45 protein-coding genes and 1 tRNA gene are annotated in these 42,721 nt (G+C 67.5%); 20 read left to right on the top strand and 26 right to left on the bottom strand.

Features of this window, described 5'->3' with window-relative positions:
* From clpX to ACFDS6_RS10785, 5 genes are all read right to left on the bottom strand, one after another.
* A partial coding sequence (gene clpX / locus ACFDS6_RS10805; RefSeq protein ID WP_375272172.1) for an ATP-dependent Clp protease ATP-binding subunit ClpX occupies window positions 1-967 on the bottom strand: 967 nt, incomplete at its 3' end.
* A gap of 92 nt (window positions 968-1,059) precedes the next feature.
* Window positions 1,060-1,749: an ATP-dependent Clp protease proteolytic subunit gene (locus ACFDS6_RS10800; protein ID WP_375272171.1), complete on the bottom strand. Its 690-nt coding sequence runs from the start codon at window positions 1,747-1,749 to the stop codon at window positions 1,060-1,062.
* Between the two features lie 80 nt (window positions 1,750-1,829).
* Complete coding sequence (locus ACFDS6_RS10795) at window positions 1,830-2,768, bottom strand: glycosyltransferase family 2 protein (RefSeq protein WP_375272170.1); 939 nt, start codon at window positions 2,766-2,768, stop codon at window positions 1,830-1,832.
* A 105-nt stretch (window positions 2,769-2,873) separates the two neighbouring features.
* Window positions 2,874-4,571, bottom strand: a complete 1,698-nt coding sequence (gene tig / locus ACFDS6_RS10790) for a trigger factor (protein ID WP_375272169.1) — start codon at window positions 4,569-4,571, stop codon at window positions 2,874-2,876.
* Between the two features lie 75 nt (window positions 4,572-4,646).
* Window positions 4,647-4,731 (bottom strand) — tRNA-Leu (locus ACFDS6_RS10785).
* Between the two features lie 109 nt (window positions 4,732-4,840).
* Here ACFDS6_RS10785 and ACFDS6_RS10780 point away from each other — a divergent pair.
* Together ACFDS6_RS10780 and ACFDS6_RS10775 are read left to right on the top strand one after the other, a co-directional pair.
* Entirely contained in the window at window positions 4,841-5,005 is a 165-nt protein-coding gene (locus ACFDS6_RS10780) for a hypothetical protein (protein WP_375272168.1), read from the top strand.
* 7 nt (window positions 5,006-5,012) lie between these two features.
* Window positions 5,013-5,216, top strand: a complete 204-nt coding sequence (locus tag ACFDS6_RS10775) for a hypothetical protein (protein ID WP_375272167.1) — start codon at window positions 5,013-5,015, stop codon at window positions 5,214-5,216.
* A gap of 57 nt (window positions 5,217-5,273) precedes the next feature.
* On the opposite strand, the gene gatB is transcribed toward ACFDS6_RS10775, so the two are convergent.
* The 3 genes from gatB to gatC are packed head-to-tail and all read right to left on the bottom strand — an operon-like array spanning window position 5,274 to window position 8,558.
* A complete protein-coding gene (gene gatB, locus ACFDS6_RS10770) occupies window positions 5,274-6,731 on the bottom strand; it encodes an Asp-tRNA(Asn)/Glu-tRNA(Gln) amidotransferase subunit GatB (RefSeq protein ID WP_375272166.1) in 1,458 nt (485 codons plus the stop codon).
* A gap of 55 nt (window positions 6,732-6,786) precedes the next feature.
* Window positions 6,787-8,271, bottom strand: coding sequence for an Asp-tRNA(Asn)/Glu-tRNA(Gln) amidotransferase subunit GatA (gatA, locus tag ACFDS6_RS10765; protein WP_375272165.1), 1,485 nt, complete (start codon window positions 8,269-8,271; stop codon window positions 6,787-6,789).
* Window positions 8,271-8,558 carry an Asp-tRNA(Asn)/Glu-tRNA(Gln) amidotransferase subunit GatC gene (gene gatC, locus ACFDS6_RS10760; protein ID WP_375272164.1) on the bottom strand — a complete coding sequence of 96 codons (288 nt, stop codon included), beginning with the start codon at window positions 8,556-8,558 and terminating at the stop codon, window positions 8,271-8,273. Before gatC ends, gatA begins: the two co-directional genes overlap by 1 nt.
* Window positions 8,559-8,684: 126 nt before the next feature.
* Here gatC and ACFDS6_RS10755 point away from each other — a divergent pair, with 126 nt between their 5' ends.
* Genes ACFDS6_RS10755 through trmFO form a run of 3 tightly spaced genes read left to right on the top strand, consistent with a single transcriptional unit; the run spans window position 8,685 to window position 11,607 of the window.
* Window positions 8,685-9,785 carry a DUF3089 domain-containing protein gene (locus ACFDS6_RS10755; protein WP_375272163.1) on the top strand — a complete coding sequence of 367 codons (1,101 nt, stop codon included), beginning with the start codon at window positions 8,685-8,687 and terminating at the stop codon, window positions 9,783-9,785.
* Entirely contained in the window at window positions 9,782-10,252 is a 471-nt protein-coding gene (gene ruvX, locus ACFDS6_RS10750) for a Holliday junction resolvase RuvX (RefSeq protein ID WP_375272162.1), read from the top strand. Before ACFDS6_RS10755 ends, ruvX begins: the two co-directional genes overlap by 4 nt.
* A gap of 44 nt (window positions 10,253-10,296) precedes the next feature.
* Window positions 10,297-11,607, top strand: coding sequence for a methylenetetrahydrofolate--tRNA-(uracil(54)-C(5))-methyltransferase (FADH(2)-oxidizing) TrmFO (gene trmFO, locus ACFDS6_RS10745; protein WP_375272161.1), 1,311 nt, complete (start codon window positions 10,297-10,299; stop codon window positions 11,605-11,607).
* On the opposite strand, the gene ACFDS6_RS10740 is transcribed toward trmFO, so the two are convergent.
* The 4 genes from ACFDS6_RS10740 to pdhA all read right to left on the bottom strand — a co-directional run bounded on the left by ACFDS6_RS10740 (window position 11,604) and on the right by pdhA (window position 15,537).
* Window positions 11,604-12,080 (bottom strand): histidine kinase, encoded by a 477-nt coding sequence (locus tag ACFDS6_RS10740; RefSeq protein ID WP_375272160.1) that lies wholly within the window; start codon window positions 12,078-12,080, stop codon window positions 11,604-11,606. The genes trmFO and ACFDS6_RS10740 overlap by 4 nt on opposite strands.
* A gap of 65 nt (window positions 12,081-12,145) precedes the next feature.
* Window positions 12,146-12,805, bottom strand: coding sequence for a squalene/phytoene synthase family protein (locus ACFDS6_RS10735; protein ID WP_375272159.1), 660 nt, complete (start codon window positions 12,803-12,805; stop codon window positions 12,146-12,148).
* A 220-nt stretch (window positions 12,806-13,025) separates the two neighbouring features.
* Window positions 13,026-14,486, bottom strand: a complete 1,461-nt coding sequence (locus ACFDS6_RS10730) for a pyruvate dehydrogenase complex E1 component subunit beta (protein WP_375272158.1) — start codon at window positions 14,484-14,486, stop codon at window positions 13,026-13,028.
* Between the two features lies 1 nt (window position 14,487).
* Entirely contained in the window at window positions 14,488-15,537 is a 1,050-nt protein-coding gene (gene pdhA / locus ACFDS6_RS10725) for a pyruvate dehydrogenase (acetyl-transferring) E1 component subunit alpha (protein ID WP_375272157.1), read from the bottom strand.
* Window positions 15,538-15,693: 156 nt separating this feature from the next.
* Between pdhA and ACFDS6_RS10720 the strand changes: the two genes are divergently transcribed.
* From ACFDS6_RS10720 to ACFDS6_RS10710, 3 genes are all read left to right on the top strand, one after another.
* On the top strand, window positions 15,694-16,974 hold the full coding sequence (locus ACFDS6_RS10720; RefSeq protein ID WP_375272156.1) for an MFS transporter: 1,281 nt from the start codon (window positions 15,694-15,696) through the stop codon (window positions 16,972-16,974).
* Complete coding sequence (gene cysK / locus ACFDS6_RS10715) at window positions 16,971-17,891, top strand: cysteine synthase A (RefSeq protein ID WP_375272155.1); 921 nt, start codon at window positions 16,971-16,973, stop codon at window positions 17,889-17,891. Before ACFDS6_RS10720 ends, cysK begins: the two co-directional genes overlap by 4 nt.
* A 62-nt stretch (window positions 17,892-17,953) precedes the next feature.
* Window positions 17,954-19,276, top strand: coding sequence for a cell wall hydrolase (locus ACFDS6_RS10710; protein WP_375272154.1), 1,323 nt, complete (start codon window positions 17,954-17,956; stop codon window positions 19,274-19,276).
* Window positions 19,277-19,301: 25 nt separating this feature from the next.
* On the opposite strand, the gene ACFDS6_RS10705 is transcribed toward ACFDS6_RS10710, so the two are convergent.
* From ACFDS6_RS10705 to hisI, 4 genes are read right to left on the bottom strand one after another with little or no spacing between them, the layout of a single operon-like run.
* Entirely contained in the window at window positions 19,302-21,104 is a 1,803-nt protein-coding gene (locus ACFDS6_RS10705; RefSeq protein ID WP_375272153.1) for an acyl-CoA dehydrogenase C-terminal domain-containing protein, read from the bottom strand.
* Window position 21,105: 1 nt separating this feature from the next.
* Window positions 21,106-21,525 carry a MerR family DNA-binding transcriptional regulator gene (locus ACFDS6_RS10700; RefSeq protein ID WP_298810908.1) on the bottom strand — a complete coding sequence of 140 codons (420 nt, stop codon included), beginning with the start codon at window positions 21,523-21,525 and terminating at the stop codon, window positions 21,106-21,108.
* 32 nt (window positions 21,526-21,557) lie between these two features.
* Window positions 21,558-22,049: a hypothetical protein gene (locus tag ACFDS6_RS10695; protein WP_375272152.1), complete on the bottom strand. Its 492-nt coding sequence runs from the start codon at window positions 22,047-22,049 to the stop codon at window positions 21,558-21,560.
* The gene (gene hisI / locus ACFDS6_RS10690) at window positions 22,046-22,402 is read right to left on the bottom strand and encodes a phosphoribosyl-AMP cyclohydrolase (protein WP_375272151.1); all 357 of its coding nucleotides are present in this window, start codon (window positions 22,400-22,402) and stop codon (window positions 22,046-22,048) included. Before hisI ends, ACFDS6_RS10695 begins: the two co-directional genes overlap by 4 nt.
* 138 nt (window positions 22,403-22,540) lie before the next feature.
* Here hisI and purF point away from each other — a divergent pair, with 138 nt between their 5' ends.
* A complete protein-coding gene (purF, locus tag ACFDS6_RS10685; RefSeq protein ID WP_375272150.1) occupies window positions 22,541-23,998 on the top strand; it encodes an amidophosphoribosyltransferase in 1,458 nt (485 codons plus the stop codon).
* Window position 23,999: 1 nt separating this feature from the next.
* Window positions 24,000-24,710: an SDR family NAD(P)-dependent oxidoreductase gene (locus ACFDS6_RS10680; protein WP_375272149.1), complete on the top strand. Its 711-nt coding sequence runs from the start codon at window positions 24,000-24,002 to the stop codon at window positions 24,708-24,710.
* A gap of 117 nt (window positions 24,711-24,827) precedes the next feature.
* Here ACFDS6_RS10680 and ACFDS6_RS10675 read toward each other — a convergent pair whose 3' ends face one another.
* Genes ACFDS6_RS10675 through ACFDS6_RS10665 form a run of 3 tightly spaced genes read right to left on the bottom strand, consistent with a single transcriptional unit; the run spans window position 24,828 to window position 28,363 of the window.
* The gene (locus ACFDS6_RS10675; RefSeq protein ID WP_375272148.1) at window positions 24,828-26,051 is read right to left on the bottom strand and encodes a class I SAM-dependent methyltransferase; all 1,224 of its coding nucleotides are present in this window, start codon (window positions 26,049-26,051) and stop codon (window positions 24,828-24,830) included.
* Window positions 26,052-26,063: 12 nt separating this feature from the next.
* Window positions 26,064-27,416 carry a cryptochrome/photolyase family protein gene (locus ACFDS6_RS10670; RefSeq protein ID WP_375272147.1) on the bottom strand — a complete coding sequence of 451 codons (1,353 nt, stop codon included), beginning with the start codon at window positions 27,414-27,416 and terminating at the stop codon, window positions 26,064-26,066.
* Window positions 27,413-28,363 (bottom strand): histone deacetylase, encoded by a 951-nt coding sequence (locus ACFDS6_RS10665; protein ID WP_375272146.1) that lies wholly within the window; start codon window positions 28,361-28,363, stop codon window positions 27,413-27,415. The genes ACFDS6_RS10670 and ACFDS6_RS10665 overlap by 4 nt, the downstream gene beginning before the upstream one ends.
* 61 nt (window positions 28,364-28,424) lie before the next feature.
* On the opposite strand from ACFDS6_RS10665, the gene ACFDS6_RS10660 reads away from it, so the two are divergent.
* The 8 genes from ACFDS6_RS10660 to ACFDS6_RS10625 all read left to right on the top strand — a co-directional run bounded on the left by ACFDS6_RS10660 (window position 28,425) and on the right by ACFDS6_RS10625 (window position 36,277).
* Complete coding sequence (locus ACFDS6_RS10660) at window positions 28,425-29,435, top strand: alpha/beta hydrolase (protein ID WP_375272145.1); 1,011 nt, start codon at window positions 28,425-28,427, stop codon at window positions 29,433-29,435.
* Between the two features lie 63 nt (window positions 29,436-29,498).
* Window positions 29,499-29,978 carry an RNA pyrophosphohydrolase gene (locus ACFDS6_RS10655; protein WP_375272144.1) on the top strand — a complete coding sequence of 160 codons (480 nt, stop codon included), beginning with the start codon at window positions 29,499-29,501 and terminating at the stop codon, window positions 29,976-29,978.
* Window positions 29,979-30,050: 72 nt separating this feature from the next.
* On the top strand, window positions 30,051-30,938 hold the full coding sequence (locus ACFDS6_RS10650; RefSeq protein ID WP_375272143.1) for a YdiY family protein: 888 nt from the start codon (window positions 30,051-30,053) through the stop codon (window positions 30,936-30,938).
* Between the two features lie 60 nt (window positions 30,939-30,998).
* Window positions 30,999-32,201: a hydrolase gene (locus tag ACFDS6_RS10645; RefSeq protein ID WP_375272142.1), complete on the top strand. Its 1,203-nt coding sequence runs from the start codon at window positions 30,999-31,001 to the stop codon at window positions 32,199-32,201.
* Window positions 32,198-33,214 (top strand): arginine N-succinyltransferase, encoded by a 1,017-nt coding sequence (locus ACFDS6_RS10640; protein ID WP_375272141.1) that lies wholly within the window; start codon window positions 32,198-32,200, stop codon window positions 33,212-33,214. The genes ACFDS6_RS10645 and ACFDS6_RS10640 overlap by 4 nt, the downstream gene beginning before the upstream one ends.
* A 1-nt stretch (window position 33,215) precedes the next feature.
* Entirely contained in the window at window positions 33,216-34,469 is a 1,254-nt protein-coding gene (locus ACFDS6_RS10635; RefSeq protein WP_375272140.1) for an N-succinylarginine dihydrolase, read from the top strand.
* A 65-nt stretch (window positions 34,470-34,534) separates the two neighbouring features.
* The gene (locus ACFDS6_RS10630) at window positions 34,535-34,753 is read left to right on the top strand and encodes a hypothetical protein (protein WP_375272139.1); all 219 of its coding nucleotides are present in this window, start codon (window positions 34,535-34,537) and stop codon (window positions 34,751-34,753) included.
* A 306-nt stretch (window positions 34,754-35,059) separates the two neighbouring features.
* The gene (locus ACFDS6_RS10625; protein WP_375272138.1) at window positions 35,060-36,277 is read left to right on the top strand and encodes a tyrosine-type recombinase/integrase; all 1,218 of its coding nucleotides are present in this window, start codon (window positions 35,060-35,062) and stop codon (window positions 36,275-36,277) included.
* A gap of 105 nt (window positions 36,278-36,382) precedes the next feature.
* Here the strand turns inward: ACFDS6_RS10625 and ACFDS6_RS10620 are convergent, their stop codons facing one another.
* From ACFDS6_RS10620 to ACFDS6_RS10600, 5 genes are all read right to left on the bottom strand, one after another.
* Window positions 36,383-36,859 (bottom strand): ImmA/IrrE family metallo-endopeptidase, encoded by a 477-nt coding sequence (locus tag ACFDS6_RS10620; RefSeq protein WP_374294078.1) that lies wholly within the window; start codon window positions 36,857-36,859, stop codon window positions 36,383-36,385.
* A gap of 168 nt (window positions 36,860-37,027) precedes the next feature.
* Window positions 37,028-37,669 carry an IS21-like element helper ATPase IstB gene (gene istB / locus ACFDS6_RS10615; protein ID WP_375272173.1) on the bottom strand — a complete coding sequence of 214 codons (642 nt, stop codon included), beginning with the start codon at window positions 37,667-37,669 and terminating at the stop codon, window positions 37,028-37,030.
* 74 nt (window positions 37,670-37,743) lie between these two features.
* Window positions 37,744-39,129 carry a PLP-dependent aminotransferase family protein gene (locus ACFDS6_RS10610; protein WP_375272137.1) on the bottom strand — a complete coding sequence of 462 codons (1,386 nt, stop codon included), beginning with the start codon at window positions 39,127-39,129 and terminating at the stop codon, window positions 37,744-37,746.
* Window positions 39,130-39,203: 74 nt separating this feature from the next.
* A complete protein-coding gene (locus ACFDS6_RS10605) occupies window positions 39,204-39,512 on the bottom strand; it encodes a hypothetical protein (protein WP_375272136.1) in 309 nt (102 codons plus the stop codon).
* Between the two features lie 39 nt (window positions 39,513-39,551).
* Window positions 39,552-39,998 (bottom strand): DUF983 domain-containing protein, encoded by a 447-nt coding sequence (locus ACFDS6_RS10600; protein WP_375272135.1) that lies wholly within the window; start codon window positions 39,996-39,998, stop codon window positions 39,552-39,554.
* Window positions 39,999-40,206: 208 nt separating this feature from the next.
* Here ACFDS6_RS10600 and ACFDS6_RS10595 point away from each other — a divergent pair, with 208 nt between their 5' ends.
* Window positions 40,207-40,350: a hypothetical protein gene (locus tag ACFDS6_RS10595; protein ID WP_375272134.1), complete on the top strand. Its 144-nt coding sequence runs from the start codon at window positions 40,207-40,209 to the stop codon at window positions 40,348-40,350.
* Between the two features lie 5 nt (window positions 40,351-40,355).
* On the opposite strand, the gene ACFDS6_RS10590 is transcribed toward ACFDS6_RS10595, so the two are convergent.
* Window positions 40,356-40,826 (bottom strand): DUF488 family protein, encoded by a 471-nt coding sequence (locus ACFDS6_RS10590; RefSeq protein ID WP_375272133.1) that lies wholly within the window; start codon window positions 40,824-40,826, stop codon window positions 40,356-40,358.
* A gap of 132 nt (window positions 40,827-40,958) precedes the next feature.
* Window positions 40,959-41,741 (bottom strand): MarR family winged helix-turn-helix transcriptional regulator, encoded by a 783-nt coding sequence (locus ACFDS6_RS10585; protein WP_375272132.1) that lies wholly within the window; start codon window positions 41,739-41,741, stop codon window positions 40,959-40,961.
* On the opposite strand from ACFDS6_RS10585, the gene ACFDS6_RS10580 reads away from it, so the two are divergent.
* Complete coding sequence (locus ACFDS6_RS10580) at window positions 41,678-42,520, top strand: uracil-DNA glycosylase family protein (RefSeq protein WP_375272131.1); 843 nt, start codon at window positions 41,678-41,680, stop codon at window positions 42,518-42,520. The two genes, ACFDS6_RS10585 and ACFDS6_RS10580, sit on opposite strands and share 64 nt — an antisense overlap.
* Window positions 42,521-42,721 lie beyond the last annotated feature (201 nt).

The raw sequence follows: 42,721 nt of genomic DNA, 5'->3' as shown, positions 1-42,721 counted from the left end.
TCTTGACCAGCGCCGGAATGTCGAGGTCTTCCAAGGTCGCGATCACCGGCAGGCGACCGACGAACTCGGGGATGAGTCCGAACTTGAGAAGATCCTCCGGCTCGGTCTGGCGCAGCATCTCGCCCGTACGCTTCTCCTCCGGGGAGGCGACATAGGCACCGAAGCCGATCGACTTGCCCTGCAAGCGATCGCCGATGATCTTCTCCAGGCCCGAGAACGCACCACCGCAGATGAAGAGGATGTTGGTCGTGTCGACCTGCAGGAACTCCTGCTGCGGATGCTTGCGCCCGCCCTGCGGCGGCACGCTCGCGGTCGTGCCCTCCATCAGTTTGAGCAGCGCCTGCTGCACGCCCTCGCCCGACACGTCGCGCGTAATCGACGGGTTCTCGGCCTTGCGGCTGATCTTGTCGATCTCGTCGATGTAGACGATGCCCCGCTGCGCGCGCTCGACGTTGTAGTCGGACGCCTGCAGCAGCTTGAGGATGATGTTCTCGACATCCTCGCCGACGTAGCCCGCCTCGGTTAGCGTCGTCGCGTCCGCCATCGTGAACGGCACGTCCAGGATGCGCGCCAGCGTCTGCGCCAGCAGCGTCTTGCCGCAACCGGTCGGCCCGACGAGCAGGATGTTCGACTTGGCGAGTTCGACGTCGGCACCCTTGGCGCCGTGGTTCAACCGCTTGTAGTGGTTGTGTACCGCGACCGAGAGCACGCGCTTGGCCTGCTTCTGCCCGATGACATAGTCGTCCAGCACGTCGCAGATCTCCTGCGGCGTCGGCACGCTGCCGTCCTTCTTTGACACCAGCGCCGACTTCGTCTCCTCGCGGATGATGTCGTTGCACAGTTCGACGCATTCGTCGCAGATGAAGACCGTCGGCCCGGCGATCAGCTTGCGCACCTCGTGCTGCGACTTGCCGCAGAACGAGCAGTAAAGGGTGCTCTTGGAGTCGCCGCCGGAGAGCTTCGTCATTCAATCATCCTTCCCGCCGCCCGGCGGTATGCTGGAAAGGCATCTAGCCTGCCCCATGTTCATCAAGCAATGCCGTAGGAGCGCCGGCGGCCTCAGGCTGCCGCAGCCACGTCGTCGGCCGGTGCTGGCCGCTTGTCGAACACCTCGTCGATCAGGCCGAAGTCCTTGGCCTCGTTCGCCTCGAGGAAGGTGTCGCGGTCCATGCGACGCTCGATCTCCTCGATCGGCTGGCCGGTGTACTGGCTGTAGAGCTCATTCATGCGCTTGCGGATGCGCAGGATTTCCTTGGCCTGGATTTCGATGTCCGATGCCATGCCTTGCGCGCCGCCCGATGGTTGGTGGATCATGATGCGCGCGTTGGTCAGAGCGACGCGCATGCCCGGCTCGCCGCTCGCCAGCAGGAAACTGCCCATCGATGCGGCCTGACCGATGCACACGGTGCCGACGCGCGGGCGAATGTACTGCATCGTGTCGTGGATCGCCATGCCCGCCGTGACGACGCCGCCCGGCGAGTTGATGTACATGAAGATGTCCTTTTTCGGGTTCTCCGATTCGAGGAAGAGCAGCTGCGCGGTGATGAGCGAGGCCATGCCGTCCTCGACTCCGCCGGTGACGAACACGATGCGCTCGCGCAGCAGACGGGAGAAGATGTCGAACGAGCGCTCGCCGCGGTTCGACTGCTCGATCACGATCGGGACCAACCCGGCCTGGGTCGGCTGGAGGCCGACGCCCGCGTTCGCCAGCTTGCCCGCGAAATCGCCGTTGTCGAACGGATTGTGCATGGAAAAACTCTCTTGAAGGGAAGACCTGCAACATCGTCGCTGGCGCAGGCTTGTTCAAGCCCCAACGTAGGCAGCCTGGATCAGGAAGGCCGCGGTGCCGGGTGCGCCAGATATGCCAGGCGCCGCACCTCTCGCCGGCCGCGCACCACCGTGTCCAGGATCAACCCGGCGAAGAAGGCGAGCGTGGCGATGATCATCAACCCCGTCACCAGGATTGCGGTCGGAAAGCGCGGCACCAGCCCCGTCTGCGCATAGGTAATCGCGAGCGGGATCACCAGCACGACGCCCAGGAGCGCCAGCAACACGCCCAGCCCGCCGAAGAACCACAAGGGTCGCTCGATCCGGTACAAGGTCACGATCGTGCCGAGGATGCGCCAGCCGTCCCGGTAGGTCGACAGCTTCGACGCCGACCCTTCCGGCCGCGCGAAGTACGGCGTCGAGACTTCGGCGACGGGCATCTTCAGCTCCAGCGCGTGTACGCTGATCTCGGTCTCGATCTCGAACCCTACCGACAGTACGGGAAAGCTCTTCACGAACCGACGCGAGAAGACGCGGTAACCCGACAGGATGTCGCTGAAGCTGCGGCCGAACAGGCGCGCGAGCATGCCGGTTAGCATCGCGTTGCCGAACTGGTGCCCGCGCCGATACGCCTCCACCGCCTCGTGCACGCGGCTGCCGACCACCATGTCGAGCTGCTCATCGACTAACCTCGCGACCAGCGCCGGTGCGGAGGCCGCATCGTAGGTCGCGTCCCCGTCCGCCATCACGTACACGTCGGCATCGACGTCGGCGAACATGCGCCGGACCACCGCGCCCTTGCCCTGGATGCGCTCGGTACGCACGATCGCCCCGGCGGCGCGCGCGACCTCGACCGTCAGGTCGCGGCTGTTGTTGTCGTAGACGTAGATTGCCGCGTCGGGCAGCGCCGCGCGGAAACCGGCAATCGTCTGCACGATCGCGGCTTCCTCATTGTAGCAGGGCAGCAGAACGGCGATCGTCGGAGCGGTGGAAGGCGGCACTGGACACCCGTTCGAGCGTCACCGCGGCGACGCCTCAGACTGAAGGAACACAGCCCGCAACCATGTAGCGGGTGAGCGCCAGTAACTAGCGCCCACCCCTTAACATCACGCTTCGGTCTTGGGCGCCTTCTTAGCACGCGGCTTCTTGGCAGCAGGAGCCGCCTCGTCCGCTGCGGCCGTGCCCTCGGCTGCTTCCGCCGCCACGGGCGACGCCTCGAGCACCTGCGTCTCGGCCTCGACCGGCGCGCCCTTCTTGCCGCGCGGCTTCTTGGCCGGGGTCGCCTCGGCGTCGGTCGGCTCGACGCCCGCATTGTCGCCCTTCGCGGCAGGCTTCTTCGCCTTCTTGGCGGGCGCCGCGTCGCTTACCTCAGCCGCCGCGGCATCCTCGGTCGCGGGCTCACCCGCGTCCTTCTTCGCCTTCTGCTTGGGCTTGTGGTTGTCGTGATCGTGCGTGTGCGTGCCGGTCGCGAAACCGTCCTCGCTCTCGATCGCGGCCTCCAGCTCCTCGCGCGTCGTCTCACGATCGGTGATCTCGGCCTTGTCGAACAGGAAGTCGACGACCTTGTCCTCGTACAGCGGCGCGCGCAGCTGGGCGGCGGCCATCGGCTCCTGCTGCACGTACTGGACGAACTGCTGGCGCTGCTCGGCCGGATACTGCTGCGCCGCCTGCATGATCAGCCGCTGCATTTCCTGCTGGCTCACCTCGACGCCGTTCGCCTGGCCGATCTCGGAGAGCAGCAGGCCCAGGCGCACGCGACGCTCGGCGATCTTGCGGTAATCGTCGCGCTCGCTCTCCATCTCGTCGAGCGCAGCCTGCGGGTCGGGCTCGTGCGTCGCCTCGTGCTGGAGCTGCGACCAAATCTGGTTGAACTCCGCCTCGACCATCGACGGCGGCACCTCGAAGTCGTGTCCCTCGGCCAGCTGATCGAGCAGCTTGCGCTTCATGTGCGTGCGCGTGAGGCCGTTGTGCTCCTGCTCAATCTGCCCCTTCAGAAGACCACGCAGCTGCTCCAGGCTCTCGAGCCCGAGGTTGGTCGCGAGCGCGTCGTCGATCACGCTCTCGCCCGCGGTCTTCACCGACTTGACCGTCAGGTCGAACGTCGCGTCTTGTCCGGCCAGCTCCTTGGCCGGGTAATCTCCGGGGAAGGTCACCTTGATCTGGCGCTCTTCGCCGGCCTTCGCGCCGACGACCTGGTCCTCGAAACCGGGGATCAATCGACCCGAACCGATCTCGACCGCCATGTCCTCGCCAGTGCCGCCCTCGAACGCGACGCCGTCCATCGTCTTGCCGACGAAGTCGACCGTGACGAGGTCGCCCTGCTCGGCCGCCTTGTCGCCCGCGTCGTCCCAATTCTTCTGCTGGTCAGCGAACTTCTGCAGGTGCGCGTCGACCGCCTCGTCGGCGACTGGCACGGTCAGGCGCTCCAGCTTCAGCGCGTCGATCGCGGGCGTCGGCACCTGCGGCAGCACCTCCAGCTCGACCTTCAGCTCGGCGTCCTTGCCCTCCTCGTAGCCGTCGGCCAGCTCGACCGAGGGCTGCGTCGCGGGGCGCAGCTGCTTGTCGGCGATCAGCGACTGCACGCCGTCCTGGATCGAGGTGTTCAGCGCTTCCTGCATCAGCGCAGGGCCGTGCATCTTGCGCACGAGATTGGCGGGCACCTTGCCGGGGCGAAAGCCGGGCATGCGGATCTGCGGAGCGACGCGCTTCAGCTCGGCGTCGACCTTCTTCGCGATCTCGGCGGCGGGGATGGTGAGGGTGTAGGCGCGCTTCAGCCCCTCGTTCAACGTCTCCACAGTCTGCATGTTACGCCTTCGCTTCCAGGAATATCGTTGCCAAAATAGCATTGAATGGTGGCACCCGCGCAGGCAGCGCGGGACTGGTGCGGGCGAAGGGACTCGAACCCCCACATCTTGCGATGGCAGGACCTAAACCTGCTGCGTCTACCAGTTCCGCCACGCCCGCACAGGACACCGTCGGTCGCGCGCCTCTATACCGTGGGAACCGCGGGAGCAAGCGCGGCGGCAACCGATCTCCGTCGGCCCGCGTTGAGCCAGACGAAGGAGACGAACTTATGGCCACCAACCCTGGCGATCTGCCCGCCGACATTCCGCAGCCGACGCAGCCCGCCCAACCCGACGTCCCGCCGCCCGAAGTCTCGCCGCCCGGTCCCGACATCGACACGCCGAGCCCCGGTGCGCCCAGCGAGACGCCCGCCCCCGCCAACCCGACGATCTGAGGCGACCATGACCGAACCCAAGACGATCGACGTCGTCCCGAACCGCGACGACCCCCGCCCCGACATCAAGCAGGCCGTGGAAGCACGCAGCGACGCGGTCGAACGCGGCGAAGGTGGCCCCGAACCGGCGACGTTCACCGCCACCGGCGAGTTCGACGGCAACAGCGGCACCGGCGGAGAGGTGAAGAACCAGGACGACATGCAGCAGTGATCAAGAAAGGGCGGCCGTTCGACAACGTGCCGCCCCTAGCCTGTCACAGCCAACGGATCAGCCTGCCAACGCCTTCTTCAGCAACTCGTTGACGACCTGCGGATTGGCCTTGCCCGCCATCGCCTTCATTGTCTGCCCGACGAAGAAGCCGAACAGCGTTTCCTTGCCGCCGCGATATTGTTCGAGCTGCTTGGGGTTCTTCTCCAGAACATCGGCGATCACCGCTTCGATCGCACCGGTGTCGCTGGTCTGCTTCAGGCCGCGCTCCTCGACGATCTTGCCCGGCGCGTCGCCCGTCTCCAGCATCGCCTCGAACACCTGCTTGGCGAGGCTGCCCGATAGCGTTCCGTCCGCCACCAGCGCGAGCAGCTCCGCCGCCTGCCCCGGCTGCACCGGACTCTCGGCGATCGACGTGCCGAGCCGGTTGAGCGCGCCGAACAGCTCGCTGGTCACCCAATTCGCCGCCGGTACCGGCTTCGCACCCGTGTCCAGCAACATGTCGAACCAGCGCGCGCTCTCGACCTCGGCGGTCAGCACCCCCGCGGCGTAGGCGCTGATCCCCAACGCCTCGTAGCGCTTGCGCTTGGCGTCGGGCAGCTCAGGCAGCGAGGCACGGCATTCGTCAAGGAACGCGTCGTCGAGTTCGAGCGGCAACAGGTCGGGATCGGGGAAGTAGCGATAATCGTGCGCGTCTTCCTTCGACCGCATCGACCGCGTCGTGCCGGTGTCGGGATTGAACAGCCGCGTCTCCTGCTGGATCGTGCCGCCATCCTCCAGCACCGCGACCTGCCGCTTCGCCTCATGCTCGATTGCCGCCATCACAAAGCGTACCGAGTTGACGTTCTTCGTCTCGGTCCGCGTGCCGTACTCGTCGCCCGGCTTGCGGACGCTGACGTTGACGTCGGCACGCATCGAGCCCTGATCCATGTTCCCGTCGCACGACCCGACGTAGCGCAGGATCGAGCGCAGCTTGGTCAGATACGCTCCGGCTTCGGCGGGCGAGCGCATGTCGGGCCGGCTGACGATCTCCATCAGCGCGACGCCCGAGCGATTGAGATCGACGTAGGACAGCCGGGGGTGCTGATCGTGCATCAGCTTGCCCGCGTCCTGCTCGACGTGGATGCGCTCCACGCCGATCGTCTTGATCGTCTCGCCATCCTCGATCTCGACCGCACCTTCACCCACCAGCGGATGGTAGAGCTGGCTGATCTGATACCCCTGCGGCAGATCGGCGTAGAAGTAGTTCTTGCGGTCGAAGCGCGACCATTTGTTGATCTGCGCGTCGATCGCCATGCCGGTGCGCACCGCCTGGCGGATGCACTCGCGGTTGGGCACCGGCAGCATCCCCGGCATCGCCGCGTCGACGAGGCTCACCTGACTGTTCGGCTCGGCCCCGAACGCGGTCGCCGCACCCGAGAACAGCTTGGCATTGCTCGTTACCTGCGCGTGGACCTCCAGGCCGATCACGACCTCCCAGTCCCCGGTCGCGCCCTTGATGCTATAGGTCGATTCCATAAACCTCAGTCCGCTTCCACGTAACGCGCGAGAGCCTTGGCCCACAGCTCGTCTGTCACCACCAGCGCTCCGGCCGGGCCACGAAACCGGCCCGCTCCTCGAGGGCGAGCGCGGCGTTCAGCACGCCCTGCTCGTCGAGCGCGCGGCCGATCACCTGCAACCCGAGCGGCAGCCCCGCCTGGTCGAGCCCGCCCGGCACGCTCATCGCCGGCAATCCCGCGAGCGACGACGGCACCGTGAACACGTCGTTCAGGTACATCGCCAGCGGATCGGCGCTCTTCTCGCCCAACGCGAACGCAGCGGAGGGCGCGGTCGGCGTCAACAGCACGTCGCATTGCTCCCACGCGCGCTCGAAATCCTGCGCGATCAGCGCGCGAACCTTCGACGCCTGCGTGAAATAGGCGTCGTAGAAACCGGCCGACAGCACGTAGGTGCCGATCAGGATACGGCGCTTCACCTCGTCGCCAAACCCCGCCTCGCGCGTGGCGGCGTACATGTCCTGCAGGTTCGCACCCTCGGGCAGGTCGCGCTGTCCGAACCGCACGCCGTCGTAGCGCGCCAGGTTGGACGACGCCTCCGCCGGCGCGATGATGTAATAGGCCGGCAGCGCGTAGCGCGTGTGCGGCAGCGACACCTCGACGATCTCCGCGCCCGCGTCGCGCAGCCAAGCGATACCCTGCTGCCACAGCGCCTCGATCTCCTCGGGCATGTTGTCGACGCGGTACTCGCGCGGGATGCCGACGCGCTTGCCGGACATGCTGGCGTTGAGCGTGGCTTCCCACTTGGGTACGGGCAGGTCGAGCGAGGTCGCGTCCTTCGGATCGAACCCGCTCATCGCCTCCAGCATGATCGCGCAGTCGCGCACGTCGCGCGCCATCGGCCCGGCCTGGTCGAGCGAGGAAGCGAAGGCGATCGTGCCCCAGCGCGAGCAGCGGCCGTAGGTCGGCTTGATCCCCGAAATGCCGACGAACGCCGCCGGCTGGCGGATCGAGCCGCCGGTGTCGGTACCGGTCGCGCCCGGCGCGATCCGTCCCGCGACCACCGCCGCGCTGCCGCCCGACGAGCCGCCGGGCGCGAGCGGCGCATTGCCGCCGTCGCTGCGCCGCCACGGGCTGATGACGTTGCCGAAATAGCTCGTCTCGTTCGACGACCCCATCGCGAACTGGTCGAGGTTCAGCTTGCCGAGCATGCCCGCGCCCGCGTCCCACAATTTCTGTGACACCGTGGACTCATACTCGGGCTTGAAGCCTTCCAGTATATGGCTGGCCGCCGTCGTCTGCACGCCGCGCGTGCAGAACAGGTCCTTCATCCCGATCGGCACGCCCGCCATCGACGGCAGCGTCTCGCCGGCCGCGCGCGCCTGATCGACCTTGTCGGCCGCGGCGAGCGCGTGGTCGGGCGTCTCAACGATGAAGGCGTTGAGCGGCTTGGCGGCGGCGACGGCGGCGTTGAACGCGTCGGCCACCTCGCGCGCGGAGAAGTCGCCGTCCGCCACGCCGTCGCGGATCTGACGAATGCCCAGGTCGGTCAGGTCGCTCACTATTCGATCACCTTGGGAACCGTGAAGAAGCCGTGCTCGGCCTGTGGCGCGTTGGCGAGCACCTGCGCCCGGATGTTGCCGTCGGTCACCACGTCGTCGCGCAGCCGCAGGTGGTTCGGGATCACCGCGGTCATCGGCTCGACCGACGAGGTGTCGACCTCGCCCAATTGCTCGATCCATCCGAGGATGTTGTCGAGCTCGGGCGCGAGGCGGCTCGCCTCCTCGTCGCCGATCGCGATCCGCGCGAGCTTGGCCACGCGTTTAACGGTTGCTGTGTCTACGGACATGCCGGTGCCGCTACCATCAGCCGAGCGCATCGCGCAACCGCGACGATTGCGCCGGCGCGGCGGCTGCGGCACAGCGGGCGACGAGGCGTCGCCGAGGTCGCGTTGCCGAAAGATGGACGCTGTCGCTTGGTTCGCAAATTCCTCTACGTCGTCGCCGGGCTGATTGTCCTCGTGCTCGCCGGGCTGCTCGCTTATCGCATCTTTGGCGTCGAGCTGATGCGCGCGGCAATGGTGCCGGGCGAGGATTTCAAGGCGGTGCGCGGCCTGACGCCCGCCGACTACCGCGACGCCCGCCTGTGGCTCGCGCGACCGGACATCCGGGGCAATCCCGCGCTCTGGACGCCCGCGGGCGAGCAACCGCGGCGGCAGGCGGGCGGCGCGGCGGTGTTCTTCATCCACCCGACTTCCTACCTCAACCGCGCGCACTGGAACGCACCGCTCGACGATCAGGAGGCGAACGACCGCGCCGCGCTGTTCCTGCGTGGGCAGGCGAGCGCGTTCAACGCGGTGGGTGAGATCTGGGCGCCGCGCTACCATCAGGCGACCTTCGGCGCGTTCCTGACCGATCAGAAGAACGCCGACCGCGCGCTCGATCAGGCCTACCGCGACGTGCTCGCCGCGTTTGACGCCTTCGTGGCACAGATCGGCCCCGACCGCCCGATCGTTCTCGCCGGGCACAGCCAGGGCGGACTGCACCTGACGCACCTGCTGCGCGATCGGGTCGCGGGCAAGCCGCTCGCTCGCCGGATCGTCGCCGCCTACGTCGTCGGCTGGCCGGTCTCGACCGCGACCGATTTGGCCGCACTCGGCCTGCCCGCCTGCGCGCGCGCCGACCAGCGCGGATGTATCCTCTCGTGGCAATCGTTCGCGGAGCCGGCCGACCCGTCGCTGATTACCGACATCTACGATCGCACCACCGGGTTCGACGGGCGCCCGCGCAAGGGAACGCGGATGCTCTGCACGAATCCGATCACCGGCGTGCCGTTCACTGCCGCGCCCGCCAGCGCCAATCTCGGCACGCTCTACCCGAGCGAGGACCTGTCGACCGCGCAGCTTCGGCCGGGCACCGTGGGCGCGCGCTGCGACGCGCGCGGCCTCCTGCTGATCGGTTCGCCACCCGACGTCGGACCGTACGTGCTGCCGGGCAACAACTACCACGTCTACGATTACAGCCTGTTCTGGGCCAACGTCCGCGCGGACGCGGCGCGGCGGATGGCCGCGCGGTGATCACGACGGACGCCAGCGCGTTCGCCGCGGCGCTGCCGGACGGCGGACGCCTGCTCGGGCTCGATCTCGGTACCAAGACAATCGGCACCGCGCTGTGCGACGCCGGCTGGAGCTTCGCCAGCCCCGCGCCACTCGTGCGCCGCACCAAGTTCACCGCCGACAAGGCCGAACTCGCACGGCTCGCGCGGGCGCAGCACGTCCTCGGCATCGTCATGGGCCTGCCGCTCAACCTCGACGGCAGCGTCAGCCCGCGCAGCCAGTCGGCCCGCGCCTTCGCGCGCAACTGCGCCGACATGAACCTGCCGATCCTGCTGTGGGACGAGCGCTGGTCCACCGTCGCGGCCGAGCGCGCGCTGATCGAGCAGGACATGAGCCGCGCCAAACGCGCCGAGCGGATCGACTCGGCCGCCGCCGCGCACATCCTGCAGGCCGCGATCGACGCGCTGGTCAACGTCGCCGCGCGCTGACGCCGCGCTTGCCGTGGGGCGGGCAGACGCTATCTGCCACGCGCATGACCCATGACATTCACGTGATCGGCGGCGGGCTGGCGGGCTCCGAGGCCGCGTGGCAGCTCGCCGAGGCTGGGCTGAAGGTCCGCCTGTCCGAGATGCGCGGCAGCGGCGAGAACACGCCCGCGCACCACACCGACCATCTCGCCGAACTCGTCTGCTCCAACAGCTTTCGCTCCGACGACGCCGAGTCGAACGCGGTCGGGCTGCTGCATCAGGAAATGCGCGCGCTCGGCTCGCTGATCCTGCGCACCGGCGACACGCACCGCGTACCCGCGGGGAGCGCGCTCGCAGTCGACCGCGACGGCTTCTCCGCCGGGGTGACCGCCGCGCTCGACGCACATCCGAACGTCACGATCGTGCGCGAGCGCGTCGACGTGCTGCCGGACGGTCCCGCGATCATCGCCACCGGTCCGCTCACCGCCGCGTCGCTCTCCGACAGCATCGCGGCGGAGACGGGACGCGACTCGCTCGCCTTCTTCGACGCGATCGCTCCGATCGTGCATCGCGATTCGATCGACATGGACGTGGCCTGGGCGCAGTCGCGCTGGAACAAGGGCGACGGCACCGACTATATTAACTCCCCGCTCGACAAGGAGCAGTATCACGCCTTCGTTCAGGCGCTGCTCGACGGCGAGAAGACCGAGTTCAAGGAATGGGAGGACGTGCCGTACTTCGAAGGCTGCATGCCAATCGAGGTCATGGCATCGCGTGGCCCGGAAACGCTACGCTTTGGCCCGATGAAGGGTGTGGGTCTCGACGTGCCGAGCACCGGGCGCTGGCCGTACGCAGCGGTGCAACTGCGCCAGGACAATGCGCAGGGGACGCTGTGGAACATCGTCGGCTTCCAGACCAAACTCAAGCACGCCGAGCAGGTCCGCATCTTCCGCACCATTCCCGGGCTTGAGAAAGCCGAGTTCGCGCGACTGGGCGGGCTGCACCGCAACACCTTCCTGCGCTCGCCCGAGCTGCTCGACGGCACGCTGCGGCTGACGTCGCGTCCCAACATCCGCTTCGCCGGGCAGATCACCGGGTGCGAGGGCTACGTCGAGAGCGCGGCGATCGGCTTGCTCGCCGGACGCTTCGCCGCGGCGGAACTCGCCGGGCGCGACTTGCCCTCTCCGCCGCGTGAGACCGCGCTCGGCGCACTGCTGTCGCACATTACCGGTGACGCCATCGCGGAGACCTATCAGCCGATGAACGTCAATTTCGGCCTGTTTCCGCCGATCGCGGGCAAGACGAAGAAGGCTGATCGCAAGCGGATGTACACCGATCGCGGGCGCGAGGCGCTGGCGGGCTGGCTCGCCGCTTAGTCGTCGTCGCGGGCCGACGCGGGTGGGCAGGCACACGCCGGACGCCTGTTCTTGCGCTTCGGCTTGGTCGTCGCGAACTCGGTCGCCGTCAGGCCACCCGAGCGGTCGGCATCTGCGTCGGCGAACCGCTTGGCCGTCTTGGCCGACCATTCGTCGAACGAGAGGTGGCCGTCGGCGTTCAGGTCGAGCTTCGCGAATGCCTTGCGGCGGCTGAGCAGATATTCCTCGCGCGTGATCGTGGCGTCGCGATCCTTGTCGTAGCGGTCGAACCGCTTCTGCTCGCGCGAGCGCTCGGGCGCCTCGGGCAGCGCCGCCGGCCCAGCGTCGTCCTGCGGCGAGTCGCTGGACGGCAGCGCTGGCGGCGTCGCCGTACGGCGCACCGCCGCGTCGCTGCGTGCCTCGCCGTAAAACATCAACCAGCCCGCACCAACGAGTGACGCGAGCGCCAGCCCGGCCAACAGATACCGCCACATCGCCGCACCTCCCGTAGTCCCCGACTGGGAAGCTAGTCGTCATCACGACGTCGCGTAAAGCCGTGTCAGCGACCGAACAGACGAAATCGGGCCACCGCCGCCGCGCGGCGCGGTCCGTCAGGCGTACCTTGCCCGAGCATCGCGGCGCGCGCGTCGAGCGCGAGCGCGCCCAGCACCCGCGCACCGCGCCAGCGCCCGGCAAAGGTCTGTTCGGCCAGCGCACATGCCATCTCGCGCGCCCGACCACGCAAGTCGGGGCGCGTCACGTGAGTGGCCAGATCGGCGAGCGCCCACGTCATGCCGGCCTCTTCCAGCATCGGCGCGTCGACGCGCATCAGCTTGCCCGCCGCGGCGAACAGGCGGCCGCCACGCAGCCGAGCATATTCCTTGAGCGACGCGGGATCGCATCGCTCATCGTCGAGCAGCACCTCCCAGCCCTCGCTCATCGAGGCGAGCAGCTTGGCACCCACGTCGGCCGGCAGCACCCGCGCGGCCAAGTCGGCGAGCAGCGGTTGTGCCGGTGGCGGACCGGTCTCGAGCGCCTCGATCGCCTCGAACCACCAGGTCAGCCGCATCTGGCCCACGATCGGTTGAACGGTGGTGCGCACGATGTCGCCGAACTGCCGGTCGAGCGCGAACAAGGCATCGATCCCGCTAGACGCCAATGTGGTGCCGCACCAATTGAAGACCTGTTCGGGATCGCTGAGGGGCAAGGGCTCGCGCACGAAGGCTAGATGGCGCGCGAGCGGTCAGCCGGCAAGTTTCAACCCCTGCCGATCAGCCTTCGCGTGGATCTCGGTCCTCGCTCACTGCAGCGCAACGCACCAGAGCGCTCGATCACCGCGACGGACTCGTGTTCACCCGACTCTGTAATCGATCGCAAGCCGCGATATGCTAAAACCCGCGATCGCTACACGACGACGTGAGCGGTCGCAGGCGTGCGGCTCACTTGCGGTAACAGACCTTCTTCACCGCCTCGATCACCTTGTCGGCCGACACCAGCGCCAGCTTCTCCAGATTGGCGGCGTAGGGCAGCGGCACGTCCTCGTCGGTCACGCGCATGACGGGCGCGTCGAGGTCGTCGAAGCCTTCCTCCATCGCGATCGCGCAGAGTTCCGACGCGATCGAGCAGGTCGGCCAGCCTTCCTCGACCACGACCATGCGGTTGGTCTTGGCGAGCGACGTCAGCACCGTCTGCTTGTCAAGCGGGCGCAGCGTGCGCAGGTCGATGACCTCGGCGTCGATGCCTTCCTCGGCCAGCTTGTCGGCGGCTTCGAGCGCGAGGCCGACGCCGATCGAGTAGCTGACCACCGTCACGTCCTTGCCCTCGCGCATGATCCGCGCCTTGCCGATCGGCAGGACCCAATCGTCGAGCTTGGGCACCTCGAACGAGCGGCCGTAGAGCAGCTCGTTCTCCAGGAACACGACCGGGTCGGTTGTGCGGATCGCGGCCTTGAGCAGCCCCTTGGCGTCCGCCGCGTCGTACGGCGCGATGACGATCAGCCCGGGGACGCTCGCGTACCACGGACCGAAGTTCTGGCTGTGCTGCGCGCCGACGCGGCTCGCCGCGCCGTTAGGACCACGGAACACGATCGGGCAGCGCATCTGCCCGCCCGACATGTAGTTGGTCTTGGCCGCCGAGTTGATGATGTGGTCGATCGCCTGCAACGCGAAGTTGAAGGTCATGAACTCGACGATCGGCTTCAACCCGCCCATCGCCGCGCCCGACCCGATGCCGGCGAAGCCGTACTCGGTGATCGGCGTGTCGATGACGCGCGTCTCGCCGAACTCGTCGAGCAGCCCCTGCGTCACCTTGTACGCGCCCTGGTACTGCGCGACCTCCTCGCCCATCACGAACACGCGGTCGTCGGCGCGCATCTCCTCCGCCATCGCGTCGCGCAGCGCCTCGCGGACGGTGATCTTCACCATCTCGGTGCCCTCGGGGATGGCCGGGTCGCGCACCTCGGCGTCGTGCTTGGCCGCCTCGAACATCTGGCGCGCGCCGGTCTCGACCTTCTCCTGCGCGGGGTGCGCCGAGTCCTCGACCTTGTCCGCCTTCTTCTCGTCCGCCTTCGCGTCGGCGGCGGGATTGTCGTCCTTGGTCGCCGCGCCCTTGTCGGCCGGCGCGGCCTGCTCGGACGCGGTCGACTGGCCCGAACCGGCGTCCTCGCCGTCGACCTGCATGATGACGGTGCCGACCTTCACGTTGTCGGTGCCCTCAGCGACCATGATCTTGGAGACGACGCCCTCGTCGACCGCCTCGAACTCCATGGTCGCCTTGTCGGTCTCGATCTCGGCCATGATGTCGCCGGACTTGACCGTGTCGCCTTCCTTCACCAGCCACTTGGCCAGCGTGCCCTCTTCCATCGTGGGCGACAGCGCCGGCATCTTGATGTCGATCGCCATGTCAGTACTTCTCCACCAGAACGTCGGTGTACAATTCGGAAGGCTCCGGCTCGGGGGTGCTCTCGGCGAAGTCGGCGGACTCGTTCACCTGGCGGCGGATGTCCTGCTCGATCTTCTTCAGCTCGTCCTCGCCAACATCCTGTTCGGCGAGCAGCTTCTTGACGTGCTCGATCGGGTCGGACTTGTCGCGCACCGCCTGCACCTCGTCGCGCGAGCGGTACTTGGCGGGGTCCGACATCGAGTGGCCACGGTAGCGGTAGGTCTTCATTTCGAGGATGATCGGCCCCTTGCCCGCGCGCACCCAGGCGAGCGCTTCTTCAGCCGCACCCCGCGCCGCCAGCACGTCCATTCCGTCGATCTGCAGACCCGGAATGCGGAAGCTCTCGCCGCGGCGATAAAGCTGGTCCTCGGCCGAGGCGCGATTGACGCTGGTGCCCATCGCGTACTGATTGTTCTCGATCACGTAGATGATCGGCAGGTTCCAGAGCTGCGCCATGTTGAAGCTCTCGTACACCTGACCCTGGTTCGCAGCCCCATCGCCGAAATAGGCAAGCGCCACGCCGCCATCGCCGCGATACTTGTGCGCGAACGCGAGCCCGGTGCCGAGCGACACCTGCGCGCCGACGATGCCGTGCCCGCCGTAGAACTTATGCTCCACGCTGAACATGTGCATCGAGCCGCCCTTGCCCTTCGAGATGCCGGCCTGACGCCCGGTCAGCTCCGCCATCACGTCCTTGGGCGGGATACCGCACAGCAGCATATGGCCGTGGTCGCGGTAGCCGGTGATGACCGAGTCATCGCCCGACAGCGCCGACTGCAGGCCGACCGCGACCGCTTCCTGGCCGATGTAAAGGTGGCAGAAGCCGCCGATCAGGCCGAGGCCGTAGAGCTGCCCGGCCTTCTCCTCGAAGCGACGGATGAGCAGCATCTGCTCGTAGAACTTGAGCAGTTCGTCCTTCGTCGCCGCATAGGGTTGCGGCTCGCTCGGACGCTCGCGATTGGACGTAGGTGGCTCGCTTGGCGCGGGAGCGCGGGCGGGGGCTTTGGCCACGGACAAAAACCTCGTACCTGGGGAAAGGGATGCGGGCCTATAGGCGCGATTGCCGCGCACCTGCAACGCTTGCCGCTACGACAGGCGCGAGTGGCTGCGTGGGTGCCGGGGTCAGTGGTTGCCTAGCGCTGCACCCCCGCCTAAGCCGCACGCCAGATGGAACAGACCGTGCACCCGCTGCGCATCGCCAATTTCCGCGCCTATTGGCTGTCGCGCTTCGCCGGCACCATCGCGATCAGCGCGCAGGCGATCATCATCAGCTGGCAGGTATACAGCGTTGCGCGCCAGACGATGGACGTGCCGGAATCCGCGTTCCTGCTCGGCATGATCGGGCTGGTGCAGTTCGTGCCGTTGTTCCTGTTGACCCCGATCGTCGGGCTCGTCGCCGACAGCGTCGATCGCCGCTGGATCGTGCGCGGCACCACCGCGCTGTTGTGCACGATCGCGGCGACGCTCGGCTACCTGACCTACACCCATTCGCTCAACTTGCCCGCATTGTTCGGCGCGGCGGTGCTGGTCGGGGTAGCGCGCGCTTTCTCCGGCCCCGCTTACTCCGCGCTCGCGCCCAATCTGGTGCCGAAGGAAAGCCTGCCGACCGCGATCGCGATCAGCTCGATCGCGTGGCAGACGGGGACGATCGTTGGCCCGAGCGTCGGCGGGTTCCTGTACGGGCTGCACCCCGACGTCGCCTACGGCGTCGTCTCCGCGCTGCTGCTGCTGGCGCTCGGGCTCATGTTCCTGATCGGACGCGTGCCGCAGCCGCCCGCGCAGAAGGATCGCCGCCCGATGCAGCGCATCCTGGACGGGTTCCAGTACGTGCGACAGAACCGGCTCGTGCTCGCCGCGATCACGCTCGACCTGTTCGCCGTCTTGCTCGCCGGCGCGACCGCGCTGCTGCCGATCTACGCGCGCGATATCCTGCACGTCGGCGCGACCGGACTGGGCTTCCTCGCGGCGGGCATGGGGATCGGCGCGGCGTCGACCGCCTTGTGGTTCTCGATCAATCCGATGAAGGCCAACGTGGGCGTCAAGATGCTGGCGGCGGTGGTCGTGTTCGGGCTGGCGATCCTGACCTTCGGCATCTCGCGCTCCTTCTGGCTGAGCCTGGCCGCGCTGATCGTCGCGGGCGGCGCGGACATGGTGTCGGTGTACGTGCGCACCTCGCTGATCCAGCTGCACACGCCCGACGCGATGCGCGGGCGGGTCAGCGCGGTGTCGCAGCTGACCATCTCGGCCTCCAACGAGCTGGGCGAGGCGGAGAGCGGTATCCTCGCGTCGCTGCTGGGGCCGGTCGGCGCGGTGGTCGTGGGCGGCGTCGGCGCAATTGCGATCACGCTCGTCTGGGCGCGGCTTTTCCCCGAACTCAAGAACGCACGGACCTTTGACCCGCCCGAGGCGCTAGAGCCTGGACCGCAGAACGGAGGCATACAGCCATGAAGGCCAACACCATTCTCGACACGATCGGCAACACCCCGCACGTCCGCGTGCAGCGGCTGTTCCCCGACAGCGAAGTGTGGATCAAGTCGGAGCGCGGCAATCCCGGCGGCTCGGTCAAGGACCGCATCGCGCTCGCGATGATCGAGGCGGCGGAGCAGTCGGGCGAGTTGAAGCTCGGCGGCACGATCATCGAGCCGACCAGCGGCAACACGGGCATCGGCCTCGCGATGGTCGCCGCGGTCAAGGGCTACAAGCTCGTGCTCGTCATGCCCGAGAGCATGTCGCTGGAACGCCGGCGGCTGATGCTCGCCTATGGCGCGACCTTCGACCTGACCCCGCGCGAGAAGGGCATGAAGGGCGCGATCGAGCGCGCGCTCGAGTTGGTCGAGCAGACCGACAATGCGTGGATGCCGCAGCAGTTCGAGAATCCGGCGAACGTCGACGTCCACGTCCGCACCACCGCGCAGGAGATCCTGAATGATTTCCGCGACGCGCCGATCGACGTGATCATCACCGGCGTCGGCACCGGCGGGCACATCACCGGCGTCGCCGAAGTGCTGAAGAAGGAGTGGCCGAACCTGAAGGTCTACGCGGTCGAGCCCGCCGCGTCGCCGGTGATCGGCGGCGGACAGCCGGGTCCGCACCCGATCCAGGGCATCGGCGCGGGGTTCATCCCGGCTAACCTGCACACGCAATTGCTCGACGGCGTGATCGAGGTCGACGCCGCGGTCGCGAAGGACATGGCGCGGCGCTCGGCGCGCGAGGAAGGCATGCTGGTCGGCATCTCGTCGGGCGCCACGCTCGCCGCGATCCTGCAGAAGCTGCCCGACCTGCCCGACGATGTCCGCGTGCTCGGCTTCAACTACGACACGGGCGAGCGCTACCTGTCGGTGCCGGACTTCCTGCCCGAACAGTGAGCAACCAGACCACAAGCGCGCAGGCGAGCCCTCGCCTGCGCGCCATCCTATCAATCGTCGCGGTGGCCGCGGTCGCACTGCCGGCGTGGGTGGTAACGCACCCGCCTGCGATGCCGCAGCGCCCGGCGGCACTGCGTGCCCTGGCCGAGCGCAAGGTCGTGCCCGCCACGGTGATCCCGGCCGTCGAGCCGGTCGAGCTGGTCGAGCTCAGCCCGCAGGACGCGAAGGCGTTCAACGACAGCGTGCCGTTCGTCACCGGTCCCAACCCGGCGGCGCGGCCGTTCCGCATCGTGGGCGACGCCGCCAGCATCGCGCGCGCGACCGACTGCCTGGCCGCCGCCGAGATCTACGAGGCGGGCAACGATCCCGAGGGTCAGCGCGCGGTGATGCAGGTGGTGCTCAACCGTCTGCGTCACCCAGCCTTTCCCAAGACGGTGTGCGGCGTGGTGTTCGAGGGGCAGGAGCGCGCCACCGGCTGCCAGTTTACCTTCACCTGCGACGGCGCGCTGACGCGCTGGACGCCCAGCGAGGTGATGTGGCGCGACGCGCGCGCGCGCGCGACGCAGGCGCTGTCGGGCAAGGTGTACAAGCCGGTCGGCTACGCGACGCACTATCACACCGACTGGGTGGTGCCCTACTGGCAGTCGAGCCTCGACAAGATCGCGGCGGTCCACAGCCACCTGTTCTTCCGCTGGGCGGGATGGTGGGGCACGCCGCCCGCGTTCAATCGCAGCGTCGCTCCGGTCGAGCCGAGCGTGCCCAAGCTGGCCGCGATCTCGGACGCGCACCGGCTGGGCAATGCGATGGACGAGGCGGAGGAGGCGCTCGCCGCCGCACTGCCGCTGTTCGCCGACCTGCCCGCCGACGCGCAGCCCGCGCCCGGCGCGCTGCCGCTGGCGCAGCCCGCCGCGCTCAAGCCGCTGGCGGAGGACCCCGACACGTTCCTGGTCGTGATCGACCCGCGACAGGAAGACGCGCTGCCCGCGCTTGCGAAGACCGCGTGCGGCGATCGCCCGCGCTGCAAACTGATGGGCTGGGTCGACGCGCGGCTGATGCCCGCCGGGCTGACCATGTCGCCGCAGCAATATACGTCCATGGGGTTCAGTTACCTGCGCGATCGCGGCAACGGCTTCGACCGCGCGCTGTGGAATTGCGGACAGTTCAAGCGCGACGATACGGCGCAGTGCATGCGCGGACGCGGATCGCTGACGGCGATGCCGGCCCCCGCCGCGACGCCGCGCGGTCCGACCGCGCTGCCGGGGGTACGCCGCGTCGTCGATCCCGCACCGAAGAACGCAACCGTGCCGGCGAGCGAGCCGACTCCGGCTGGTGCTGGTAGTGGTAGTGGAGCCGGCGCCGTGACGAAGACCACCGCCGACCAGTGACGCGCACCGGCCGGCGGGGTCTCGTTCAGGCCGCGGCGAACATCTCGACCGGCAGCGCCATGATCGCTTCGGCACCGCCCTCGATCTTGCGACGCAGCGCGCCCGCCTCGGGCAGGACGCGCTCGGCGAAGTAGCGCGCGGTGACCAGCTTGGCGTCGAGGAAGGCCTGGTCACCCTCGCCCGCCGCCTTCAGCCGCGCGGCGGCCGACGCCATGCGCAGCCACATCAGCCCGACCGCGACGATGCCGACCAGGTGCATGTAGGGCACCGCGCCCGCGCCGATGTTGTTCGGGTTCTTCATGCCGTTGGCCATGAACCACATCGTCGCGCCCTGCAGCTCGCCCGCGGCCTTCTCCAGCCGCGCGGCGAAGTCGGCGGTGGCCTCGTCCTGCTTGGCCGCGGCGATCTCCTCGGTCACCATCTTGCCGAATGCCATCACCGCGCGTCCGCCGTTCTGCGCCAGCTTGCGCCCGGCGAGGTCCATCGCCTGGATGCCGTTCGTACCCTCGTAGATCTGCGCGATGCGCGCGTCGCGGACGTACTGCTCCATGCCCCATTCCTGAATGTAGCCGTGCCCGCCGTAGACCTGCTGCGCATTGGTCGCGATCTCGTAGCCCTTGTCGGTGCCGACGCCCTTGATGACCGGGGTGAGCAGCCCGATCAGGTCGCCGGCGAGCTGACGCTCCTCCTCGCTCTTGGCATTGTGCTCCAGATCGACCTGGAGCGCCCCCCACAGGCACAATGCGCGCAAGCCCTCGATCCACGCCTTCGAATCCATCAGCATGCGGCGCACGTCGGGGTGGACGAACAGCGTGTCGGCTTTCTCGTCCGGCTCGGCCGGGCCGGTCAGCCCGCGGCCCTGGCGGCGGTCCTTCGCGTATTGCACCGCATTCTGGTACGCGGTCTCCGCCACGCCCAGCCCCTGCAAGCCGACGCCCAGGCGCGCCGCGTTCATCATGATGAACATCGCAGCCAGGCCCTTCATCTCCTCGCCGACGAGCCAGCCGGTCGCGCCGTCGTAGTTCATCACGCAAGTGGCGTTGCCGTGGATGCCCATCTTGTGCTCGATCGAGCCGCACGACACCGCGTTGCGCTCACCCAGCGAGCCGTCGTCGTTGACCAGCACCTTGGGCACCACGAACAACGAAATGCCCTTCGAACTATCGGGCGCGCCCGGCGTCTTGGCGAGGACGAGGTGGATGATGTTGTCGGTCAGGTCGTGCTCGCCGGCCGAGATGAAGATCTTGGTGCCGGTGATGGCGTAGCTGCCGTCCGACTGCGGCTCGGCGCGGGTGCGGATCAGGCCCAGGTCGGTGCCGCACTGCGGCTCCGTCAGGTTCATGGTACCGCCCCACTCGCCCGAGATCATGCGCGGGAGGTACTTCTCCTGCTGCTCGGGGCTGCCCTTCACCACGAGCGCGGCGATCGCGCCGTGCGCGAGGCCGGGGTACATGGCAAAGGCCATGTTGGCGGAGATCATATACTCTTGGAACGCGGTGGAGACGACGTGCGGCATCCCCTGCCCGCCGAACGCCTCGGGCGCGCTGAGCGTACCCCAGCCCGATTCGACGAACTTGTCATAAGCGTCCTTGAACCCTTTGGGTGTAGTGACCCGGCCGTCCTCGTGACGGGTGCAGCCCTCCAGGTCGCCCGACTGGTTGAGCGGAAACAGCACCTCGGCGACGAAGCGGCCGCCCTCCTCCAGAACCGCGTCGACGGTGTCGGGGGTGGCGGCGGCGAAGCCGGACACGTTGGCGTAGCGGTCGAGCCCGACGACGTGTTCGAGCACGAAGCGCGTGTCGCGGACGGGGGGCGTGTATTGCGGCATGTCAGGCTTCCTTGGTCGGGTTTGATGTTTCGATGACGCCGATGAATTCCTCGAGCTCGAGAATTGCGGCGTCGATGTCGGTGCGCTGCGCCTGGAGCGTCGCGATGCGCTCGCGGCAGCGCTCGATCGTGATCGCGCGCTGCGCGCGCCGGCCGTCGCCCAGATCGTAGAGGTCGATCATCTGGCGGATGTCGGCGAGGCTGAACCCGACGCGCTTGCCGCGCAGGATCCAGGCGAGCCGCGCGCGGTCGCGCTGCGAGTAGATGCGTGCGAGGCCGCGGCGCTCGGGGCTGATCAGCCCCTCGTCCTCGTAGAAGCGCAGCGCGCGCGGGGTGATGCCGAACTCGGTCGAGAGGTCGGAAATGCTGAAATGCTCGCGATCATCGCGCGGCGGAACGACGGCGTAGGCGACAGCGCTCATGCGGCGTCACTTACCTTCCCCTTACGTGAACGTCAACCCGCGCACAGCGGCCGACCGTCCGAGCCGGCGGCGCGCGTCGCCTCCGACACGCTGTCGCTGAGCCGGGTCGCGGCGAGCGCGGCGAGCGTCGCTCGGCCCTCGCACATCGTGTCGCAGGCGGCGGGCAGCACGGCCGGGAACGCGATCGTGTCGCCGTCGAGCGAGGCGACGAACTCGCAGCCATCCCCCATCCGCACGTCGAGCTTGCCTTGCCCGCGCGCGGTGCCTCGGCCGGTGCAGCGCTGCTGCTCGCCCAGGTCGATCGAGGCGCCGATACGGTAGCGGTCGTCGCCTTGGGGCACGAGGCAGACCTTGTCCTCGCCGCTGGCGTAGACGCCGGTGGGGGTGACGCGCGACGGATCGGATACCATGCCGACGGCGCGCGCGGTTCGTTCGAGCGCGGCGCCGGCTCCGCCTTCGTCCGATGCGGCGGGCTCGCTGCTGCACGCGGCGAGCAGCAGCGCGAAGGTAATTGCGCGCGTCACACGATCCGCTCGAGCCTGTCGCCGTCCACGCGGCGGTAGAAGCAGCTCGTCGCGCCGGTGTGGCAGGCGGGGCCGGCGGCGTCGACGATGAGCCACAGCGCGTCCTGGTCGCAGTCGACGCGCATCTCAGCGACGCGCAGCACGTTGCCCGAGGTCTCGCCCTTCTTCCACAGCCTGCCGCGGCTGCGCGACCAGAAGGTCGCCTCCCCGCTCGCCTGCGTCGCGGCGATCGCGTCGGCGTTCATGTGCGCGACCATCAGCAGCGCGCCGGCGCGGTCGCTGACCACGGCGGTGACGAGCCCGTTCGCGTCGAATTTCGGTTGAAAGGTGCTGCCCTGCTCGCGATGGTCCATGCCGCGCGTCGTAGCGACGTTCGGCGTCCGGCAACAGGTCGCACGCGGGCCGCCGGGCGCACGCAGGATGACATTCCCGCGACAGCCGCTATATGCGGCCCGGCACTACGCGAGCCCCCCAACGCGAGCTTCGGCCCCATGCTGACCACCCATCCGTTCGACGACGACCACCTGCACGAGGAGTGCGGCATCTTTGGCGTGTCGCAGACCGAGGGCGCCGCCGCGCTGGTCGCGCTCGGCCTCCACGCGCTCCAGCACCGCGGTCAGGAAGCGGCGGGGATCACGACGTTCGACGGCGCGATGTTCCACACGCACCGCGCAATGGGGCACGTCGCGGGCAATTTCGACCGCGACGACGTGATCCGGTCATTGCCGGGCGAGGTCGCGTGCGGGCACGTCCGCTACTCGACGACGGGCGAGACCGCGCTGCGCAACGTCCAGCCGCTCTACGCCGAACTGTCGTCGGGCGGGTTCGCGATCGCACACAACGGCAATCTGTCGAACGCGATGAAGCTGCGTCGCGAGCTGGTACGGCGTGGGTCGATCTTCCAGTCGACCTCCGACACCGAGACGATCATCCACCTGGTCGCGACGTCGAGCTATCGCACGCTACTCGACCGCTTCATCGACGCGTTGAAGCAGGTGGAGGGCGCCTACGCGCTGATCGTGATGACGCCGGAAGGGATGATCGCGTGCCGCGACCCGCTCGGCATCCGCCCGCTGGTGATGGGAAAGCTGGGCGACGCGGTGATCTTCGCCTCCGAGTCGGTCGCGCTCGACGTGGTCGGCGCGGAGTTCGTGCGCGAGGTCGAGCCAGGCGAGCTGGTGATCGTGCAGGGCAGCGAGATGCGATCGGTGCGCCCGTTCGCGCCGCTGTCGCCGCGGCCGTGCATCTTCGAGTGGGTCTATTTCTCTCGGCCCGACTCGATCGTCGACGAGCAGTCGATCTACTCAGTGCGCAAGAACATCGGCGCGCAGCTCGCGATCGAGGCGCCGGTCGATGCCGACCTCGTCATCCCGGTGCCCGATTCGGGCGTGCCGGCCGCGATCGGCTACGCGCAGGAGAGCGGGATACCGTTCGAGCTCGGCATCATCCGCTCGCACTATGTCGGGCGCACCTTCATCCAGCCGGGCGACAAGGTCCGCCACCTCGGCGTCAAGTTGAAGCACAACGCCAATCGCGCGCTGATCCAGGGCAAGCGCGTCGTGCTGATCGACGATTCGATCGTACGCGGCACGACGAGCCTCAAGATCGTGCAGATGATGCGCGAGGCGGGCGCGGCGGAGGTGCACATGCGGATCGCCAGCCCGCCGACGCGCCACTCCTGCTTCTACGGCGTCGACACGCCCGAGCGCGCCAAGCTGCTCGCGGCGAAGCACGACATCGGCGGCATGACCGAGTTCATCCACGCCGACAGCCTCGCCTTCGTGTCGATCGACGGGCTGTACAAGGCGCTGGGCGAGACCCACCGCGCTGACATCCGCCCGAAATACTGCGACGCGTGCTTCACCGGCGATTACCCGACCAGCCTGACCGACCACGACGACACCACGGCGGTCGACCAATTCGCGCTCTTGGCAGAACGAGTGAACTGACTTGACCAAGGCTCTGGAAGGCAAGCTCGCGCTGGTGACCGGCGCGAGCCGCGGGATCGGTGCGGCGACCGCGATCGCGCTGGCGGCGGAGGGCGCGCACGTCGTCATCACCGCGCGCAGCGCGAAGGATCTGGAAGCCGTCGAGGAGCAGATCTTCGACGCTGGCGGATCGGCGACGATCGCGCCGCTCGACCTGACGCAGACCGATTCGATCGCGCGTCTGGCGACGGCGGTGGCGGACCGCTGGGACGCGCTCGACGTCATGGTGCTGAACGCCGGCATGCTCGGCACGCTCGCCGCGGTGCCGGCGATCGACCCGAAGGAGCTGGCGCAGGTGCTGACGCTCAACGTGTCGGCGCAGGTGGCGATGATCCAGGCGTTCGACCCGCTGCTGCGCCGGTCGGAGGGCGCACGGGTGATCGGCGTCACCTCGTCGGTGGGGGGCAAGCCGCGCGCATACTGGGGCGCGTACGGTGCGTCGAAGGCGGCGTTCGACACGCTGCTGGGCGCGTACGGCGACGAGATGGCGGAGGTGAGCAAGGTTCGCACCGCGATCCTCGATCCGGGTGCAACGCGGACCAAGATGCGCGCGCGCGCCTATCCGGGCGAGGACCCCGCCTCGGTCAAGCCGCCCGAGACGGTGGCCGCGTCGATCCTGCGGCTGGCGATTGACGGCTTCCCGGCGGGGCACCGCGAGCGGGTTGAAGGGTAGTAGTCAGCTTGCATTTCTCGTCTCCCCGGACTTGATCCGGGGTCCTGCTTCTCGGCAACGTGACACAGCGGGATCCCGGATCAAATCCGGGATGACGTGAATAGAGGATGTTTCGCGCTAGCGCTTCACCAGCGTGACCTGCGCTACGTCGATCCCGCCGCCACGAAAGCCGCCCTCGCAGTACATCAGGTAGAAGCGCCACAGCCGCTGGAACCGCGCGTCGAAGCGCGGTGGCAGGCGACCCTCGCGCGCGGCCGCGTCGAAGCGGTCGCGCCATTGTCGCAGCGTCTCGGCATAATCGAGCCCGAACGCGTGCCGGTCGTGCCAGTCGAGCCCGCTCGCCTGGGCAATACGGCGAAAGCGCGTCTCGGACAGCAGCAGCCCGCCGGGGAAGACGTAGCGCTGGATAAAGTCGACGCTGCCGGCATAGCGGTCGAACACGTCGTCGGCGATCGAGATATATTGCAGCCCCGCGCGCGCGCCGGGTTTCAGAACGCGCGCGATCGTCGCGAGATAGGCGGGCCAGTATTGCTCGCCGACCGCCTCGACCATCTCGATGCTGGCGACCGCGTCATAGGTGCCGGTCACGTCGCGGTAGTCGGTCAGCGAGACGGTGACGCCGGGCAGCGCGCGCGCGGCGACGTGGTCGCGCTGCTCGGTCGAGAGCGTCAGCGCGTGGACCTGCACGCCCGCGGCGGCGGCGGTCGCGGCGAACGAGCCCCAGCCGCAGCCGATCTCCAGCACGCGGTCGCCCGCGCCGGTGCCCGTACGCGCGAGCACCGCGTCGAGCTTGCGCTGCTGCGCGGCGGCGAGCGGTTCGTCCGGGTCGGTGAACATCGCGGACGAGTAGGTCAGCGTCTCGTCGAGCCACTCGCGGTAGAAATCGTTGCCGAGGTCGTAATGCGCCGCGATATTGCGGCGTGCGCCACGCCGGTCGTTGCGACGGAATGCGTGCAGCAGGCGCGCGGCGAGCTTCGCCCCCCGCTTCGCCCGCGCGGTGTCGCCGAGCGCGACGCGGTTGCGCATGAACAGGTCGAAGATGGGTACCAGGTCGGGGCTCGACCAGTCGCCGGCCTCCCACCCCTCGTACCAGCCGATCGAGCCCGCCGAGACGAGCCGCCACAGCGCGCGCCAGCGGTGCACCGCGACGATCGCCACTGGCCCATCCTCCCGCCCGCCGAGCAGCCGATGCGTGCCGTCGGGCAGCGTCGCCTCGATCGCGCCCGCGACCAGGCCCGCGTCAACGCGGTCGAGGATACGATGGAAGACAGGCGCGGTCAGCCCGGAGAAACGGTCGACGCGCGAGGGCTGGCGAGACAGGGAGCGAACTGGGGCGTCCATAGGACGCGGCGGTTATCGCAACCGTGCCGCCGCCGCCAGCGCGCGTTCGCGCGCCTCGCGGTGCCCGATGATCTTGGACGGGTAGGCGTCGGGCTTGCACCCCGCGCTTTCCGGATCGTGGATCGCGGGGTCGGGCACGTCGGCGAGCTCGGGCACCCAGCGGCGGATGTAGTCGCCCGCGTCGAACTTCTCCGACTGGGTCAGCGGCGCCATGATGCGCGAGAACATGTTGGCATCGACGCCCGTCCCCGCGACCCACTGCCAGTTGACCGAATTGTTGCCGTAGTCGGCGTCGACCAGGCAGTCCCAGAACCAGCGCTCGCCCTCTCGCCAGTCGATCAGCAGGTGTTTGGTGAGGAAGCTGGCGGTGATCATGCGCAGCCGGTTGTGCATCCAGCCGCTGGTCCACAGTTGCCGCATGCCGGCATCGACGATCGGGTAGCCGGTACGCCCGCGCTGCCACGCGCGCAGGTCGGCCTGTGCCACCTTGCCGGTCCGCCACTTGAGCGCGTCGTACTTTGGGCGGCCGTTCTTGTCGCCGTAATCGGGCAGCGCGAGCGTCACGCCGCTGGTGAAGTCGCGCCAGGCGAGCTCCTTGTGATATTTGGTCGCGTCCTCGCCGGTGGCGACCTCGTGCCATAGCGCGCGGACGGAGATCTCGCCGAAGTGGAGGTGCGGGGACAGCAGCGAGGTGCCCTCCTCGGCGGGCAGGTTGCGCATCTGCTCATAACGGTCGACGCGCTTTGCAAAGGCACGGGCCTTCTTCTGCGCGTCGCCCTCGCCGGGCTCGCCGTCGAAGTCGACCGACCAGTCCGGCTTGGTCGGGAGAAGGTCGAAGCTGGCGAGCGTCTCCGACTTCGGCCACTTGCCGGGCGCGGTAATGCTGTTCGGTGCGGGGTGCGGCTTCTCGGGCGAGAGGTGCTGCTGCAATGCCTTCCAGAACGACGAGTAGATGCGGTACGGCCTGCCGCTGCCGGTCCTCACGTCCTCGACGTGGACGAGGTGATTGCCGTCGTGGAGGCAGAGGCGGTCGTCCAGCGCCTCTTCGACCTTGCGCCACCAGGGTTCGTAATGGTGCAGCGCGTGGATGCGGTCGGCTCCGGTCTCTTCCAATACCTCGCGCAGCACCGTCTCGGACGCGCCGCGGCGCCGGATCAGGCGGCTGCCGTGCGCGCGCAGGCTCTCGTCGAGCGAGGCGAGGCTGCCGTGCAGCCACCAGCGCTGCGCCGCGCCGATCCGCCAGTCGCCGGGCGTCTCGTCGTCGAGGATGTAGAGCGGGATCACGTCGCCGTCCGCCACCGCGGCGAGCAGCGCCGGTTGATCGTGGAGGCGGAGGTCTTGGCGGAACCAGAGGATGCTCGTCACCCCGCGACTACGCCGACCCCGCGATTCTGTTCCGCTGCCGCAACGGGTCGCCGGGCCAGCAGCTCGCTCAGCGTCACAATGACGCGGACGTGGCGCGCGGCGATCGCCACCACCTCGTCGCCGTAGCCGCCGCCCACGGTGCAGGCGAGCGGGAGTGCGCGGGCGGACGCCAGCCGCGCGACCAGCCGCTCGCGCCGGACGAGCCCGTTCTCGCTCAAGCTCAGCCGCCCGAGCCGGTCGCCCGCGAACGGGTCGACGCCGCCTTGGTAGAGGATCAGGTCGGGGCGGTGCGCGTCGAGGAAGCCCGCCAGGGTGCGATCGAGCGTGACGAGATACTCGTCGTCGCCGACCCCGTCGGCGAGCGGGACGTCGAGCGTCGACTGCGCCTTGCGCGCGGGAAAGTTCTTCGCCGCGTGGATCGAGTAGGTCGCGATCTGCGGGTGGCCGGCGCATAGCGCGGCGGTGCCGTCGCCCTGGTGGACGTCGCAGTCGACGATCGCTACGCGCTCCACCCTGCCCTCCTCGACCAGCCGGTGCGCGGCGATCGCGAGGTCGTTGAAGACGCAGTAGCCCGCGCCCGTGTCGGCGAGCGCGTGGTGGCTGCCGCCCGCGGTGTTGGCGGCGAAGCCGTGGTCGAGCGCGAGCAGCGCGGCGAGATAGGTCCCGCCGGGCACGACCGCGGCGCGGCGCGCGACCAGCGGCGTGATGGGAAAGCCGGTGCGCCGCTCCTTCTCGCGCGGCACCTGCGCGGAGAGCACCTGCGCGACGTAGTCGGGATCGTGGACCGCCTCCAGCCAGGCGCGCGGCATCGGTGCCGGTTCGTGCCACGCGATCCGCTCGCCTTCGCCGCGCAGCAGGTCGCGGATCGCGCCGTTCTTGCCCCAGCGATAGGTGCTGCGCGCCGGCGCCTCGGTGACGTAATCGGGATGGTGGACGACCGCGATCATGCGGCTAAGATAGGTTGCAAAGAACGACGCGCCACCGCGCGCGGCACACAGGAGAGCGTTCGTGACCGATACGACCATCGACCGTCCTGCCACCAACGAGCGCGAGCCGTTCGTCAGGCCGGACGTGCGCAACTTCCTGGCGTACCTGAACAGCATTCCGGGGCCGAAGATGCACCAGCAGACGCCCAGCGAGGCGCGCGCAGTGTTCCACGCGATGAAGGACATTGCCGATCCGCCGGTCGGCACGCTCGCCACGATCACCGACCTGACGATCCCGGTCGAGGGCGGCAGCATCGCCGCGCGGCTGTTCGATCCGCGCGAGACGCGCGCGCCCGGACCGGTGGTGGTGTTCTTCCACGGCGGCGGCTTCGTGATCGGCAACGTCGACACGCACGCGAGCTTCACCGCGGAGATGGCGCGACAGCTCGACTTGCCGGTCGTGTCGGTCGAGTACCGCCTCGCGCCCGAGGCGAAGTGGCCCGCGGCACCCGACGATTGCGAGGCGGCGGCGCGCTGGGTCGCGTCCAGCCCGGCCGAACTCGGCCGCACCGCGACCGCGCTGGTGCTGTCGGGCGACAGCGCGGGCGGCACGCTGACCATCACCACCGCGATCGCGCTGCGCGACGAGGCGGCCGCGGTGCCGGTGATCGTTCAGGCACCGATCTATCCGGCCGCGGACATGATGAAGGAATATCCGTCGTTCAACGACTTCGCCGACGGCTATCTGCTGACGCGCGAGGGGATGATGTGGTTCGGCGAGCATTACGCACCCGAGCCTACGCACGTGAAGGCGTCGCCGATGGGCGGGTCGCTCGCCGGGCTGCCGCCGGCGGTGATCGTCACCGCCAGCCTCGACCCGATCCGCGACCAGGGCCGCGCCTACGCCGCCGCGCTGATCCAGGCGGGCGTGCCCGTCACCTTTCGCGAGGCCCGCGGCAACATCCACGGGTTCATCACGCTGCGGCAGGCCGTGCCGTCGAGCACGGGCGATGTCGCGGCCTATCTGACGGCGGTGAAGGGCGCGATCGTCGAGGCCGAGGGGCAGCGCGTGATGGCGCAGGCGGCGGGCTGACGATCGGTCGCCGGACGCGACCGACGGTGGAGTCGGCGCGCGGCGGCTGATAGGGAAGCGGGCATGACCGACCCTTCCTCGCTTCCCTATCGCCCGTGCGCGGGCGTCATGCTGGTCAATCGCGACGGGCGCGTGTTCGTCGGGCAGCGGATCGATAACACGCTGGAAGCGTGGCAGATGCCGCAGGGCGGGATCGATCAGGGCGAGGACGCGCGCGCCGCGGCAATTCGTGAGTTGGGCGAGGAAACCGGCGTCACCCCCGACAAGGTTTCGCTGATCGCCGAGGCGCCCGACGAATTGCTCTACGACCTGCCGCCCGATCTGGTCGGAAAGGTATGGAAGGGCAAGTATCGCGGGCAGCGCCAGCGCTGGTTCCTGTTCCGCTTCACCGGCGAGGACAGCGACATCCGCATCGACACCGCGCACCCCGAGTTCCGCGCGTGGCGCTGGGCCGAGCCCGCCGACCTGCCGCGGTTGATCGTGCCGTTCAAGCGCGCGCTGTACGAGGACGTGCTCGCCGCCTTCGCCGATCATCTCAACTGACGGGCGGTTCGTCGTCGCCTTGCCCATTCAGCGTTCCCGTCATCGCGGCTGCCGCATAGGATCGTGCGCGCGATGATCGCCGCGCTGCTTCTCTCCGCCGTCGCCGTCGACGCGCCCGACACGATGGCCATCCCGCAGACGATCCGCGCCATGCTCGACGCGGCAATGGCGTCGGGCGACGAGAATGCGGTCAACACGATCGTCAAATACGCGCGGGTCGCCGATCCGGCGTCGGGCGACGCGGCGCTGAAGCTCGCCAGCGACTGGAAGGAAGTGCGCGCGCGCGAGCGCAACGAGCGACTGCGCGAGGCGACCGCGTTCGAATTGTGGACCGGCCGGATCGAGGCGGGTGGCTTCGCGTCGACCGGCAACACGCAGGTGACCGGGATCACCGGCTCCGCCAATCTCCAGCGCGAGAGCCTTAACTGGCGCCACAAGCTGAGGCTGCAGGCCGATTATCAGCGCAACGCCGGCGTCACCAGCCGCGAACATTATCTCGCCGCCTACGAGCCGAACTGGAAGATCGACGACCGCGTCTACCTTTACGGCAGCGCGCAATTCGAGGCCGACCGCTTCTTCGGTTACTATGAGCGCTACTCGGCCTCGACCGGCGCCGGCTACAATGCGATCCGCTCGCCGAAGCTGACGCTGGACGTCGAGCTGGGCCCCGCCTTTCGCTACACCAGCTTCACCGACGGACGACTGCAGAGCAGCCCGGCGGCGCGCGGCAGCCTCGACCTTAATCTCAAGCTGTCCTCGGGCGTGACGATCAAGCAGAACGCGTCCGCCTATGCCGAGCGATTCAACAGCACGGTGAGCAGCAACACCGCACTGTCGGCGAAGCTGATCGGCCCGCTGTCGGGTCAGGTGTCGTACACGGTCCAGTATGAGAGCAGCCCGCCGGAGGGTCGCGTGTCCACCGACACAACCAGCCGCGCGTCGCTGGTCTACAGCTTCTGATTTGCGCGCGCGCCGACCCGACGGTCGCAATCGTGCGCCGGTCGCGCTAGGCTGGTCCCCATGGAGAGCGGGCAGGAACACGAGGCGCTGATCGCGCGCATCGACGCGGGGGCGCTGCTCGCGCGGACGCAGGCGTGGAGCGCGGTGAACAGCGGGACGCGCAACCTGCACGGTCTGGCGCACGTCGCCGCGTTGCTCGGCGACGCCTTCTCCTCGCTGCCCGGCGCATTGTCGCTGGTCGACGGCGACGGCGCCGAGAGCGTCGGCAGCGACGGCGTGGTCACTCGGTTGGAGCACGGCCAGCACCTGCGGCTGGTGGTGCGGCCCGAGGCACCGGTGCAGATGCTGTTCACCGGACACATGGACACCGTCTACCCCGCCGACCACGCGTTCCAGGCGCTGACGTGGCGCGATGAGAACACGCTCAACGGTCCCGGCGTCACCGACATGAAGGGTGGGTTGTCGGTGATGCTGGAGGCGCTGCGCGCGGTCGAAGCCGCGGGCACGCCGCAGCTCGGCTACGAGGTGGTGATTAACTCGGACGAGGAGACTGGCTCCTTCTCGTCCGCCCGCCTGATCGCGGAGGCCGCGCGCGGCAAGCACGCCGCGCTGACCTACGAACCCGCGCTGCCCGACGGCACGCTGGCGGGCGCGCGCGGCGGAACGGGCAATTTCTCGGTTGTGGTGCGGGGGCGGGCGGCGCACGCGGGGCGCAACCCCGCTGACGGAAGGAACGCGATTGCCGCGGTGAGCGAGATCGCACTGCGCCTGCACGATGCCAGAGGTCCCCGGCTCGCGGTTAACCCGGCCCGGATCGACGGCGGCGGCCCGAACAACGTGGTGCCGGACCTGGCCGTTCTACGCATCAACTTTCGCCCCGGCGACCTGGGCGAGATCGAGCGTGCGCGCGGCCTGATCGCGGAGGTGACCGGCCGCGTCGCCGAGCGGCACGACGTGCGGGTCGAGCTGCACGGCGGCTTCAACCGCCCACCCAAGCCGATCGATCCGGGCGCCGCGCGGCTGTTCGCGCTGATCGGGCAAGCGGGCGCGGTGCTCGACCTCGATATCGCATGGCGCGACACCGGCGGCGTGTGCGACGGCAACAACATCGCCGCGGCGGGCGTGCCCGTAGTCGACACCATGGGGGTGCGCGGCGGCGCGATCCACTCGTCGGACGAGTATCTGCTGGTCGACAGCCTGGTCGAGCGCGCCGCGCTGTCCGCGCTGACGATCACGCGCATCGCCGAGGGAGCCCTTCTTTGACGTTCGTCGTTCGTGCCGCCACCGAGGCGGACCTGCCGCACCTGTACGAGATGGCGAAGCTGACCGGCGGCGGCTTCACCAACCTGCCGCCCGACCGCAAGGCCCTGTCGGCGAAGCTCGCGCGCAGTCGCGAGGCATTCGCGCGGGTCGAAGGCCCGATCACCGACGAGTTGTTCGTCCTCGTGCTGGAGAACACCGCGACGCGCGAGGTGCGCGGCACCTGCCAGTTGTTCACGATGGTGGGGCAGCAGCACCCCTTCTACTCCTATCGCATCGGCACGCTGACGCAGCACAGCCGCGAGCTCGACCGGACGTTTCGCGCCGAGATGCTGACGCTGACCACCGACCTGGAAGGGTCGAGTGAGGTCGGCGGGTTGTTCCTACATCCAGGCGAGCGTGCCGGCGGGCTCGGGCTGCTGCTCGCGCGCGCGCGCTACCTGTTCATCGCCGCGCACCGCGCGCGCTTCGCCCCGCGCATCCTGGCGGAACTGCGCGGCGTCATCGACGAGGCGGGCGGATCGCCGTTCTGGGACGGGCTCGCCGGGCGCTTCTTCGGCATGAATTTCCAGGCGGCGGACGAGTTCAATGCGGTGAACGGCCACCAGTTCATCGCCGACCTGATGCCCAAGCACCCGGTCTATACCGCGATGCTGCCGGAACACGCACGCGCCGCGATCGGCCTGCCGCACCCGAGCGGCCGCGCGGCGATGCGGATGCTGGAGAACGAAGGCTTCGCGTTCGAGAATTACGTCGACATCTTCGACGGCGGGCCGACGATGACCGCGCGGACCGACGCGGTGCGCAGCATCCGCGATGCCCGAGCCGCGCGCGTGGTAGCGATCGACGGCGATGGCGGAACGCAGGCGCTGGTCGCGGCGGGTGCGCTCGCCGACTTCCGCTGCGCCTACGGCGACGTCCGCGCGTGCGGCGACGGCGTGATCCTCGATCGCAGCTGCGCCGACGCGCTGGGTGTCGCCGAGGACGCCCAAGTCAACCATATCGCGCGGTGGTGAGATGATCGCCGAGATCAACTTCGATGGCGTCATCGGCCCGACGCACAACTACGCCGGGCTCAGTCCGGGCAATCTCGCCGCCACGCACAATGCGGGCGCGATCGCGCGACCGCGCGCGGCGGCGTTGCAGGGCATCGCCAAGATGCGCGCCAACGTCGCGCTCGGGCTGGCGCAGGGCGTGCTGCTCCCGCACCCGCGCCCCGATCACCAGTGGCTGACGGCATTGCACACCGACTACGCTTCGGCCGCGCCGCACCTGAAGGCACGCGCGCTGTCGGCCTCGGCGATGTGGGCGGCCAACGCGGCAACCGTCTCGCCCGCGCCCGACTGCGACGACGGGCGCTGTCACCTGAGCGTCGCCAATCTGGTGACCATGCCGCATCGCAGCCACGAGTGGCCCGACACGCTGGCGCAACTCCGCCTCGCCTTCGCGAACGATGCGTTTCGCGTCCACGCGCCCGTGCCCGCGCCGTTCGGCGACGAGGGCGCGGCCAACCACATGCGGCTGTGCGCGGGGCACGGTGCGGCGGGCGTGGAGGTCTTCGTCTACGGCGAGGCGGGTGGGCCGTTTCCGGCGCGCCAGCACGTCGAGGCAAGCCGCGCGATCGCGCGCGCGCACCGGCTCGATCCCGCCCGCACCTTGTTCGTGGAACAGTCTGCACAGGCGATCGCGGCGGGAGCGTTCCACAACGACGTCGTCGCTGTTGCCAATGGCCGAACGCTCTTCGCGCACGAGCTGGCGTTCGCCGACCGGGACGGCTTCTACGCCGCACTGCGCGCGATCATGCCCGAGGTCGAGATCGTCGAGGTGTCGGCAGCGGAGGTGAGCCTCGCCGACGCGATCAGCTCTTACCTGTTCAACGCGCAGCTGGTGAGCACGCCCGCGCGCGGCCAGACGTTGATCGTGCCGCGCGAGGTGCGCGACTGCCCGGCCGCGTGGCAGTGGATCGAGCGTCACGTCGCCGGCAACGGTCCGATCCGCGCGGTCGAGGTCGTCGACGTGCGCGAGTCGATGGCGAACGGCGGCGGCCCCGCGTGCCTGCGCCTGCGCGTCGCCTGCGATCCCGCGACGGTCGATCCGCGCTTCCTGGTCGACGATCGCCGGCTCGACCTGATCGCCGAGGTCGTCAGCGAGTACTGGCCGGAGGTGATCGCACCCGATCACATCGGCGAACCCGAACTGATCGCGCGCGTCGAGAAGGCATGGCGTGCGTTGCTGCGGGCGCTCGACCTTGTCGAGTTAATTGACAGGTAACCACGACCGGTAACGCCGAAATGGCGCAAATCCGCGCTTGGCGCGGCTTTTGCGTAATCACTCGCATGTTGAAGCGCATCGCCCGCCTGTTCGTCATCAAGAACAAGTTCGAGGCATTCCTCGTCATCTATGGGCTGGGCACGGGCGCGGTGGAGCGCGGGATGCACTACCGCGCGCAGTACCCGGGCACGCAAGGATGGATCCTGTTCGGCGCCTGCACGCTGGCGGTGTTCATGGCAGGCGCGAAGATCATCGACGCGGTGGAGCACGGCGCACACGATTGAAGCGACCAAATGTACCGGACACGAAAAAGCCGGGCCATTGCTGACCCGGCTTCGTCCATCGTAGCGATGGTTACTCCAGCTCACTTGTCCCGAAGGAGAAGTGGCGCGCCCGGAACGATTCGAACGTCCGACCCTCAGATTCGTAGGGCAATAAAGCGCCTTCCAGCAGCGTCCCAGAACGTCTCTTTCTGGCGCGAAAACAACAACTTGCATGTTCCGAGTGTTCCCTTTACGTTCTAGGGTATCAGCACCCATTTGTTACCTAAGGTAACAGCATGGCGGCCGGAACAGACCAGGATCATAGCTATGCCCAGCAAAGCTGTAGGTCTCACGGATGCAAAGATCCGAGGCCTAAACCCGCCGTCGTCAGGCCAAGTGGAACTACTAGATCAACTCGTTGGCGGGCTCCGCGTACGCGTTGGCGCCTCAGGCGGCAAAACCTTCATCCTACACAAGCGCGTTGGAGGCTCTGTTCGAAACGTTACCTTAGGCCGCTTCTCGGATGCGTTCACGCTAGCCGACGCCCGCAAGAAGGCTCGATCCTTGCTGATCGATCTTGAATCCGGAAAGGGGCTGCCCCAGCCGACCGGTAGCGCCGGTGGCGCTGTCGGACGCCTCACCTTCTCCGTACTCTGGGGGCAATACCTCGAGCGTGCTGTACGGGGTAAAAAGAAGAGCGCCTCCGAGATCGAGCGCATCGGAAAGAAGTTCATCCTTCCACGTTTTGGCGATCGGCTTGCCGACACGATCACCCGCTCGGAGGTGACCGCGCTGGTCGAAGACATCACCTACCGAGACGCGAACAACCCGACGCCAAGAGCGGGGTTGGGAGTGCACCAACAGCTGAGCTCCTTCTTCACCTGGGCTATGCCGAAGCTGGAAAAGCTTCCAGCCAACCCATGTCGCGATGCGGGTCGCCCTCCCCTGCCAAAGGCTCGAGACCGATTCCTCTCAGAGGCCGAGATTCGCGTTTTCTGGCAGGCGTGCGACGTCATGGGATGGCCGTTCGGACCTGGCTTCAAGCTGCTCCTCTTGACCGGGCAACGTCGCGGCGAGGTGTTCAACGCTGCCCGTTCCGAGTTCGACGGTGACACCTGGGTCATTCCGGCCGCGCGGGCAAAGAACGGCAAAGCGCACATCGTTCCGCTTACCAAAGCCGCCAAGGCATTGATCGAAGGTCTTCCGGTGATGGATGACTCGAGCAAGCTCTTTCCCGTCGCAGGTAATCCCGACGCTTCTGTCAACGGCTTCAGCAAAGGGCATCCGCGCCTCCTCCGGGAGATGGCCAAGATCTTGAAGGTAGACGCGGTGGATCACTTCATCCTGCACGATCTACGACGCACGGTCGCAACAGGCATGCAGCGCCTAGGAGTACCGATGCCCGTTACCGAAGCCGTACTGAACCACATCAGCGGCTCCCGATCAGGCATCGCCGGCGTCTACCAACGCTACGATTACCAGCGGGAGAAACGAGAAGCGCTGGAGAGCTGGAATGGCGAGCTCGAACGGATTGTGGCGGGCTAACGCTGACTTGACCTTCAACTATGTCATTGAAGCTGCCGACTACCATTCCTCTCAACCGAAACGATAGCACAGATTATGTAAAATGTTGGTGCTTTCGGTCAGCAGTCAGGCCGCCTCGATCCAGTCCGCCATCGACTCTCGCGGCAGATACCCGCGATTGCGCAGGATCGTAACGATCACGCTGTCGCGCACCCCGAAGCGGCTCGCAGCGCGCACGATCTGCTCTCGGGTCGGACGGTTCACGTCGACGACGTCGCGCAGCGCCTCCATCGGACAGAGCAGCGCCTGGGCGAACGCGCGCTGGAACTTCTGGCGGTCGGTCCGCGATCGGCTGATCACCCCGAAGCCTCGGCCACCGGTCCACACCTCGTCGCCGATCATCCTCGCCAGCTCGAACCGGCGATCGTTGAGAGGTTTCATCGCCAAGGCCAATCGCGACTGTGTTCCATCATCCTGGGTCTTGGTGGCGAACGGCAGATAAGGCGCGGTCGCCGTTGCTTCCTTGAGCAACTCCCACCGGACCCGAAGAATGTCGCCCAGATCGGCCCAGCGGACAATGTTGCCGAGGTTAAGGGCTGTCAATCGGCGTCCAAAAAGGACCCCTTATCGGCGTGCAAAAGGGACCCCCTTCGTCGAGCGGTGTGACGGGTATGGCGGGCGCACCGTTCGCGCTGGTTGCGGCGTAGAGCGGGCGTAGCCCGACCGGAGGCGCAACCAGCGCGAAGCGTTCTCTGCCGGTGGTCCTGGGCGTCAGCTGCGGTGCTTGAAGCGCCAGCTGTCATTGCCCGTTTCGACGATGTCGCAATGGTGGGTAATGCGGTCGAGCAGCGCGGTGGTCATCTTGGGGTCGCCAAAGACGGTCGGCCACTCGCCAAAGGCGAGGTTCGTGGTCACGATGACCGAGGTCTGCTCGTAGAGCTTGCTGACGAGGTGGAAGAGCAGTTGGCCGCCCGAGCGGGCGAACGGCAGGTAGCCAAGCTCGTCGAGCACCACCAGATCGAGCCGGGAGAGCTGGGCTGCCAGCGTGCCGGCCTTGCCAAGGCGCGTTTCCTCCTCAAGCCGGTTTACCAGATCAACCGTGTTGAAGTAGCGCCCCCGGGCGCCGACCCGTACCACATTGGCGGTGATGGCGGTGGCGAGATGCGTCTTGCCGGTGCCAGTTCCGCCGACCAGCACGACGTTGCGCCTACCCGGAAGAAACGAGCCGCTGTTCAGCGAGCGCACCAGCCCCTCGTTGATAGGGGTGTCGTCGAAGACGAAGGCGTCGAGGTCCTTCACCGCTGGCAATCTTGCGGCCGACATTCGGTAACGGACCGACGCTGCATGGCGATGGGCGGCTTCGGCGCGGAGCAGGTCGGTCAGAACCTCCATGGTCGTGCGCTTGCGTTGCAGGCCGGTGGTACTCGCGCCGGGTTGCTCCGGGGCTTACTTCGTAAACTTAGTCAGCGCCGCGCCAGCCATCCGACCTAAACGAGCGATATCTTCCGGGAAGCATTTGGCGCGACGAGCGCACCCAGCAGACGCAAACCGCGCTCGAGACGCTCTCTCGATATCGTACCACCGATCGACACGCGGAGCGCAGGGACGGCCAGCGACCGGTCCACGGCGAACGCCTCGCTTCCTACTACCGAAAGGCCATGCGGCCGCAGCGTGTTCACGATCTCACCCGGATTGGCCTCCGGATGGAGCGGCACCCAGAGATGATAACCCTCGGCCTGAGCCCGGTAGCTTTCGGGCTCTAGGAACTTTGCGGCGATCGCCTGACGGGCCTGCGCCTCGGCGCGGACCGCTCCTGTCAGTTGCTGGAACACGCCGCTGCCGATCCAGTCTGCAACAATCGCAGCGTTGAGCGGAGGCGCCATCACCGCCGTCTCATGCAGATCGGCAGCGAGCCGCCAAGCCTGCGCCACGGTGGGTGCGCGCAACCAGGCGATACGCAGGCCCGGCGAAAGGATCTTGGAGACGCTGGCGATATGCCATGTCCGATCAGCCGCGTGGGTCGCGATCGGTGCCAATGGCCGTTCGGGCAAAAGTCCGTAAGCGTCGTCTTCGATCACGATCAGACCGTGCCGTATCGCCGTTTCCGCGAGCGCTTGCCGACGCTCGGCGCTCATCGTCGCCGTCGTCGGATTGTCGTTGGTCGGCACGACGTAGATGGCGCGGATCGCGCACCTCGTGCAGGCCGTGGCCAGTGCGACGGGATCAAGCCCCTCCCCGTCGGAGGGGATCACGCAAAGCCGCAGGCCGTAGCGGCGCGCGATGGAAAGGAAGCCCGGATACGCATGGGCCGCGACTGCTACGGCATCGCCGGCTTGCAACTCGGCGCTGACGACCGCGTGAAGGGCGTGCTGCCCCCCGGCGGTCACGAGCACCGTGTCATCGTGACATGGAACGCCGCGTGCGCTGAGCAGATCGGCCCCGGCTTCGCGAACTGCGACCATCCCGCCGCTCGGCTGATATTGAAAAGGCGCCACCATGTCGGCGCGCGCCAGCAGATCCTCGGCCGATCGGCGGAACGCTGCCGTGAGCAAGGCACCTGGAACTTCCGGGGGGGCGTTCATGCCGGTGTCCGCGGGCTCGCTATACCTGACCTTCGACGTCTCCGCCTTTTTCTGACGAACAAAGCTACCGCGCCGTCCGTCCCCTTCAATGAGGCCTTGCCGCTGCGCCTCGCCATAGGCGCGGGTGACCGTTGTGAGGTCCACGCCGAGAACATCGGCCAAGGCGCGCTGCGGCGGCAGTCGGGTGCCACCCGCCAATCTGCCGGCCTCGATATCCCGTGCGAGCGCCTCGGCGATCGCGAGATACTTCGGACCAGTCACCGACTCGATATCTGGCTTCCAGTTTTGCATGGCTGCTACATAAGCGCTTTACGTACAACGTCCATACATAGTGCACAGATAGGTGAGTTTGTCGCTATGGTGCATCAGTCCCGATGGACGGCGTACAGCTCTTTGCCGTTGAGCGCGGACCGGGCGATCTCGCCTTCGTCATGGAAGGCGAGCGAGGCTTCGGGAACATCGCCATCCCAGAAGGTCTGATCCGCATAGCAGGCCAGCGCTCGCTCAAGGCGCCCGAATCGTTCCATCGTTGCGCCAATGGCCTGGAGAGCGACGCGCACCTCCACAAAATCATCACCGCCGCCGCTATTCACCACGCGTGCGTCGTCTGAACGTCCGACGCTCAGGAGATAGGCGGCGGCAGCCCGGCGGGCTTCAAGCAGCATCGTTCGCATGATGGTTTCGATTGGACGTGTCGTCGACCGGGTGCGTGATCAATCGTCGAAGTTGCTGTTGTGCTCGCTGGTGCTCTGGCGGCCATGCAGATTGTCCCACAGCTTGCCCGTACCCGCTTCCTGGGAGCGGTTCACATATTGCGAGGCTACCAGCCACCCTTTGATTGGGCGGAGTGGGAGAAGGCAGAACAGCAACATCAGCGGCACTGACGTTACCAGGTGAACCCAGACCGACGGTTCATAGACCGCCTGCAACCAGACCAGAAACGCGATCGGCGGCAGTGCGAAGAAGCAAAGCGAAAAGAACGCCGGGCCGTCATCTGGCGCCGCGAAACGGTAATCGAGACCACACGTCTCACATCGATCCGTGACCTTCAGCCACGACTTGAACATGTTGCCCTTGCCGCAGCGTGGACACAGGCCCTTCCAGCCGGTCCGCATGATCCATCCCCACTTGTCGGCATCGGTCTCGTGAGTCACTTGCATAGCGTTTGTCCGTGTTGGCGAGACATACATAGTGCACTCTGCATGGATGTTCCAGACCCTTTGTATGCTTAAGCATGTTCAGCGGTTCTGGTGTGGCACTATGCACGATGGCCGCGCTTAGGACGGGACGTAAGCCAGTTCGCGCCGCTGCGCGGCGGCAGGCCTGGACCATCCCTCGCTGCTTGGCCCCCATCATCTGGTGCGGCGCGTGTCTCTGACCGAGATCCGGCTGTTCTCACAGCTTCACATCTTTCTCGAGGACGGAGAACTGCTTACCAACTCCCATAATCGCGACCTCTACAGCGCCGCATGGGATCTCGCGCGGGCGGACAGCTTCGAACTGCCCGCATGATGATGCTATTCGGGTACCGCGCCTAGCTCTCGAGCTGGGTAGTGAAGACCGTCTGCTGCTTCGATGGCTCCTGGGGTCATCGAAGCAGCGCTCACCGTCGTCTCCGACATCAGGTGGAACACGCGTCTGCCCTCCTTGATAAGGTAATCGGCTACGATCCGGCGATGGCACCGCCACCAGACCGCTTCCGCGCACATGATGGCGGTACGGCGCTCCGCTGACACATGGAGGAGATGCGCCAGACCGCAACGGAACGGCTCTGAAAGGGCGTAATCCGCGTAATTGTGGAAGCTCTGGTTGCGCCACAAGGCGTTCGCGTCCGCCGGCATTCCCGACTTCTTCCGGAGCCCACCGAGCTCCGCGAACCGCATATGGGCCACCTGGAACTCGGCCAAGGCATCGGGAAGTGCGTCCAAATTATACTGAGGATTGGTCCGCGATTTCGGGACGCTGCGAATATCCACGACAAGCTGCACGCCGCCAGTCTACAGCAAGGCGACGAACTCAACGATTGAGCGGGTCGAGTGGCCGATTGTAAAAACTGGGAGCATCTCAGGCATACGTGTGCCCCATAGAGTGCAGCATAGGGGAAGACATCTCTCGACCTGTCACAGCCGGGAAACCACGTTGTCAAGCATCGGACGCAGCCGTGCTAACTCCGCACGGTGCGCATTCGCCAGTGATGACAGTAGCGCCCGCCCCGCCGCGGTGAGCCGGATCCCAACCCGCCGCCGGTCGCTCCCTGATCTCAGCCGCTCAACCATGCCGATAGCCTCGAGCCGATTAAGGAGACCGCTCGTACTGTGCGGCTGAAGCAGCATCTGGTCTGCCAACTCGCCTACCGAAAGCTGGCAATCCGGGGCTGCTCGCAGCGCAAGGAGCGCTTGGTACTGCTGCGCAGTGATGCCGGCTGCCTCGGCCGCAATTTCGCTGAAACGGAGAAAGCTGCGGAGGTTCTGGCGGAACGCAGCTAAAGTGGCATAATCGTTATCGCCGAGAAGCTCGCCGCTCGGATCGATGTCCGCTCTCATTTCCGGAGCCACAGACGCCGAAACGGTATCCCCTTCCTCCGGTAGAGGCAGGGTTCTGGGCGCAAGCGACACGTTGTGTTCAATGGACTCGGAGATCGGGCTTTCGCGTAGTGCTCGCTGGCGCAACGTCGACGAGTGCACATCGTCACGTTGGGGCATCCCCACCGCCACAAGTGCGACCTCGAGCGTTTGCCTGTGAAGCTCGCTGCCTCGCGTCACACTGTCCCACCCGAGTGCACCTGGATGAGTTTCGCGCCAGATCCGGCCTGCCAGTCTGTCGATCTCACCGGCCGTCGATGGGCGATCTCTGCCGATACAAGCTGCAAGCACCGGCCATTCTGAGCCTTGCGCGTGCGCCATGCCACTTCTCCATCAATTCGGTCCGAGCCGGGCAGACACAGACCGTATCATCCCACGGGCGTGCAAAAACCTATAGCCATGTCGTTGGTATATCGCAATGCGATACATCGGGCTTTGGCCAGGGAACACCTCAAGCAGGGAGACATTCACAACTTATGGACGGCGGAACTGCGGACGAATTGGGGCCTTTGATAGAGAGGGTGCGATCATGCAGCGCATGCGCCAATTACCTCCCTCTTGGCCCGCGGCCCGTCCTGCAGCTGTCCAAGAGTGCCACCCTTCTGATCGCGAGTCAGGCGCCAGGAACCAAGGCACACGCGAGTGGCATCCCCTTCTCTGACGCGTCCGGCGACCAGCTGAGGCGCTGGATGGGCATCTCTGACGAGCAGTTCTACGACGCGGCACGGGTCGCCATCGTTCCGATGGCCTTATGCTACCCCGGGCGAGCCAGCGGCGGCGGTGATGCGCCGCCTCGCCCTGAATGCTCGACACTTTGGCGGGAGCCGCTGCTCGCACAGCTTCCCCACCTGCAGCTCACCCTACTCGTCGGGACCTACGCACAGGAACATGTGCTCGGTTCAGGAAGGATGGCCGACCGCGTGCGTCACTTCGATCGATACCTTCCTCGCCACTTTCCCTTGCCGCACCCGTCGTGGAGGTCGAGAGGGTGGATGACAAAGAACCCTTGGTTCGAGGAAAACGTGCTCCCGGAACTGCGCTGGCAGGTGTCCAATGCGCTAGGACCAGGCCACAGCGGGCTGCGCCCAAATGGAGCATGAGGTCGCGCGGTTTAGGTGCATCGGCGATGACGAGACCCCGCTCACCGTCCTCGAGTATCTCCACTCCACAGTTGTCCCCGGCAAGACCGGCGCCGCCTCCTGCGCGGCTCCCGCCGCCTCGCGCTCACTTCGGGCGAGGCGGTCCGGTGTCCGCCGTCAGCACCAATGGCACAGATTTGAGGTTGTGATTTAAGGAGGATC

It is taken from the genome of Sphingomonas sp., assembly GCF_042095875.1.
Lineage (GTDB): Bacteria > Pseudomonadota > Alphaproteobacteria > Sphingomonadales > Sphingomonadaceae > Sphingomonas.
This window is presented reverse-complemented; position numbering and strand designations above follow the sequence as displayed.

Bases quoted from the DNA above. Each gene is read 5' to 3' on its own strand.
- ACFDS6_RS10800 (WP_375272171.1), bottom strand. From the start codon at position 1,749: ATGCACAATCCGTTCGACAACGGCGATTTCGCGGGCAAGCTGGCGAAC.
- tig (WP_375272169.1), bottom strand. From the start codon at position 4,571: ATGCAGACTGTGGAGACGTTGAACGAGGGGCTGAAGCGCGCCTACACC.
- ACFDS6_RS10780 (WP_375272168.1), top strand. From the start codon at position 4,841: ATGGCCACCAACCCTGGCGATCTGCCCGCCGACATTCCGCAGCCGACG.
- ACFDS6_RS10775 (WP_375272167.1), top strand. From the start codon at position 5,013: ATGACCGAACCCAAGACGATCGACGTCGTCCCGAACCGCGACGACCCC.
- gatB (WP_375272166.1), bottom strand. From the start codon at position 6,731: ATGGAATCGACCTATAGCATCAAGGGCGCGACCGGGGACTGGGAGGTC.
- gatC (WP_375272164.1), bottom strand. From the start codon at position 8,558: ATGTCCGTAGACACAGCAACCGTTAAACGCGTGGCCAAGCTCGCGCGG.
- trmFO (WP_375272161.1), top strand. From the start codon at position 10,297: ATGACCCATGACATTCACGTGATCGGCGGCGGGCTGGCGGGCTCCGAG.
- ACFDS6_RS10740 (WP_375272160.1), bottom strand. From the start codon at position 12,080: ATGTGGCGGTATCTGTTGGCCGGGCTGGCGCTCGCGTCACTCGTTGGT.
- ACFDS6_RS10730 (WP_375272158.1), bottom strand. From the start codon at position 14,486: ATGGCGATCGACATCAAGATGCCGGCGCTGTCGCCCACGATGGAAGAG.
- ACFDS6_RS10720 (WP_375272156.1), top strand. From the start codon at position 15,694: ATGGAACAGACCGTGCACCCGCTGCGCATCGCCAATTTCCGCGCCTAT.
- cysK (WP_375272155.1), top strand. From the start codon at position 16,971: ATGAAGGCCAACACCATTCTCGACACGATCGGCAACACCCCGCACGTC.
- ACFDS6_RS10705 (WP_375272153.1), bottom strand. From the start codon at position 21,104: ATGCCGCAATACACGCCCCCCGTCCGCGACACGCGCTTCGTGCTCGAA.
- ACFDS6_RS10700 (WP_298810908.1), bottom strand. From the start codon at position 21,525: ATGAGCGCTGTCGCCTACGCCGTCGTTCCGCCGCGCGATGATCGCGAG.
- hisI (WP_375272151.1), bottom strand. From the start codon at position 22,402: ATGGACCATCGCGAGCAGGGCAGCACCTTTCAACCGAAATTCGACGCG.
- purF (WP_375272150.1), top strand. From the start codon at position 22,541: ATGCTGACCACCCATCCGTTCGACGACGACCACCTGCACGAGGAGTGC.
- ACFDS6_RS10675 (WP_375272148.1), bottom strand. From the start codon at position 26,051: ATGGACGCCCCAGTTCGCTCCCTGTCTCGCCAGCCCTCGCGCGTCGAC.
- ACFDS6_RS10665 (WP_375272146.1), bottom strand. From the start codon at position 28,363: ATGATCGCGGTCGTCCACCATCCCGATTACGTCACCGAGGCGCCGGCG.
- ACFDS6_RS10655 (WP_375272144.1), top strand. From the start codon at position 29,499: ATGACCGACCCTTCCTCGCTTCCCTATCGCCCGTGCGCGGGCGTCATG.
- ACFDS6_RS10650 (WP_375272143.1), top strand. From the start codon at position 30,051: ATGATCGCCGCGCTGCTTCTCTCCGCCGTCGCCGTCGACGCGCCCGAC.
- ACFDS6_RS10645 (WP_375272142.1), top strand. From the start codon at position 30,999: ATGGAGAGCGGGCAGGAACACGAGGCGCTGATCGCGCGCATCGACGCG.
- ACFDS6_RS10635 (WP_375272140.1), top strand. From the start codon at position 33,216: ATGATCGCCGAGATCAACTTCGATGGCGTCATCGGCCCGACGCACAAC.
- ACFDS6_RS10630 (WP_375272139.1), top strand. From the start codon at position 34,535: ATGTTGAAGCGCATCGCCCGCCTGTTCGTCATCAAGAACAAGTTCGAG.
- ACFDS6_RS10625 (WP_375272138.1), top strand. From the start codon at position 35,060: ATGCCCAGCAAAGCTGTAGGTCTCACGGATGCAAAGATCCGAGGCCTA.
- ACFDS6_RS10610 (WP_375272137.1), bottom strand. From the start codon at position 39,129: ATGCAAAACTGGAAGCCAGATATCGAGTCGGTGACTGGTCCGAAGTAT.
- ACFDS6_RS10605 (WP_375272136.1), bottom strand. From the start codon at position 39,512: ATGCGAACGATGCTGCTTGAAGCCCGCCGGGCTGCCGCCGCCTATCTC.
- ACFDS6_RS10600 (WP_375272135.1), bottom strand. From the start codon at position 39,998: ATGCAAGTGACTCACGAGACCGATGCCGACAAGTGGGGATGGATCATG.
- ACFDS6_RS10580 (WP_375272131.1), top strand. From the start codon at position 41,678: ATGGGCGATCTCTGCCGATACAAGCTGCAAGCACCGGCCATTCTGAGC.
- ACFDS6_RS10585 (WP_375272132.1), bottom strand. From the start codon at position 41,741: ATGGCGCACGCGCAAGGCTCAGAATGGCCGGTGCTTGCAGCTTGTATC.